The organism is Thermosediminibacter litoriperuensis, from assembly GCF_008124715.1.
In the GTDB taxonomy this organism is placed as follows: Bacteria; Bacillota; Thermosediminibacteria; order Thermosediminibacterales; family Thermosediminibacteraceae; genus Thermosediminibacter; species Thermosediminibacter litoriperuensis.
Window position 1 is genome coordinate 57,672 of the sequence record NZ_VNHO01000008.1, and the last position, 41,586, is coordinate 99,257.

The following is a 41,586-nucleotide window of genomic DNA, read 5'->3' on the forward strand; positions in this document are numbered from 1 at the left end:
TTGTAGGAGCTTTAACATCCGGCAGGAAATATGAGCGAATATGCAGAAATAAATAAGCATCTGGCAGAAAGGAAAGATAGTATGGACATATTGTCTTTTTACAAAGATATGTGCAAGATAATACCTCCAAATAGAGTGAGAATAAACGAGTCCATGAAGTACCATACGTCCTTCCGCATAGGCGGGCCGGCGGATATTATGGTATTGCCCCAGAGCGCTGAAGAAATCAAAAAAATCTTGAGGCTGTGCAAACAAAATGATATCCCTGTTTTTATAATGGGAAACGGTACCAACCTGCTGGTCAGGGATAAAGGCATACGGGGCGTCGTGATTAAAGTCGCCCAGAACTTCAACGATGTCGAAGTAAAGGGGAATACCATAAGATCCAAGGCTGGTGTATTTCTGTCGGCGGTCGCCCGAACAGCTCTGGAGAACCATCTCAGCGGCCTGGAATTTGCCGCCGGTATTCCCGGAACGGTAGGCGGTGCAATAATCATGAACGCAGGGGCCTACGGCGGAGAAATGGCCGATGTGATAAAAGAGGTAGTGGTGATGGACTTTAACGGAGAGATTTTTTCGATGAAAAAAGAGGAGCTGGGGTTCGGATATCGCTGGTGCAATCTGCAGAAAGGAGGCAAAGTCGTTCTGGAGGCCGAACTCGAGCTGAAGCCCGGGGATTACGAGGATATAAGGAGGAAAATGGAGGAACTTTCTGCGAAGCGCAGGATGAAACAGCCTCTCAATATGCCCAGCGCCGGCAGCGCTTTTAAGCGTCCCACCGGAAATTACGCCGGTTCTTTGATAGAAAAGGCAGGGCTAAAAGGATTCAGGGTGGGCGGCGCAATGGTTTCCGAGCTCCACGCCGGGTTTATAGTGAATACCGGAAATGCCACTGCCGAAGACGTGCTCCAGCTTATCGGGATTATCCAGCAAAGGGTAAAGGAAGAATTCGGAATTGTACTTGAGCCCGAAATAAAGGTGGTTGGCGAGGAGTAGGAGGGTCAAGGAATGATAATTGGACTCGATGTCGGCGGTACTCATATAGATGCCGTTTTATTACGCGGGGGACATGTCCTTGAAGTCGTTAAGATCCCATATAATCCGTCGACTATCCTGGAGGGCATTTGCGAGGTAATCAATAAGTTGACCCAAAAAAGGGATCTTTCCCGGATTGAAAGGGTTAATTTGAGCACCACCATCTCCACGAACGCCGTACTGGAAGGCAGGACATCACCGGTAGGGATGATCCTTGAGAGCGGGCCGGGCGTTGATCCTTCTTTTGTAGCGTGCGGTAAAGAAAACTTTTTTCTGGACGGTTATATAGATCACCGGGGGCACGAAGTAGCCCCGTTCAGGGAAGCTCTGGTTCACGAAGCTTCCAGGCGATTCAAAGAAAAGGGGATTTCGGCCGTCGGCGTTGTAACCAAGTTTTCCGTCAGAAATCCTTCCCATGAGATAAGGGTTAAGGAACTACTGGACGGCGATTTTTATCCGGTAACAATGGGACATGCTCTTTCCGGGAAGCTCAATTTTCCTAGGAGGGTTTTTACTGCTTATCTGAATTCGGCCGTTTACGAACGCTTTACTTCATTTGCTTCGGCCATCAGGCGGGCTTTTGAGGACATGGGCATAAAAGCCCCTATTAATGTACTGAAGGCCGACGGGGGGACGATGAGCCTTAAACAGGCGATTTCTCTTCCGGTACATACCATTCTTTCCGGCCCCGCCGCCAGCGTGATGGGGTGCTGTATCCTTTCACCCGCTTCCGAAGATGCCGTGATCATGGACGTAGGAGGTACTACCACCGACATCTCTTTCCTCGCCGGGGGCGTACCGCTCCTGGAAAAGCAGGGGATAAGGATTGGGGCGTACCCCACGCTGGTGAGGGCCATTTTTTCTTTTTCCATAGCTCTGGGCGGTGACAGCGCCGTAAAGGTCGCAGACGGCCGGGTCGTTATAGGCCCCCGCCGGGAAGGACCCCCCGCAGCTCTGGGCGGTCCCGAGCCCACCCCCAGCGATGCCATGATAGTAAAAGGGTTGCTTGATTTCGGCAGCAGGGAAAGGGCTTACCTTGCTATGAAAGAACTGGGCTTTGTTCTGAAAATGGAACCGGAGGTCGTTGCTGAAATAATACTGGAGAAAATGGGGGATATGATCAAGAATGCCGTGGACGGGCTTCTGATGGAGCTGAACAGCAGGCCGGTATATACCGTCCGGGAACTCCTTTACGGTAAGAGAATAGAACCTAGGGAAGTCAGGATTATAGGAGGCCCTGCCAAGGCCCTGGCTCCCGTAATCGAGCGAAAGCTCAAAATTCCATGTGTGGTCCCCGATAATTACCAGGCGGCCAATGCCATCGGGGCGGCCCTCAGCAGGACTACGGCGGAGATAACCCTCATCGCCGATACGGCACGAGGGTATATTACGGTTCCGGAGCTGGGAATCCGCCAAAAAATAGACGGCAGTTTTACGCTAAAACGGGCAAGGTCAATGGCCCTGAAGCTTGTAGAGGAAAGGGCGGCGATTCTGGGAGCATCGCCGGAGGATATAGAGGCCGAAATAATAGAAGAAAGCTGTTTTAACATGGTCAGAGGTTTTTACACCGTCGGAAAAAATATACGGGTAAAAGCCCAGGTAAAACCCGGCCTAACCGGTTATGGCGGGGAAGGGAGGGAGATAGATGCTGAAGGCCGTAAATAAATTGGGGCTCGTATTCTTTCCGGCCTTCGACTGGGCCATAAGCCCTACACACCCCGAAAGAGAGGAAAGGCTGCTTTATACTCTGGACCAGGTACAGGAGGAAGGTGTAGCCGATATTGAGGGGGTCAGATTTTACAACCCGTCCGTAGCTGAAAAAAAGGATATAGAAAGGGTACATTTTTGCGTTCCGGACATATCGTCCCTTGTTACCGAATCCCATATGGTGTCAGCGGGCGGAGCGATTACGGCAGCCCGCGCTGTAATGGAGGGTGAGGTGCGCAAAGCCTTTGCTGTGGTCAGACCCCCCGGGCATCACGCCCACAGGGTGATTTACGGCGACAGGGGGTTCTGCATAATAAATGTCGAGGCGGTCATGCTCGAATACGTAAGGCGGACGTACGGCCCCAGGAGGGTAGTCATCGTTGATACCGACTGCCACCACGGCGACGGCACCCAGGATATCTATTGGAACGACAGGGATACTCTTTTTATCTCAATACACCAGGATGGCCGGACTCTGTACCCGGGCACGGGGTTTCCGGAAGAGTTCGGGGGTCCCGGTGCTTTCGGCTATACAATCAACATACCTCTTCCTCCCCAGACCGGAGAGGAAGGTTTCCTCTACGTGATTGAAAACCTGGTACTCCCGATAATAAAGGATTACAGCCCGGATCTCATCGTAAACTCGGCCGGGCAGGACAACCATTATACAGATCCGATAACCAACATGAACTTTACCGCGCAGGGTTACGCCAAGATGACCCAGCGGTTAAATCCCGATATTGCGGTGCTTGAAGGCGGCTATTCCATCGAAGGTGCTCTCCCCTATGTGAATCTAGGCATAATCCTGGCCCTGGCTGGTCTCGATTACTCCCATGTAAAAGAGCCCGACTATGATCCGGAAAAAATCAGACAGCCAGACTGGATTGCTGAATACTTAAAGAGGCTCTGTGAAGAGATCTACCGGCGATGGGTGTCAAAAGAGGACGCTGCAAAAAAGATGTTTGAGGGAAAGGACCGCGTGGTGCGCAAAAAGCGGATATATTACGATACAATAGCGGTTATGGAAGAACAAGAAGAGACTATAAAAGTATGTCCGGCGTGTTCGGGGCTCATTACTATAAAATCCGAGTGCGATCTGGGTTATTCGATCCTGGCGGTTACCATACCCCGGGATGCCTGCGCCAGGTGCATCGATGAAGGCCACAGGGCTTATAGAACCGCCGACCCCGGGGATTATTCCGGGATATACCTGCAGGATAAAGTGAACGACGAATATTGCGCAAAAATATGAAATGGGTCGAGCTGGCCGATGTGGCTGAGAAAGCTATAAACCAGGTCATGGATCACGTTTTATAAAAATTTAAGGCAAAATATGGATGAAGAAAAGGTGCTAGAGCTGGCAAGAATATTACTACGGGAGATGCTGCGCCGGTTCATTACATCCCAATGCCGTATAAATAGAACCGGATGATAAGCCGTAGGAGGTGAATTTTTTGGACGGCATCCAGGGAATACCTGAGGCGTTTTCGGAGAACAACAGAAAGCTCGAAAACTTTGTTAAACAAATACAGGAAAATTTTACAAATTCAACCAACATATTAAAGGATATCCAGGATAATCTGCGGCAGATAAAAATCGATGTGGAAAACAGTTTAAAAGAGTTGGAGCTGGAACTATCCCAGAACCAAAGCCTGCTCTCCAAATGGCTGGCCGGCTCAAACACCAAATTACAGCAGAAGCAAGTATCCCAGCGAAGGATGGTAATATTGGAGGAATTAAATAATCTTGAAAACGCCATCGAACAGCTTATCAACACCCTCACAAGCGAAACGGAAACTTTTACATCTTCTTCCCAGCAGCTGACGCTCGTTTTCAGAGACTTAGAAAACCGGTTGAAAAACGGCATGAATAACCAGTATACAGTAGTATCCCAGTTAGATCTGAATCCAGTACTGTCAGTTCAGCAGACCATCCAACAGGCCATTGATACCCTTAATTCGGCCCAGGCAAATATTGCTCAGAACAGAATATTTAGCCAGATTAGCAGCTCCCTCGATAACGTGCTGCAATAACCATTTTTTTTTTGTTTAAAACAAATTCCCCCGGGAATATTAAAAAAGAAAATAAATTCAAAGGGGGATAGTTATGACTCATAAAAAGGATTTGAATGAGTATCTCCAGGAGAAGAAAATAGAGGAGGAAGTCTCCGAAGAAGTATCGCATAGGTTAGACAGGCCCCAGGCGCAAAACCAGCCCCATGGTCAGCAGCAACAGCAGCAGTTGAGCGGGCAGCAGGCAGCCCAGCAGTTCCAGCAGCTCCTTAACCAGTTGAAGAATCAGGCTCAAAGCCAGCAGCTGCTGACCGACAACCAGGCAAGTCAGGCTATCCAGCAGGCTATTAATGCTCTTACCCAGGCTCAACAGAGCATTCAGGCGAACCAGGTTTTCTACCAGATGAACCAGCTGCTCGACCAGTTCAACAGACAGCTCCAGCAGTTGAACCAGCAATTCGTGGCAGCTATGGGTCACCAGGTCCAGTCCATGCAGACTTTGGCGCAGCAGCCCGGTCAACAGCAGGTGGGACAGATTCAGCAGCAAATCCAGCAGCTGCAGCAACAGCAGCAACAGCTTCAGCAGCTCCAGCAGCGGCTACAGTGATGATTACGAGAGAGGTTGTGCCGCAACCTCTCTTTTGTATTTGCTCTTGACATATATTTTCAGTAAAATATAATTGAAATGCAAGAGTAAATACGACTAAAGCGTGCGAATGATCCTTTTTATTATACCCTTTCGCATTAGGAAGGGATTTTTTTTTGAAAGGGGGCGGTAAGATGGACGCCGATCCTAGTAATAAGTGTTCTGGTTTAAAACTTAAAATTTGCCGGGTGGACCATCTTACCGTTTCCGGCGGTAGGATATAACCCCCGGCCTCTTAAGGAGGGAAGGGGATGAAAAATGAAAAGGAAATTGTGCTGTTAAAGCAGTTGATTCTCGCCAGGAAGACCGACGAAATAAAGGATATACTTTCAAGATTGCATCCCGCCGATATAGCGGAAATTCTTGAAGAGATAAAGGATGAGAATAAAAAGGTCTTTTTCAAGCTGCTCGATTCGGAAAAAGCCACGGAAGTTTTGGAAGAGCTGGAGCCGGAAGACAGGATACCGTATATCGAAGCCGTACCCGAAGCCCAGGTTGTAAAAATCCTGGAAAACATGTCCGTAGACGAAATCATCGACCTCCTCCAGGAAATGCCGGACGAAAAGGTCGAGAAAGTGATCGCCAAACTACCGGAGGAATACTACCAAGAGCTGAAATCTCTGATAAAATTAGCCGAAGATTCTGCCGGCGGTATCATGACCACCGATTATGTCTACCTCTTTCACGACATAACGGTGGCCGAAGCTATAGAAGTGGTAAGGAAATTCGGCCGCGAAGCTGAAACCATATATTACCTGTATGTCGTCGACCAGGAGAAACACCTCACCGGCGTACTCTCCCTGCGGGAGCTCATAGCAGCTCCAAGGCATAAAAAAATCGGCGAGATAATGCACAAGAAGGTAGTTTCCGTACAGGTGGATGAAGACCAGGAAGAAGTAGCCAAACTCATATCCAAATACTCGCTGCTGGCACTGCCGGTAGTGGACAGGGAAAACCACCTCCTGGGTATCGTTACAGTAGACGACGCGCTGGACATTCTCGAAGAGGAAACTACCGAGGATATTCACAAGCTGGCCGGTATATCGCCCGAAGAAGATATACTCCTCACCACAACCATATGGGGAGCTGTGAAAAAGCGGCTTCCATGGTTGGTAGTTTGCCTTTTGGGAGATCTACTCTCCGGTGCAGTGATAGACGGTTACTCCAGGGTGCTGGAAAGTGTGGTGGCGGTGGCCTTCTTCATACCCGTGCTCATGGCTACCGGCGGAAACGCGGGCACCCAGTCTCTTGCTCTGTCCGTAAGAGGTCTCGCCACGGGTGAAATAAACAGGAAGAACGTCATAAAATTTCTGAGCGGAGAAACCATGGCCGGAATGCTGGTGGGGCTTTCCTGCGGCGTGATTCTTGCCTTGATCGCAGCCGTTTGGCAGAAGGATTTTTACCTGAGTTTTGTGGTGGGGTCTTCCATGGGTATAGCTCTGATGATATCGGCCTTTGTAGGGGTCTTAATCCCGATGGTGTTCAATTGGATGAACGTTGATCCAGCCGTAGCTTCTGGGCCATTTATAACCACAATAATAGATGTTACGGCACTCTTGATTTACTTTGCCCTTACCATGAAGTTCCTGGGTCTGAGAACAGCGGTATAGGAGGTGGCGCGCCAATGGCAATGGGCTTTCATGCGGACGAAATCAGGCAATTAATAAAAAAGGGCAATTTTGTCGAACTGACCGAACTGCTGAAAGACAGCCACCCCGTCGACATTGCCGAGCTGTTTAACGAACTGGATCCCCAGGAATACCTTTGCGTATTCAAACGCCTTGAATTCAGCACTGCCAGGGATGTGCTGGAAGAACTGGACCCGGAAAAAATAACCTTTATACTGACTAACATTAAACTCCAGTACGCAGCCCTACTAATCCGGGAAATGTCCTCCGACGATGTGGCCGACTACCTGGGCATGCTGCCCGAAAACATCCGCCAGAATTTCCTGTACCTCTTGAAAAATCAGGACCAGAAAGATATTAGGACATTGCTTTCGTACCCAGAAACCAGCGCCGGCGGCAGGATGACCACCGACTTCATAGCCTTTCCAAAGGACATGAAGGCCGAGGAGGCTCTGAACAAACTGGCGGAACTGGCTCCCGATGCAGAGATGATATATTACGTCTATGTGGTAGACCATAAGGGTAAACTGTTGGGAGTTGTCTCCCTCAGGGACCTGGTGCTTTCCGCCCCGCATACGCCTCTAGGTGGGATAATGAACACCGATGTAAAGAAGGTACTGGCTAGCCAGGACCAGGAGGAAGTAACGAGACTCATGGAGAAATACGGATTTCTCGCTCTGCCGGTGGTGGATGAGGAGGGTGTCCTTTTAGGTATAGTAACTGTGGACGATGTCATGGATGTGGTGGAGGAAGAAGCTACAGAGGATATCCTTAAGATGGTGGGTACCGAAGAAGAAATAGATCCCGAGCGAAGTTCACCCTGGTACCGCGCCCGCAGGAGGCTGCCCTGGATACTGGTGGCCCTTTTCGGTGAAATAATATCGGGAAATGTTATAAAAAATTTCTCCGAAGCCCTTCAGGCTTTGGTTGCCCTGTCTTTTTTTATCCCGCTGCTGATGGATATGGGAGGCAACGTCGGCACCCAGTCGGCGGCGATAGTCGTCAGGGGTCTTGCTACAGGTGAAGTCAATCCGGAGGCCCTGTGGAAAAACCTACTTCGGGAAACCGGGGTAGGGGTGGTGCTGGGCTTAATAAACGGTGCGATGGTGGCGGTTATAGCGTATATATGGCAGGGCATGCCGGCCCTGGGACTGGTCGTTGGCATATCCATGGTATTGAACCTGACTATCGCCGCTCTTCTGGGCACATTCATACCGCTGATGTGGAATAAACTGGGGCGCGACCCTGCTGTAACTTCGGGTCCTTTCGTGACGACCCTCCTCGACATAATCGGGCTGTTCGTATATTTCAGCACCGCCCTGTGGATATTGAAGCTATGAGTAAATAACCCCCCTCGCCTCGAAAAGAGGAAGGGGGTTTATTTACATCACCTGGAGCATTAGGAATTTCAGGTAACGGGTTTCCTCCGACGCCGCTAAAATCGGGTGATCTTTCGCTTGGGTGCGGCTTTCTATGATCCTCAGGTTAACCCGGGCATCCCAGGCTGCAGATTCTATTATTTTCCAGAATAAGGCTTCATCCACATGATGGGAACAGGACGATGTTATCAGGAACCCACCGGGCTTCAGGAGTTTTAGACTTCTCAGGTTTATCTCCTTGTAGCCCCTGATGGCGCTTTCCAGTGCCTGCTTATTTTTAGCGAAGGCAGGTGGATCCAGTATAACTACGTCAAATTTTTTCCCGTTGTTATAAAACTGCCTCAGGACGTCGAAGGCGTTTCCCTCCTGAAACTCACAAATATCGTCGAGACCGTTTAAGACAGCGTTTTCTCTGGCAAGCTCTACGGCGTCTCTTGACGAGTCGAAGGCCAGTACTTTTTTAGCCCCGTAGCGGGCGGCCGAAAGAGCGAAGGAGCCGGTGTAACAAAAGCATTCCAGCACCTCGGCTCCCTTCACCAGAGGTTCGATGGCCCGCCGGTTTTCCTTTTGATCGAAAAAGTATCCGGTTTTCTGGCCGTTAATGACGTCGACGTACAGTTTAAGGCCGTTTTCTTCTATGATTATTCTTTCGGGCACCTCTCCGTAAAGGCAACCCTTAACCTGGGGAAGGCCTTCCAGTTCTCGTACCGGGGCGTCGTTTCTCTCGTAGATGCCGCGTGGTTCAAAAATTTCCTTGAGAATATCCACTATAACGCCTTTAAACCTTTCCATGCCAAGGGCCAGAGTTTGAATTACAAATACGTCCTCAAATTTGTCTACGATAAGTGCCGGCAGCAAATCGGCTTCGCCGTAAACCAGCCTGAAGCTCCCGGTAAAACCCAGTTTTTCCCGGTGCGACAGGGCATCGAGTATCCTCTTCTTAAAAAAATCCCTGTCGATTGCCTCGTCCTTATTCCTTGTTAAAAACCTTACGGTGATCTGGGACCTCGGGTTTATATAGCCTTTACCCAGGAATTTCCCCCTGTGATCGTATACTTCGACAATGTCTCCGGGGCTGAAATTACCCTGAATTTTTTCGATTTCGGTTCTGAAAACCCACGGATGCCCTTTTTCTATTCGCTTGCTGCGGTTAGCGGTCAAAATAACTTTAGTCAATTCGTTATTACCTCCAGTTAAGTTTATTTTTCCAGATCCAGGTCCACGGCTCTGGCGATGATCTTCTGTATATCGGCCATGAGGACCAGGAAGCGGTTTTCCGCTTCAAGGTACTTCCTTATACCCGAGTGGCAGGAAACGATATTATAAAGGTTTTCAAGCTCTTTTTCTGCTTCTTCGGAGGGTTTACCCGAAAGCCTCAGGGCTTCCACTTCCAGCTGTTTTGTCCTTAAATCCTTCAGCATCCCCTCCGCTTGGGGATCTTTTTTTAGCTCTTCTCTAGCCTTTTTGAATTCCAGGTATTCCGGAGAGCCGGACAGCGCCCGGGCCAGCTCATGAGCGGCGTCGTATACGTTCACCGTGATTCACCTCCAGGGATTTTATGAAATAGAATAAATCCTCGAGAGTGCCCGAATAATCGGGGTTTGGTTTCCGGTTATTCCTGTTTATCATGTGGTCGGTAACCAGGAACGTCTTTATGCCCAGCTCTGCCGCTATCAGGTCCTCATCTACATCGTTGCCTACCATTACGCATTCCCGAGGGTCTGCACCGATAATGTTCAGGATTTCTCCATAGTATTCCACATGGGGTTTGGCGAAATGCATGTTCTCGTACGTCGTGATAAGCCTGTAGGGGATATTGTCGGCATTTATCCAGCGAAGCCTTTCGCGTATTGCTATTTCGGGAAAGATTGGGTTGGTGGCTATGACCAGTTCGTAACCCAGCCTTTCGGCCTCTTTTAAAATACGGTAGGGTAAGGGGTTTTTCTTAACAACTCTACAGAGGTCCGGGAATTTTCGTATATAAAATTCATCCACCCTGGACAGTACCGCAGTTTTGTCGCAATCGAGGCTTTTAAAAAAATGTTCCCAGAAGACTTCCTTGTTAGTTTTTGAAGGGTCCAGGTTGTGGATCATGGCGTAAGTGGAGTCTATGAGCTTTTTTACGAAAAGCTCGGGTGGTATCAAATCTTTAAGCTCATAGGAGAGCATTTTCATGTAGTTTCCGATGAATTCGTCGGTATCGAGCGGAAGCAGAGTGCCGTCCAGATCAAAGAGCAGGGTTCTCATCTAAATTCCTCCCCTGTTATGTAGCTTTAGATTTTAATAAATTAAAAATTACTTCACTGCAAAAACTTTATTTATGTAGTGAAAAAATAGATTTTGACACATTTACAAATTATATTATACTATTACAGAGGAGGCTAAGTCGATGAAATTATGGGCCGATTTTCACACCCATACCCGTTACAGCCACGGAAGGGGTACCATAAGGGACAATGTGGAAGCGGCGGTTAGAAAAGGATTAAAGGTGGTTGGCATATCGGAACACGGTCCGGCAAATATAGGAATGGGACCCGGGCTGGACGATTTTAAAAAAATGAAAGAGGAAATTGAGAGTTTAAGAGAGGAATATAATAATATTACCATATTGCTCGGGTGTGAAGCAAATGTAATAAGTCTTGACGGAAAGCTGGATATACCGGAAAGGGTGCTGGACGAGCTGGATTATGTAATGGTGGGGCTGCATCCGCTGGTATGGACCAAGACCTTTAAAGACGGCTACCATATATTTTTTGAAAATTTTATAGCTAGGTGCCTGCAGCAATTTAAACCTAAAATCATGGAACAAAATACCCGGGCGCTGATCAACGCCATAAAAAACTATAGGGTACACATAATAACCCACCCGGGACTTCACCTTCCCATAGACACCGCAGCATTAGCCGAGGCCGCGGCCGGCTGCCGTACGGCCATGGAAATAAACGCGGGCCACGGGTACATGACCGAAGAATACGTGAAAATAGCAAAAAGTTATGGCGTAAAATTCGCCATAGGAAGCGACGCCCACAGCCCCGAAGAGGTGGGAGAACTAAAGAGAGGCATTGAAATAGCCCTTAAAGCCGGACTCAGTGAGCTAGATGTTATAAACGCCGGCAGGAATCAGGAGGAGAGCTTATGGAGGAAGACATCAGGTTTATAATAATAACCGGTCTTTCGGGTGCAGGGAGGACCCTCGCGCTCAGAGTATTCGAAGACCACGGGTACTTCTGCGTCGACAATCTACCGCCGGCGCTCATACCGAAATTTGCGGAATTATGCAGCCAGAGCAGGAAGAGGATAAATAAGATCGCGCTAGTCATAGATATAAGAGGAGGAGACTTTTTCGACCACCTTTTTGAAAGCCTTAAAACCCTTAAGAGTATGGGATACCCTTATGAGATCCTGTTTCTCGACGCCTCCGACGAAGTTCTAATAAAACGCTATAAGGAGAGCCGGCGGCGCCATCCGCTGGCCCTGGACAAGAGGATAATAGAGGGGATAAACCTGGAGAGGAAGAAGCTCGACCCCCTCAAGGCTAATTCGGATGTCATAATAGATACCTCCCATAGAACCCCCGCCCAGCTGAAGGAAGAAATAGTCAGGAGATTCATAGAAACCGAAAAAGAAACGGGCTTATTAATTAACATCGTTTCCTTTGGGTTCAAACTGGGCATTCCCCTGGATGCAGACCTGGTTTTTGACGTGAGATTCCTGCCCAACCCGTTTTACGTGGATGAACTGCGGCCTCTGTCCGGAAACGACCCGCAGGTGAAAGATTTTGTCATGAAGTGGCCGGAGAGCCGGAAATTTCTGGATAAACTTTTCGACCTCATACAATTTCTTATACCCTGCTATATCCGCGAGGGCAAATCTCAACTGGTGATAGCCATAGGCTGTACCGGCGGAAGGCACAGGTCGGTGGCAATGGCCAATGAACTCACAGCACTCTTGAGGAATCAGGGGTATAAAGTAATAATAGATCACAGGGACGAAAACGATAGCCGGGGTGAGAAATGTGAACCCTAAAATTGTAGCCATTGGAGGTGGAACGGGGCTTCCGAATCTGCTACGGGGATTAAAGCACTACACCAGGGATATCACGGCCATAGTTACCGTAGCTGACGACGGCGGAAGTTCAGGTATTCTCAGAGACGAACTCAAAATTTTACCACCGGGTGATATAAGGAACTGCCTTCTGGCCCTGGCCAATACCGAACCTCTTATGGAAAAACTTTTTCAGTACAGGTTCAATGCGGGTTCGCTGAAAGGCCACAGCTTCGGCAACCTGTTTCTGGCCGCCATGACCGATATACTGGGGGATTTTGAACTGGCGATAAAAGAATCCAGTAAAGTGCTGGCAGTAAGCGGACAAGTCCTGCCCTCAACCCTCTGCGATGTAATCCTGGTGGCCGAATACGAGGACGGCACTATAGTAAAAGGTGAGTCACGGATTCCCGGAGCCGGGCGCAGGATAAAAAGGATCGGGATCATCCCCGAGGATGCCAGGCCGCTGCCGGAGGCTGTGGAAGCTATCGAAAAGGCTGACGCCATCATTCTTGGGCCGGGAAGCCTTTATACGAGCATACTACCCAACCTGCTTATAAAAAACCTGGCCGGTGCAGTAAAGGCCTCTAGGGCCAGGAAAATTTTTATTGTCAATGTGATGACGCAGCCGGGTGAAACCGATGGCTATACCGCTTACGATCATGTAAAGACAATCCTGGAGCATGCAGGGGACAATTTGATCGACTGCGTGGTTATCAATGTGGAAAAAATACCCGAACACCTGCTGTTAAAATATCTCTCCGATGGGGCGCACCCTGTGGTGTGCGATGGTGAAAAAATAAAAAAATTGGGATATAATGTGATACTGGGTGAGCTCTTGAGCCACACCGATGTGATACGGCACGATCCGATAAAGCTTGCCAAAGTAATAATGGATATAATAAAATAGAGAACAAAGATCATTAACCGAAAGCGGGTGGCCGGTTTGTCCTTTTCTTCGGAGGTAAAGGAGGAGCTCTCGCGAATATCAGCCGAAAGATATTGCGAACTGGCGGAGTTGGCCGCGCTTTTGAGGATGAGCGGCAGCATTCACATAGCCGGCGGTAGGAACCCGATCAACATCAAGGTTCACACCGAAAGCGCTTCTACCGCCAGGAGATTTATACAGCTTCTAAAAAAATTCATCGAAGCCGAAGTAGAGATAATTGTCACCAAGGAAAAACTGAAAAAGCACAATCTGTACGTAGTGACCGCCAGTTCCCCGGATATGGGCGAATTTCTCGAGAAAATTGGCGTCCTGCTTGTCAGCAGGGACAGATTTCACATAAAGGATACTATCAAGTCTGCGCTGATTAGAAAGCGTTGTTGCAGAAAGGCGTACCTGCGGGGTGCTTTTTTGGGCAGCGGGTCGATCAGCGACCCTAAGGGACCCTATCATATGGAATTCGTCGCCGCAGGTAAAGAACAAGCTGAGTCTTTGGCGAGGCTTATCAACAGTTTCGGCCTGAACGCTAAAGTGGCAGTAAGAAAGGGCACCTTTGTGGTATATCTGAAGAACGGCGACGATATCAGGGATCTCTTGGGCCTCATGGGCGCCAACGAGAGTCTTTTAAAGTTTGAAGATATCCGGGTCTTAAAAGAGATGAGAAACAGTGTAAACCGGCTGGTAAACTGCGAAACCGCGAACTTGAACAAAACGGTTAATACCGCCATCCGCCAGATTGAAATGATAAATTTGCTGAAGGAGAGCGGAGTTTTCGAACATTTGTCCCCGGGGTTGAGGCAGTTGGCCGAATTAAGGCTGAAACACCCGGACTTGAGCCTCAAAGAACTGGGCCAAATGATGACACCTCCTTTAGGAAAATCCGGTGTGAATCACCGGTTAAAAAAGCTAGAGGCAATTGCAGAAAAAGTCAAATATAAAAAGGAGGAAGATTTTAATGTATGAAAAAACAGTCCTTGTAAAAAACAAAACCGGGCTTCACGCAAGACCGGCGGCTATGTTTGTACAGACTGCCAACAAGTTTAAATCCGAGATCTTCCTTGAAAAAGAGGGGAAGAGAGTTAATGCGAAGAGCATCATGGGCGTAATGTCGCTTGCAGTAAGCCAGGGCACCACTGTAACTATTTCAGCTCAGGGAGACGATGAAAAAGAAGCGGTAGAGGCGCTGGTGGAGCTGATAGAGAGTAAATTCGGCGAGGAATAAAGTCCAGGGCTGCCGCGACTGGAGCTTTTCAGACTCCGGCGGGGGGTTGTCATGACTAAACATGAGAAAATATTGAAATACATTAAGGATTTAAAAGTAGGGTCCAGGATATCGGTAAGGCAGCTGGCTCAGGACCTGCAGGTCAGTGAGGGTACGGCCTACAGGGCCATAAAGGATGCTCAGTTGAAGGGTCTTGTCTCCACAATACCCAGGATAGGCACCATACGAATCGAGCAGGCCGATAGCGAAGACATAGAGAAACTGACGTATGCGGAAGTTGTCAATATAGTCGAAGGCAGCGTGCTGGGAGGTATCACAGGCCTTCACAGACCGCTTAAAAAATTTTTGATAGGAGCTATGGAAGTTCGGGACATGCAACAATACGTGGAGCAGGGGGACCTTCTAATTGTCGGAAATAGAAAGGAAGCCCAGATACTGGCGCTGAATATGGGTGCAGCCGTGCTGATTACCGGTGGATTCCAGGCCGACGACGATGTGGTGAGGTTGGCTGATGAAAAAGAAATGCCCCTCATCACATCGCCTTACGACACCTATACCGTGGCTACTATAATTAACAGGGCCATTTTTACCAGGTTACTCAGAAAAGATGTAATCCGAGTAAAAGATGTAATGGTTCAGAACCCTTACTATCTTGACGCAGAGTCAACGGTGGGCGACTGGAGAAAGCTCCTGAGGGCAACCCGGCACAGTAGGTTCCCGGTGGTGAACAGCGAACGAGAAGTAATCGGAATAGTTACCACCAAAGATGTCGCCGACCTGAGGGACGAGCTGCCGATAGTAGAGATCATGACAAAGGACCCTATTATGGTAGGCCCTGATACCCCAGTAGCCCACGCCGCTCACTTAATGGTGTGGGAAGGTATCGAGCTCATACCGGTCGTGGAGGACCGGAAGCTGGTAGGAGTTATAAGCCGTCAGGATGCAATCAGGGCATTCCGGAGCCTCATTTTCCAGCCTCAGATTGCTGAAACCGTCGATAACCTCATTATGGGTCATTTTTCCGTGTCAAAGACTGAAAGTGGTGTAAGGCTCCACGGAAAGACAGGGCCTATAATGCTGAACCCTTACGGAATAACCAGCTACGGCTCCCTCATAACCGCTATGGTTAATGCCGGTTTTGAAGCATTCAGAAGCAAAAAGCGCCCGGAAATCATTCCGGACAGCCTCACCGTATATTTTTCGAGGCCGGTGCAGTTGGAAGAAGAGATAGAAATCAACGTGGATATTATTGAGATAGGCAGGAAATCCGGCAAAGTGGAAATAAATCTTTTTCACGAGGACAACCTGGTGGCAAAGGCGATAATGTCTGTAAAAGTTTTGGGCAGGTAGGTGACCTCTATGGCCGATTTCGTCCACCTGCACGTTCACACAAATTACAGTCTGCTGGACGGAGCCTGCGATATTGCAAAACTCGCAAAAAAGGCAAGAGAACTCGGTATGAATGCCATGGCCATGACAGACCATGGCGTTATGTACGGAATAATAGATTTTTATAAAGCCATGAAGGCTGAAGGCGTAAAACCTGTAATAGGGTGCGAAGTCTACATGGCAAAAAGGTCCATGGCGGACCGGGAATCCGGTATAGACGACGACCAGTATCACCTGGTGTTGCTGGCGGAAAATAAAACCGGATATAAAAACCTGGTAAAACTGGTATCTCTGGGGTTTCTGGAAGGCTTTTACTATAAACCTAGAATAGACAAAGAGGTGCTCAAAAAGCACAGCGAAGGCCTCATAGCTCTGAGCGCGTGCCTTGCCGGAGAGATACCCTACCTTCTCGAGAAGGGAGAATACGAAAAGGCCAAAGAGGCGGCCTGTGAACTCAACGATATATTCGGTAAAGGTAATTTCTTCCTGGAGCTTCAGGATCATGGGATTCCGGAGCAGAAAAGGGTAAACGCAGGGCTTGTTCGATTAAGCAAAGAAACCGGCATTCCCCTGGTGGCCACCAACGACGTCCACTATATATTGAAATCGGACGAGCCGGTCCATGATGCTATGCTCTGTATTCAGACCGGAAAGACTGTAAAAGATGAAGACCGTTTGAAGTTTCATTCCGCCGAACTTTACCTGAAGCCCAAGGAAGAAATGTGGGGGCTTTTCGCACCCCTGCCCGAGGCCCTTGAAAATACCGTAATGATAGCAGAAAGGTGTAACGTAGAACTCGATTTCGGTAGGATCCATCTGCCCCATTTTGAAGTGCCCCAGGGCTTTACTCAGGACTCGTACCTGGAAAAACTCTGCTATGAAGGGCTCGTAGAGCGGTACGGCCGGATAACCCCTGCAGTTAAAGCACGGCTCGACCACGAGCTGGATGTAATAAAGAGGATGGGCTACTCCAGCTATTTTCTGATCGTATGGGATTTCGTCAATTTCGCCAGGAAAAACGGCATAATGGTCGGTCCGGGCCGGGGTTCCGCCGCAGGAAGTCTGGTAGCTTACTGCCTTCATATAACAAATGTGGACCCGCTGAAATACAATCTCCTTTTTGAACGGTTCCTCAACCCGGAAAGGGTGACGATGCCGGATATAGATGTGGATTTTTGTTACGAGAGGCGGCAGGAGGTCATCGATTATGTCGTTAGAAAATACGGTGAGGACCGGGTCGCCCAGATAGGCACCTTTGGCACAATGGCAGCCCGGGCGGCTATAAGAGATGTGGGCAGGGTTCTGGGTTACCCTTACAGTGAAGTCGACGCCGTTGCCAAAATGGTTCCTATGGAACCGGGTATGACAATAGAAAAGGCCCTGGTGCTCAACCCGGAATTAAAAAAGCTGTATGACGAAAACGAGAGGATTAAGAAGTTAATAGATACGGCCAAAGCTCTGGAAGGATTTCCCAGGCATGCTTCTACCCATGCGGCCGGGGTGGTAATATCCCGCGAACCGCTGGTCGAACTGGTGCCTTTGCACAGGGTAGGCGATTCCAATGTTTCCACCCAGTTTACCATGACTGCTCTGGAAGAACTCGGCCTTTTGAAGATGGACTTTCTGGGCCTTAGAACCCTTACGGTAATAAGGGATGCGCTGCGGTTGATAGAGCAGACGCGGGGTATTTCCGTGGACCTGGACAAACTTCCCCTCGATGACGAGAAGGTATACGAAATGCTGAGCAGAGGGGAGACCACCGGCGTCTTCCAGCTTGAAAGCAGCGGTATGAGGAACCTCCTCAGAGAATTGAGGCCGGAGCGCTTTGAAGACATAATCGCGGTTATAGGTCTTTACAGACCTGGTCCCCTGGGAAGCGGCGCCGCAGACGAGTTTATAAAAAACAAGAACAACCAAGGAAGCATTAAATACCTGCATCCCCGGCTTGAGCCGATCTTGGGAGAAACTTACGGCATCATACTTTACCAGGAGCAGGTAATGAAGATAGCCCAGGACCTGGCCGGATTCAGTCTTGCCCAGGCCGACATCCTGAGAAAGGCTATGGGTAAAAAACAGCAAGGTGTGATGGAGGCTCAACGGACCGCCTTTATCCGTGGATGCGTAGAAAACGGCATCGACGGGGAAACCGCCGCAAAGATCTTCGAGGAAATATCTTATTTCGCCGGCTACGGGTTCAACAAGTCCCACGCTGCGGCATATGCTATGATAGCATACCAGACGGCTTACCTGAAAGCTCATTTTCCGGTAGAATTCATGGCGGCTCTTCTTACAAGCGTTAGGCACAACACCGACAAGGTAGCCCAGTATATCGCCGAATGCAGGCACATGGGCATTGAGGTGCTACCTCCGGATATCAACGAGAGTTATGAGGTCTTCACCGCTGTCAGCGGTAAAATCAGGTTCGGGCTGACGGCGGTAAAAAATGTAGGCGAAAGTATGGCTAAAGCTATAATAAGATGCAGGGAAGAAAAGGGTAGATTCGTCTCCTTCAGCGATTTTTGCGAAAAATTGGATCAGGCGGAAATCAACAAAAAAGCTGTCGAAAGCCTGATAAAAAGTGGTGCCTTTAATTCACTGGGCGCCAGGCGTTCCCAGCTCTTGAAGGTATATGAGGACGTGCTGAACCGGGTGCAGAAAAAGCAAAGACAGCAGGGCAAAAACCAGCTCTCTTTATTTGAGATAATCCAGGTGGATGATGTTGCTGAGGACGAACTGCCGGACATTCCCGAATACCCGGAAAACGAGCTGCTGGCTATGGAAAAGGAGGTTTTGGGGCTTTACCTTAGCGGTCATCCCTTGATGGAGTACAAAGACCTCCTGGAAAAAACGACAACTTTGAGCAGTAAGAATTTAACCGAGGAAGAAATTGAAATCGAAGACAACTCGGCCGTGGTAGTGGGAGGCGTCATATCAGAAGTCAAGCTGAAGTCCACAAAAGATAACAAACTTATGGCCTTCATAACGCTGGAGGACCTGACGGGTGTTCTGGAAGTTATCGTCTTTCCGAGCGTTTATGAGAAGTACTCCGGCAAGCTGCACCAGGATGAAAAGGTCCTAATTAAGGGAAGGATAAATTTAAAAGAAGAGGAAGCGCCGAAAATAATAGCAGATGAGATCAAGCCCCTTGAGAAGAGAAAGGAGGGCGTTCTCGTCATTATGGTGGATGGGTGGCAAGAGGACACCGGCAAGCTTCTGGAGCAGCTCAAAGAATTTTTCCTTTTGCATCCGGGGAGCATTCCTGTTACAATTTATATTGTAAAGAATCCAAAAGCCCTCCTGGTCGACAAAAACTATTATATAAACCTTTCGGAGCAAGTTTTGGAGAAAATATGCAGCATGGTTGGAGCTGAAAATTGCCTGTATTTGGAAACAGCAGTGGGGGCGTTTTCATAAAAAAAAATTAAATTACAAAACCTAAAAGGAGGCCCCGGAAGTGTGGACTGTAGTTTACATGGCTACTGATAGAGAAAATGCGGAGAAAGTGGTAAATGCCCTGCAGAGCGAAGGGGTTCTTGTTAAAATGAAGGAAGTCATGAAGAGCAAAAAGCGGGGATGCTATATAGAAATCCTCGTACCGGAATCCGAAGCGGAAGAAGCTCAAAAGATAATTCTGGAGAAGAATCTGTAAAAGGGGAGAAGGATGTGAAGAGGATTGGAATTCTCACCAGCGGTGGCGATGCGCCCGGAATGAATGCTGCAATAAGGGCGGTGGTCAGAAGTGCCATATACAACGGCATGGAGGTTTACGGTATCAAAAGAGGCTACGCCGGACTGATCAACGGCGATTTTGTGAAAATGGACCTGGGCTCGGTGGGCGATATAATCCACCGCGGGGGTACTATTTTGAGGACCGCCCGCTCTGAGGAATTTAAAACTCCCGAGGGCATGGAAAAGGCGTTAAAAAACATCGAGGCCCTCGGCCTGGAAGGACTTGTCGTTATAGGTGGAGACGGCTCCTTCAGGGGGGCTATCGAACTATCTAAGAGAGGCGTGGCCACAATAGGTATCCCGGGCACCATCGACAACGACATTCCTTTTACCGATTATTCGATAGGTTTTGACACCGCTGTCAATACCGTGGTAGAAGCAGTGAACAAGATAAGGGATACGGCTACTTCCCACGAAAGGACTTTCATAATCGAGGTAATGGGCAGGGAATCCGGCAATATTGCCCTGTACTCGGGTGTCGCTTGTGGTGCCGAAACCATTCTGGTTCCCGAAATACCATTTACGATAAACGATGTATGCAACAAAATAATGAGCGGCTACCGGAGGGGGAAGCTGCATAGCGTTATAATCCTGGCCGAAGGAGCAGGCCACGGGTTTGACGTGGGCCGGGAGATAAAGAATATAACCGGCTTCGAGACAAGGGTAATAGTTCTGGGACACCTCCAGAGGGGAGGTACGCCCACAGCCTTTGACCGCATACTGGCCAGCCAGATGGGCGGTAAAGCCGTGGAACTTCTGAAAAGCGGTATGAGCAACAAAATGGTGGGATGGGTTAAAGGAGAGCTGCTGGTGACGGATCTGGAACAAATCCTTACAGCTCATAAGGTCTTTAATATAGAACTCTTTGAACTGGCGAATATCCTCTCTATATGAAGATGGTAGGTGTTGAATATGCGAAAGACTAAGATAGTGTGCACCATTGGACCTGCCAGCGAAAAAAAAGAGATCGTGCGAGAATTGATTAAATCCGGAATGAATGTAGCGAGGCTTAACTTTTCTCACGGCAGTCATGAGGAACACAGGGCTAGAATTCTGACGATTCGTGAAGTTGAAAAGGAGCTGGGTGCCACCGTTGCGATTATGCTCGACACAAAGGGCCCTGAAATTAGAATGGGGACCTTTGCCGGAGGGAAGGCCCACCTTAAAAAAGGCCAGGAACTTACCCTTACTACATATCAGGTTGAAGGCGATGAAAACAGGGCTTTCGTGAATTTCGAAGACCTGCCCCGGGTGGTAGGTGAGGGTGACAGGATTTTGCTGGCCGACGGACTCATAGAACTTAAAGTAAAAGAGGTAAAAGCAAAGGAAATCCTGTGCACCGTTATGAACGACGGAGACCTGAGCGACAAAAAAGGGGTCAACATCCCCGGGAAATCGATTCCCCTTCCGGCGGTAACCCAGAAGGACGTGGAAGATATCCTGTTCGGCATCGAAATGGGAGTGGACCTCATAGCCGCTTCCTTTATAAGGAAGGCCTCCGACGTCATAGCGATAAGAAAAATCCTTGAAGATAACGGGGGGCAGGATATACATATTATAGCCAAGATCGAGAATCAAGAAGGAGTACAAAATCTGGATGAGATAATTAAAATCGCCGATGGAATAATGGTGGCCCGGGGAGACCTGGGAGTGGAGATACCCGTTGAAGAGGTCCCCATCGTCCAGAAGAGGATTATCGAAAAGTGCAACCGGGCCGGTAAGCCGGTGATTACAGCCACCCAGATGCTGGAGTCCATGATAAGAAACCCCAGGCCGACCCGGGCGGAGACCACCGACGTGGCCAACGCGATCCTGGACGGCACCGATGCCATAATGCTGTCCGGAGAAACCGCTTCGGGCGATTTTCCGGTGGAGGCCGTCAGGATGATGGCTAGAATTGCCGAGAAGGTCGAAGAAACCGTTTCCCTTGATATAACGGCAAGCAAAAGGCAGGCCAGTATAGGGACGGTCACCGATGCCATAAGCCATGCCACGTATACTATATCCAAGGATCTGGAAGCCAGCGCCATAATAACCTCTACCAAATCGGGATATACAGCCCGCATGGTGGCCAAATTTAGACCGTCTGCTCCTATAATAGCCGTTACGCCCCGGGAAAAGGTAACCAGGACCCTGCAGGTGGTTTGGGGCGTTTTTCCCATAAAAATTAATGAGACCGATTCCACCGACGAGATGTTCAAGGAAGCCGTTAACGGTGCGCTGAGTTCGGGAATAATAAAAAAGGGAGATCTGGTGGTCATCACCGCCGGAGTTCCCCTGTACGTCAGCGGCACGACCAACCTCATACGCGTCCAAGTGGTGGGTGACGTGGTCCTTAAGGGAACAGGAATCGGTACAAAATCGGTTCATGGAGTCGCATATGTAGCCAAAACCCTGAGGGAGGCAATGGCCATGCCCGCGGGTTATATACTGGTGGTGAACTCCACGGATAGGGATTACATGCCCGTGATCCAGAAAGCCTCAGCAATAATTGCCGAAGAAGCCGGACTCACATCCCATGCCGCCATCGTCGGCCTTGAACTGGGGATCCCGGTTATCGTAGGAGCAGAAGGGGCTACCGAAAGGCTGGTGACGAGCGAGGAAATCACGGTGGACTGTCAGAGGGGCTTGGTTTACAGGGGTATAGTTGACGTAAAGTAACAAAAAATTTATGTAAGCCCCCTTGACAACAGCAAAAAGTCGGTGTTAAAATACATATTAAACCTTAATAGTTTGCTGGTTTAGAGCACAATTAGGAAGTGTACCTCAGGGTTCCGGCCATAAGGCGTCAGCGACCGAGCGGTACAATCCGGGGGAACCCGGAACACCGTGAGCATAAAAGGCTCCAGCGGCAAGTTCCTAAGAGAACAAACCGCTGTTTTTTTTATAATTGAAAAGCGTGAAATGTGATGAAGGAGACGGGATTAATGACCGCGGTCAAAGAGAGCCGGGGAGGGTGAAAGCCGGTACCGGGTCATCGATTCCCCATCGCTCCGGAACAGCCCGGGCGAAATCTGATTAGTCCGGAGCCGCATTAAAGCGTTAAATGAACGAGACCCGCCTTTAATGGACGGTTCGGGTGAATCAGGGTGGTACCGCGTGGAAAACTCCCCTCGTCCCTGGGATACGGCAGTATCTCGGGGCTGAGGGGATTAATTTTTTATAAAAAAATCACAGGGGGTCTTAAAGATGAGCATCCAGGTTTACATCAATGGAAGTTATTTTCCGAAGGAGGAAGCAAAAATTTCGGTATTCGATCACGGCTTCCTCTATGGCGATGGTGTTTTTGAGGGCATACGGGCTTACGACGGTAGAGTATTTCGCTTAAGACAGCATATCGACAGACTTTACAGCGGAGCCAGAGCAATAATGCTTAATATACCGCTTTCCAAAGATGAAATGGTAGAGGTGGTGCTGGAGACTCTGAGGCGGAATGGTTTAAGGGACGCGTATATCAGGCTGGTTGTCTCAAGGGGGGAGGGGGATCTGGGGCTGGACCCTAGAAAATGCCATAAGCCCACTATCGTGTGCATAACGGATAAGATTGTGCTGTACCCCCAGAAAATGTACGAGGAAGGGCTTGAAATAATAACCGCGGCCACACGCAGAAATACGCCTGAAGGTGTTAATCCCCAGGTGAAGACCCTGAATTATTTAAATAATATAATGGCAAAGATCGAGGCGAATCTGGCGGGAGTTATGGAAGCCCTTATGCTTAACACCGATGACTACGTGGCCGAATGTACAGGAGACAATATCTTTATAGTAAAAGACGGTGTCCTGGTTACTCCGCCGACTTACTCCGGAATACTCATAGGTATTACAAGAAATGCTATAATCGAGCTGGCGCAAAAGCTCGGCATAAAGGTGGAGGAAAAGCTGTTCACCCGTTATGAAGTATATGCGGCTGACGAATGCTTTCTGACCGGTACGGCCGCCGAAGCGATCCCCGTAGTGAAGGTCGACGGCAGGGTTGTCGGCGACGGCAAGCCCGGACCGATAACACGGCGGCTCTTGGAAGCCTTTAAAGAATTGATAAAGACCGACGGCGAAAAAATATACCCTGAGGACTAATTGGTCGACCCGGCTTTGAAAAGCCGGGTTTTTTAATGTATGTTTAAAGAATTACCTTAAATTTTCATTGACGTATACCCTGTCGTAAAAGATAATAAGTACTGAGAAAAATAGTTACTTTTACATGTAAAAGGAGAAGCGCTGATGGAATTTATAATCAACGGGGATCCCCATAAATATACGAATTTTGTGAAAACCCATCCGAAAGGCCACGTGCTCCAGACTCTGGAATGGGCCGCGGTAAAAGAGGACAACTGGCGACCCATTTACGTTACGGTGGAGGATGGAGGGGCTGTAAAGGCTTCTATGCTTTTGCTTTTAAGACAACTTCCTTTTATCCGAAAAAATATGATCTATTCTCCCCGAGGTCCTGTCTGCGATATGCACGATTTTGACACCCTGAAATTTTTGATGGATAACGTCCGGAAACTGGCCCGCGAGCATGATGCCATAATGTTAAAAATAGATCCCGACATAAGTATAAATGACAAAATTTTGGCGGATAATTTAAAGAAGCTGGGATTTGTACAGAATATGGAAGCTCTGAATTTCGAAGGTATACAGCCGCGCTTCGTGTTCCGCCTGGATATTACGCCGTCTCTGGACGAGCTCCTGGCGAGTTTCCATCCGAAGACTAGGTACAATATACGGCTGGCCCAGAGAAAGGGCGTAAAAGTGAGAATGGGAAAGCGCGAAGACCTGCAGGAATTCCACAGGATCATGGAAATTACAGGGTTAAGGGACGGGTTTGTAGTAAGGAGCCTCGAGTATTTCCAAAAGATGTACGACAGCCTGCAACCCCAGGGATACCTGGAACTGGCCCTGGCCGAATACGAGGGTAAAACGATAGCTGGAATAATATGCCTTTTTTGCGGCAGCAAGTGCTGGTACCTCTACGGGGCCAGCAGCAACGAACACAGAAATGTTATGCCCAACTACCTGCTTCAGTGGGAGATGATCAAAAGGGCGAAGGATAGAGGCTGTACCCTGTACGACTTCCGGGGTGTGTCGGGGGATCTGAACCCCGACAACCCCCTGTACGGCCTGTACAGGTTTAAAAAGGGATTTAACGGAGAGTTAACAGAATTTATAGGAGAATTTGACATGGTCTTGAATCCTTTCTGGTACACCGTATGGCAGAAAGGCATGCCTGTTTTTAGAAATATTCGTCGTAAAATTACACTGAAGCTGAAAAAAACTAAATTCAATGATACGCGCGGTAACACGCAGAATTGAACTGGGGGCGCATTGATGGAATCATATAAAAAATACATGGAAGTGGATTTGCGCGCATTAAGACGAAATTATGAAACAATACGCCGGGAAGCCGGCGTTCCGGTTATGGCGGTTGTTAAGGGGGATGCCTACGGTCACGGCGCAAAGGAGGTGGCTCTGACTCTTCAGGAAGCCGGGGTGAAATGGTTCGGCGTTGAATTTCTGGAGGAGGCAGTGGAGCTGCGGGAAGCAGGTATTGAGGGCAGGGTGCTGTGCTTCACCGGCCCGGTAACGCGGGAAGATTGCGAAATCTTTATTGAAAAAGACGTAACTCCTACTATTTACAACCTGGACAGAGCTGACCTACTGAATAAAACGGCCGCGCGAAGGGGTGTTTCATGCAGGGTACACCTGAAGTTCGATACGGGCATGGGGCGATTCGGTTTCCTTTACGAAGACCTGGACCGCGTCATAGATGGGCTAAGGAGTTTTTCCCACCTCATTTACGAGGGAGCTTACACCCATTTCGCCGAAGCTTTTGCTAAAAGGCCTGACTATACCCTTTATCAGCTGTCGGTCTTTCAAAGGATACTGGGAAGGCTTGAGCAGTCCGGCATAAACGTGGCTATCAGGCATGCGGCCAATTCCGTCGCTGCCATGGATTTCCCCGAGGCCCGGCTGGATATGGTGAGGGTAGGCAGCGCCCTGTACGGGGCAACCATGTTTAAAAACCCGTCGGTCAGGCTTGAAAGGGTGGCCCGCCTCAAGGTCAGGATAATCGACGTGAAGAGTCTGCCCCGGGGTTCCTATATCGGCTACGGCCGCAGTTACAGGACAACCGGGGATATGGTAATAGGGATTCTCCCGGTGGGTTATTTTGAGGGCCTAAAAGTTCAGCGGCGCAATAACACGTTTACAGTAGTAGGACTTCTCAGGAATATCTATCACGAGATTAGAGACTTTTTAAATCCAGTACCGCTGGTGTTCATGGACGGTAGACCCCTCCGGATTCTGGGAAGGATAGGACTGCAGCTTACCGCCGTCGATCTCACAGGGACGGGAGCCGGTGTAGGGGATGAGGTTACAGTCGCCATTGATCCCGTTTACTTCAAATACGGGAACAGGCTGTACACGGAGAGCCGGGATGTACAGGAAGGGCTTCCGGCGGAGCTCGAAAAAGGGATAATAGAATCCGGCGGAGCAAAATAACGTGGGTAAACCACGTTTTTTTGTCATATTTTTTGCTTTTGCTGTGTCTATATATATGGAAGCCCGAGCTCGGGACGGGGGTGTTGTTTCTGGACTATGTAGAGGTATTTACCAATTATTACAGTAAGGTATATAAACAGCTGCTATACATCTTAAACGACCCTTTTCTTGCAGAAGATCTTGCGCAAGAGGTATTTTTGAAATTTTACCGGAATCCCCCCGAAAAAGAGGAATGTATAGGAGCGTGGCTTTTTCAGGTGGCAAAAAATGTAGCTTATAATCATATAAGAGATGAAAACAACCGGATACATAGGGAGATAAAAGCATATCTTTTGAGGGGAAAAGAAGTAATTTCTCCACCACAAGCGCAGGAAGAGCAGATCTACGTCCGGCAGGTGCTGAAGAGGATGGATGAAAGAGACAGGACCATATTGATCCTGAAACTTTCCGGTTACAGCTATGAGGAAATAGCAGGAGTTCTGGGAGTAAAAAAGACTTCGGTGGGTACCCTCATAGCTAGGGCTCAAAGGAGATTTAAAGAACTGTATGAAAAGGGGGTGTAACCTGTGTGTTATGATGAGGGAATATTGCAGGCATTTATAGACGGTGAATTAGGTCGGGAAAAAGAAAATGAGATAAGAGTCCACCTGGAAACCTGTACGACCTGTGCACAACTGGTGGGAGAATTGAAGGATCTAAACGATTTCGCCCGAAGTAAACTCGCCGTAGACTTTAACCCCGGCGAGGAACACATCAAAAAGCGCTTCGAATATGTAATGATGAGGAAGGGAGTGTCGGATTTGGTGAGAAAGTACGGCAAGGCCGTCGCCGGTTTTGCGGCGGCGTTGTTGGTTTCGTCGACGCTATGGTTTGCTCCCGTCAGGGATGCGGCGGCGGATTTTCTGAGCATATTCAGGGTATCGAAGATTCAAGCTGTTAAAATCACCTTGGAAGACCTGGAGCATATTAAGCAACAGTTAAATGGAAGAGGGATAAGAGATATAGATTTAAAACAGTACGGTAAAGTTAAAGCCACGGGTGGTGGATTCGAAAAAGTCAAACCTGAGGACATAGGTTTACTTCCTGAGAAAGTTGGCTTTAATTTCAGGCCGCTGAAGGCTCCCGGCGGCTTTGAATTAACCTTCGCCGGCCTGGAGAAACCCATGCGCATAGAAATTACTCCAAACGTGGTCAACATGAACAGGCTGATATCGGCGCTGGGAGGCACCAAACTGTTACCTGAGGAGCTGGATGGAAAAACCTTAGTCGTAAACACCAAAGGCGCTGTGCGGCAGAACTTTATCCAGAATAGTGATAAACGCGAGGATGCTAGATCCTTTTCATTAACCCAGATGGGAGCCCCCGATATACAGGTTCCGGAGGGTGTAGACCTGGAGGCCGTCAGGCAGGCGGTGCTGGCGCTTCCTTTCCTGCCTGATAACCTGAGGGAGCAGCTTTACGGTATCGAGGACTGGAAGACCACCGTGCCGCTGCCCATACCTACCGAAGAAGTAGACGCGGAAGAGATAACCATTAACGGCAAACCCGGTCTTTCGATGAAAAAATCGTGGGGGGACAACGCCATTATATGGATCGATGGTGAGACAATATTCAACATAGAGGGTAACCTGTCACCGCAGGAACTCCTTCAAATAGCAAATTTTCTGAGGTGAAGCCATGGCTATAGAAACCTTAGGGCTGACAAAACAGTACGGCGGAAAGGGCGGGTGCGTCAATATAAACCTCAAAGTCGAGCGAGGGGAAATCTTTGGATTCCTGGGGCCGAACGGTGCCGGTAAAAGTACACTGGTAAAAACTCTGGTGGGGCTTTTGCGCCCCACCTCCGGCACCGCCAGCATCCTCGGGAGACCCCTGGGGGATACAGAGGTGAAAGGTAGAATCGGCTACCTGCCCGAAAATTTCAGGTACCACGATTGGATGACGGGGCTTGAAGTTATGAGGTTTCACGCCGAACTTTATAAAATGTCAAGGCCAGAAAGGAGAATAACAGAGCTGCTGGAACTGGTTGGGCTCGCCGGACACGAGAAAAAAAGGGTGGCCGGTTACAGCAAGGGAATGCAGCAGAGGTTGGGACTTGCGGTAGCCCTTCTGCCGGACCCGGAACTCGTATTTCTCGACGAGCCCACTTCGGCCCTCGATCCTGTCGGGAGGATAGAGGTGCGCGAGATAATCAGGGAACTGAAGAACCGGGGTAAAACTGTTTTTTTGAACAGTCACCTCTTGAGCGAAGTGGAAATGGTGTGCGACAGAGTGGCAGTAATCAACAAGGGCAGGATAATTATCCAGGGAAGTCTCAAAGATATGCTCTACTCGGGTTCGCGGGTGCTGATAAGAACGGAAACTCCTGCAGCAGGACTCATTGAAGCTCTGTCGGCTGCTGCCGAAGAGATCGAACAGAAAGGTGAGTTTATATCGCTGAAGGTGAAGTACAGGGAGGATATACCGGCAATCGCCAGAATAATCGTAGAATCGGGGACACCCTTGTACGAACTGAAGGTTGTCGGGGGATCCCTGGAGGAACTCTTTGTGAATTTGCTGCGGGGAGGGAAGACCGGTGATAACGGTAATGAAGTATTCGTTTAAAGAGATGTTTAATAAAAAGGCGCTGCTGCTAGTAATAGTTCTTACCCTGGTCTTCCTGACCCTTTACGGGTACGGGCTTAAGGAGGCGTATAAAGATTTGCCCCGGTCTCCTGTTATTGCAGTATCGCTGTCTTCACAACTCATTTCCATAGGCCTCTACTTCGCCGGACTCATAATCGCTTTCCTGGTAGTTTTATCGTCGGTAGGGGCTCTTTCCGCCGATATCGAAAGCGGTGTAATGCAGGCGGTGCTGGTAAAACCGGTAAAGCGATGGGAAATAGTTGTGGGGAAATTCCTAGGGATAGGGGCTATGATCTCCCTATACGGTATTGTCCTTTTCTTCGCTATAATCTTTTTAAATAAATTCTATGGAGCCAGGATGATTTTTTCGCCTTCAAATCTTTTTTACAGCGCGCTTTTGTTCATTTTAAGTCCCATTATCCTGCTTTCGCTCTCTTTATGGGGAAGTTCCCGGATGTCGACACTCAATACGGGCATTATGGTGGTTATGCTTTACGGGTTTGCGCTAATCGGGGGTTGGATGGAGCAGATAGGGTATTTGCTCTCCCGCAACGGGGGGAGCGCCCAGGGGCTTATAAATGCGGGTATAATATCGAGCCTGATACTGCCCACCGATGTGCTGTACCGGAAGATGAACTCGCTCTTATTTACAACGGACGGGTTAAAATTCCTGTTCAATAATATTTTGAGTGGAGGGTATGAGCCCAGCATCGCAATGATGATCTACTCAGCGGCCTACCCGATTTTCATGCTCTGGATGGCAGTGAAGAGTTTTTCTTCCAGGGATATATAGAAAGCATAATAATATGAACCTTCAAAGGATGCCTTATCCGGGCATCCTTTTTTGCTTGTTCCGGTCAAAATTCATTTTTTACGTCATAAAAATAGTTTTAAGAAGGGGGTGTGGGTGGATGAAAAGGCGATATTACCTGCTGACAGCCCTGCTGGTGATCACCGCCTGGGTCATGATATCCCGGTTAAACGGCGTTGTAATAGAACAGCTCAACGACACCGGGTTGGTCAGGATAACCGTAAATTTCTACGTGCCCGTAATACAGAAGGATGTCGAAAACAAAATTCACCTTGAATCCGAAAGGCCGGGGATGAAGTTCTTAAAGACCGTCCGCTGGATAGACGATAAAACTCTGGAGATATATGCTCTGGAAAAGGGACTTCCCCGGGGGTTTAAGACAAGGCTTTATATCGAGCCGCTGAAGACCGCGATACCCGGCGTTTACAAGAGCGTGAAAGTTTATTACAGGGTAAATATACGCCCATTTTTAACAGAGATTTCTTCGCCGGTTCCCAGCAGAGGTCCCGTTGTTTTGAGCTTCAGCACCCCGGTCAGCGGCGAGGAACTTTCAAAATATCTCAAAGCCGATTTTGATTTTACTTTGAGACCCTATTACATACCGCTGGCAATAGGAAAGCTGTTCAGGGACACCAGCTGGTGGCAGGTTATCCCACGGGAGCCGCTGGAACCCGGCAGGAGGTACGGAATAAGATTTGAAGGGGGCGGGAGCGCAATGACCGGCTTTAACCGGTGGTTCGACGTAGCTGAAATTCCTAAAGTGGTATCCACCGCGCCCCGCGACGGCGAGAACAATGTGATGCCGTATACAGTTCTTACTGTGAACTTTGACCAGGAAATGCAGGAGGTTAGCATAAAAGTGAACCATATGACCGGTGATGTAAGGGTGAACGGCAAAACCGCCGAGTTTAAGCCCCATTCGGTTTTCCTGCCGGGAAAAAGTTACGAAGTCACGGTACAGGGCAGGTCGGTGTACGGTGAAAAGATGAAACCCTATAATTTCAAATTTGTCACAGCGGATATGGGAGATAGATTATGGGTTGAGGTGAACCTGAGGAGCCTTCAGAAGGTGGTGGTTTACAGGGGCGGCAAAATAGTAAAGACGATGCTGGCTTCGGGGGGCAGACCTGGACCCGAGACGGAGACACCGCTGGGGTACTTTACCATAAAGGACAGGGGAGCCCGGTTCTGGTCTGAGAGGTTCGGCCAGGGGGCATTTTACTGGGTCAGGATAAAAGACAATTATCTTTTTCATTCGATGCCCAGGGACAGGGACTGGAACATCATCGGGGAAGAATACGAAAAGCTGGGTATACCTGCCAGCCACGGTTGCATAAGGTTAAAGGACGAAGACGCCAAGTGGTTTTACGAAAACATCCCGGAAGGCACCCTTGTGATAATCCACGACTGATTTAAAAGGAGGTAGGCCGGTGAACTGGGTTTTTTCTTTTTTCATACTGGGAGGCATATTTGTGGGGGCTTTTAATGGAAAGCTGGATTCGATAACTCCCGCTGCAATGGATGCGGCAAACAGCGCCGTTCAAAGGGCAATAAGTCTCATGGGTATTATCAGCCTCTGGCTTGGGGTAGCCCGGGTTGCCGAGGCGTCCGGCCTGATAGACCGGATGAGCCGGGTTATAGCCCCACTTTTCGCCTGGCTGTTTCCATCAATACCCAAAGGGCATCCGGCTTTGGGCTGTATTTTGATGAATCTTAGCGCCAACATACTGGGATTCGGCAATGCGGCTACCCCTTTCGGTCTCAAAGCAATGAAAGAACTGCAAAAACTCAACCCCCGCCCCGACACCGCTACTGAAGCCATGTGCACCTTTCTTGCAATTAACACCTCCAGCGTAACCCTGGTACCCGCCACAATAGTTGCCCTGAGGGCTTCGGCAGGTTCCAGGAATCCGTCGGAAGTAGTAGGAGCGATCCTTTTCGCCACTATGTGTTCCACTCTTGCCGCAATTACCGGAGATTACGTCATGAGAATTATAAACCGGAAAAGAAGCTCTTGGAGGTGAAAGGCGTGACGGTTGAAATGCCGGGGTTTTCATGGATAATTCCCTTTATTATTTCTGCGGTTTTTCTTCACGGGCTCATCAAGAAGGTAAGGGTATTTGAAGTCTTTGTGGAAGGAGCCCGGGAAGGTTTTTTAATCGCCATTAAGCTCATTCCTTACCTGGTGGGCATATACGTAGCCGTCGGCATATTTCGGGAGTCAGGAGCCGTAGATCTGATGGTGAAAGTGCTTCACCCGATCGTCGATTTCTTCGAAGTTCCGGCTGACGCCCTTTTTCTGTCGATAGCGCGAAGCCTCTCGGGACCGGCGGCACTGGGAATGATGCTGGAGATCTTCGATGCCCATGGCCCGGATTCCTTTATGGGGAGGCTGGCATCGACGCTGGTCGGTTCCACCGACACCACCTTTTACATAATAGCCGTGTACTTCGGTTCCGTGGGGGTGCGAAAGACTAGATATGCGATTCCCGTGGGGCTGTTTGCCGATTTTACCAGCCTTGTGGCATCGGTGTACATAGTCAAAAAGATGTTCGGATGATATTCAATATGGAATACAGCTTTATGTATTATTAAGACATAAACCCCCAAACTCGGGAATAAATTTTAAAATGTATAAGTTACCTGGTGGAGGGTGAAAAATGCTGGATTCTTTGGGCACAGATCTTCGCAGAGGTTTATCCAGCCGGGAAATACCTCTAAAGAAAAAACTGTTCGGAGAAAATCAATTGGAAGAATTCAGGACAACGCCGCCACTTGCCATCTTCTTAAACCAGTTTAAGGACACCATCACCTTGGTGCTGCTAGGTGCCACTTTGATATCCGTTTATCTGGGGGAAATAGCCGATGCCGTCGCGATTACGGCGATAGTAATATTAAACGGCATAATGGGTTTCGTCCAGGAGTACAGGACCGAAAAATCCCTCAAGGCCCTCAGGGAAATGACGGCGCCTGCCGCCAGGGTTCTAAGGGATGGAGAAGTCAAGGTTATACCGGCCAGAGACGTGGTACCCGGAGACGTAGTGTTGCTGGAGAGCGGGGATGTAGTACCGGCCGACGGAGAACTTTTCGAAGCGGAAAATCTCAAAATAGACGAGTCGGTGCTGACCGGGGAATCGGTGCCGGTGGAGAAGTCAGCGGAAAGTCGGGATCAGGAAGGTCTGAAAATTCACAGGGCGAACCTGGCGTTTATGGGAACTATGGTAGTAAGCGGCCGGGGCAAAATGCTGGTGACTCAAATAGGTATGAGTACCGAAATGGGTAAAATCGCCGGAATGATAGGAGGGATAGAAGAGGAACAAACGCCCCTTCAAAAGCGCCTGGATCACCTGGGCAAACAGCTTGTAGTAATATGCCTTGCCATATGCGTTATAGTCGCCCTGCTCGGGGTTATAAGAGGGGAAAACCTGTACGACATGTTCCTGTTCGGAGTGAGTCTTGCCGTAGCCGCGATTCCCGAGGGGCTCCCGGCTGTGGTGACAATGGTTCTCACGCTGGGCGTGCAGAGAATGGTTAAAAAGAATGTTCTAATCAGGAAGCTTACGGCCGTAGAGACTCTCGGATGCGCTACGGTCATCTGTAGCGACAAAACGGGTACCCTTACCGAAAACAGGATGACCGTAAGAAAAATATACGTTGACGACGGGGTGCTGACGGTCACGGGGAGCGGCTACAGGCTCGAAGGTGATTTTGTGACACAGGAGGGCAGGTTGCTCCGGGACCTGCCGCCCGGACTAAAAAAACTGCTCGAAATATCGGTTTCATGCAACAACGCGGAACTGAACGAACCCAAAGCGGGTCTTTTAGGAAAGTTTTTAAAATCCAGGGAAGTAATCCCTTCCGGTGACCCCACGGAAGTCGCACTGTTGGTTGCCGCAGCCAAGGCAGATATACGCAAAAGCGACGTGGAGAGGTCCTATAAGAGGTTCAGAGAAATCCCCTTTGATTCCGAACGAAGGTGCATGTCGGTGCTCGTCAAATCAGGGAGGGGGGAATTGTTCCTTTTTACGAAAGGGGCCGTTGATGTGGTGCTCGGCCTATGCGATAGAATTGAGGTCAACGGAAAGCTCAGAGAGATTACCGATGCCGACAAAAAGAAAATCACGGAAATCAACGAGGATATGGGCAGGGAAGCCCTCAGGGTTCTCGCCGTAGCTTACAAAAAGGTGAATCTGTCGCAGGCTGCAGATGCCAACCTTGAGCGAGACCTGATATTTGTAGGTTTAACGGGAATGATCGACCCTCCAAGACCTGAAGTGGTGGGTGCTGTCGAAAAGTGTTTTGCGGCGGGTATCAGACCCGTAATGATCACCGGCGACCACCGGGCTACGGCCTGGGCGGTGGCGCGGGAGCTCAACATAATGGGCAAAGGGGGTAGAATCCTCACCGGGCAGGAGCTGGATGATATGTCCGAAACCGAGTTTTTAAACTGCGTTGACGACGTTTCCGTATACGCTCGGGTGACCCCGAGGCATAAGCTCAGGATAGTGCGCGCTCTTAAGAAAAAAGGCCACGTGGTGGCCATGACCGGCGATGGAGTAAACGATGCGCCCGCGGTGAAAGAAGCCGATATAGGCATATCGATGGGCAGGAGCGGTACCGATGTAACCAAGGAAGCCTCGGCCATGATACTGATGGACGACAATTTCGCCAGCATCGTCGCTGCTGTGGAAGAGGGCCGCATAATTTACGACAACATCCGTAAATTCATACGTTATCTGCTCTCGTGCAATACCGGAGAAGTTCTGACAATGGTTTGGGCGTCGCTTTTGAGACTTCCTCTACCCCTGCTGCCCATACAGGTTCTCTGGATGAACCTCATAACCGACGGCCTGCCGGCTATAGCCCTGGGAGCCGACCCCCCGGAAAGGGATGTCATGAGCCGCAGGCCACGGCAAAAAAACGAAAGCATTTTTTCAAGGGGTATGGGGCGCAGGATATTTTACAGGGGTTTTTTGATAAGCCTGGCTACAATAACCGCGTACTTGATATCCAGGTATTACGGGCGTGGAGATCTATCATTTTCCAGAACCGTTGCCTTCTGCACCCTGATAATGTCCCAGCTGATTTTTGCCTTCGAGTGCAGGTCGGAGAGTGCCGCTGTATGGGAACAGAACCCCTTTTCCAACCTGTACCTGACCCTGGCGGTAGTATGTTCGGCGGCGATGCTTTTCGGGGTTGTATACATACCGGGGCTGCAGGTTATATTCCACACCGTGCCCCTCACTAAGGAAGTGTGGCTTTTGATCCTGGCCTTATCTGGCTTAGGCGCAATCTTATAGCCGGCCAAAATACGTATTTTTTTAAAATGGGAAGGAATTTTGAAAGTTTTGTGGAAATTATATAGTAAAAGCGGCCGGGAGGTTGTTATAATGATTAAAGATCTGGAGTTCAGCATAAACCTCTACACCGAAGGGGAAAAGTTCTTCGATGTTCTGAAAGCCATTATAAGAGATTCGAAAAAATCCCAATGGCCTCACGAAAGGGAAAGAGCTGTGTATGCCGAAGAGTTGTTTAAAAGAGCTCTTGACACTTTTGAGGAGGCCATTCATATTGCCGAAACCAGGGTGGAAGAGGGCCTTCATATCGAACAGGATCTTAAAATAATCAAAGAACTGAAAGCCAAGCGCGACTACTGGAAGAAAAAATTAGAAGAGGTCGTCAGCGTTTCCCGCTGTTAATCCGATCGGAGGTGATAAGGTGAAGGTCGTTATAGGGGATATAACCAAAGCGGAGGCTGACGTTATCGTCAATGCTGCGAACGGGTTGGGTCCCATGGGTGGAGGGGTCGCCCTCGCTATTAAAAAGGCCGGCGGCAAGGTCATAGAAGACGAGGCTGTAAGAGTCTGCAGGGAGATGGACCCTCAGCCGGGCGACGTTTACGTCACCACTGCCGGCGGTCTAAAAGCTAAGTATGTTTTTCATGCAGTGACGATGAAAAAACCTGCAGAACCGTCCAGTGTAGAGATCGTTAGAAAATGCCTCCAATCGCTGCTTGAGAAGGCCAGGCAAATGGGGGTAAAATCCATGGTCTTGCCGGCCTTGGCCACCGGTGTTGGGGGTGTTCCCAAAAAAGATGTGGCCCGGGTTTACAGGGAGATCCTGGGAGGCGTAAAAGATATATACATAACGGTTATGGACATAAGCGGGGATTTCATTAAATATCTCGAAGGATAATTTTTAAGGAGGCTTTTATCTAAAAAAAGCCTCCTTTTTAATTGCTTACATTAATGGGGTATGTTTCCGAATGCTTGAGGGTTTCCTTGAAAATACTAAAATAAAAATGTGATCAAAGGAGGAAATGGGTATGGATGGAGCGAATAAAGATAAAGAAAAGGTCGGTGTAAAAAGACTTGTGCCCCATATGGATAGGCTGAGATTCAGGGGCGAGCTTGTCGACGACGAAAGGCCGGAAAAATACGAGTTGTCCGGGGAATTCGAGCTGAAGAATCCTATGAAGACGCCGCCCAATAATCTCACCGTGAAGAACCGAGAGAAAAAGGAAAAAGAATAAGGCGGGAGGTTGTTTGCACGTGTTGAATTCCATAAGGGAGACCAGGGCGGTAAAAGACGGTCTGCACAATATAATCCTGGAAATTCCCGAAAAGGTTTACCGGACCTTTTATGAAACCCTTAGCGAGGAAAACGCTTACGATATCCTGAAACAGTACCTCAATTACCACCAGGACGACGCGGTTCCGAGCGACGTAAAAATCCAGCACAATAGAAACGCCCATACGGTAAACATTTACGCCAATCTCCACTATTTAGGCAACGAAAAGACAAGGCCCAAGTATTATGCGGACGATGCAATGGGGGAGCAATAGTATGTAAAATACCGGATACTGACCATAACATTGCACCAGTAATTTGCTCGGTGCAATTAAATAAACTTAGAATAGGGGGTATCATTATGGCAAAAGTGACCTTCAACGCCAAAGTGGACTGGAAGGGCGGAATGGTAGCCGAAGGAACCGCCAGGGGATTTAAGGTTACCGTCGACGAACCCAAAAATCTCGGCGGAACCGATACCGCCATGAACCCCGTTGAGATGCTCCTGTGTTCTCTGGGGGGATGCATGGCCATTGTAGCCAGCGCATTCGCTCCGATGTGCGGCGTAGAATTGAAGGGGTTTTCCGTGGACCTTCAGGGAGACCTCGATCCCGACGGCTTCCTTGGGAAAAACCCGAATGTGAGAAAGGGCTTTTCCGAGATACGCTATAAAATGCACATAGTTTCCGATTCCCCGGAAGAAAACGTGAAGAAACTGTACAACCTGATACAGGAAAGGTGTCCTGTCAAAGATACCCTTCAGGGCGTACCCGTAACCGGTGAGATGGTTATTGAAAAATAATGTGGTGTAAAACTGCCGGAGTACTGTTCCGGCAGTTTATGTTTTCGCCGTTGACACCGATAAGCTGGTAAATTAAACTATATATAGCTCCAATACCGGTTTCGTGAAAAGGTGGATTTTCGCTATGATATCGAAGGATGGTTCACCAAACGAGCTTTTATTACTGCTCCTTTCGAAAAAAGGCCAGTACGTATCCGGCGAGGAAATCAGCGCGAGATTCGGCGTTAGCCGTACTGCGATATGGAAGCAGGTAAACCATTTGAGACAGGTTGGGTACGAAATAGATTCTTTGCCGAGGGTTGGTTATTGTTTGAAAAAATCGCCGGACCTTCTTTTGCCGGAAGAGATCATGGCCCAAATCAATCTTACGTTTCTCGGCCGCAGAATATATTATTACCCGACGACGGGTTCTACCAACGAAGAAGCGAAAAAAATCGCGGGAGAGGGTGCCCTCCATGGCTCGCTGGTGATAGCGGAAGAGCAGACCGGTGGAAAGGGAAGAATGGGAAGGGTGTGGATTTCTCCTCCGCGGGTGGGAATATGGATGTCGATCATCCTGAGGCCCGGTATACAGCCCTATGAAGCCCCCAGAATCACCATGACCGGCGCTGTAGCTGCGGCAAAAGCCATAAGAGAAAGAACGGGAGTCACCTGCCATATAAAATGGCCTAACGACATTCTGGTGGAAGGCAGAAAGGTGGCCGGCATTTTGACAGAAATGAGCGCCGATATGGACGGCATTAATTACGTTGTAATGGGCATAGGCATCAATGTAAACAATGAGGACTTTCCCGGCGAGCTGAAAGAAATCGCCACTTCGCTGAAGCTTGCCCGGGGCGAGGCCGTAGACCGGCTGGATATTTTAACGGGATTCCTCTCCCGTTTTGAGGACTGCTATAACTACCTCGAGGCAGGGGAGTTCAAAAAGATTCTTGAAGAGTGGAGGCTGTTGAGCTGCAACCTGGGCAGGCGAGTCAGGGTTGTAGGCAAGAATTTTGCCGTGGAAGGGATCGCCCTGGACGTGGACGACGACGGCGCTCTGCTCGTCAAAAGCGAAAGCGGCCAAGTGGAGAGAATCCTGAGCGGGGACGTTTCGCTGAAGGCATAAATCACCTCCCGGGTGTTAAAAATAATAGTGGAGGTGTGTCAGTAGTGGATGACAGGCAGAAGCAGATAGAAGAAATAGTGGATTTCGTAAGCCACCACAAGAATTCCCTTGCGAGTATCAACATCTGTTCCCGCATACTGGGAGATAAATTTGTGCGGGTCGACGACGAGGTTATACGAGAATTAAAGGTAAAACTGCCGAGGGCGGATAGCGAAGAACTCGAAGCTTTTTACTACATGATAAAATAAAAGGATAGAAAAGCTTTCCTTAATCGAGGAAGGCTTTTATTTTTTGCAGGAACTTTTTGAACAACTATAGAATATACTAAAATGATGTATATTTTTCCGTGAGGAGGATTTCTATGATAAAAATAATCCTGAACGGTGCTAGAGGGAAGATGGGAAAGACCATAGCGGAACTGGTTGAAAGAGAAGAGGACATGCGGATAGTGGCGGGAGTTGACATTGTGGCGGAAGCAGGGAAGTTTCCCGTATACGACAGCATTTTCAAAATAGAGGAAAAAGCCGATGTGATCGTGGATTTTTCTAACCCTAGAGCACTGGAAAATTTGTGCAGTTACGCCTCTTCCCGCAAAATTCCGATGGTGGTCGGGACTACCGGCTTTGAAGAATCACATAAGAAAATGTTAGTTGAGGTTTCGAAGGATGTACCGGTGTTTGTGTCCCACAACATGTCTTTAGGTGTGTTTCTTACCGTGATGCTGGCTCAGCAGGCCGCCCGGATCCTGGGCGATTTCGACGTAGAGATAGTCGAGAGGCACCACAACCAGAAAATCGACGCTCCCAGCGGCACGGCCCTTATGATAGCCGACGCCATAAAAGAAGTGAGAAGCGACGCCCATTACGTTTACTGCAGGGCTGACAAAAGGCAAAAGAGGGTTAGAAACGAAATAGGCATTCATTCCATCCGGGCCGGCAATCTTGTAGGTGAGCACAGAGTGATTTTCGGAGGAGAAGATGAAACGATTGAAATAAGCCATCTGGTAACTTCCAGAAGGGTGCTGGCGGCAGGTGCCCTGAAAGCCGCCAGGTTCATAATAACCCAGGCTCCCGGGTATTATACGATGGCCGATCTGGTAAAAATCCTGGAAAGCTAATTCAGTTTTCTTCCACAGTAAGGGCAGAAATTAAAGGCGGGATCGGCGTAACTTCCGCAATCCGGGCAGTAATTACCGTGGCCGAATACTTTATGCAGCCGGCTTGCATCTAATCTTGCGCCGGTTTTCAGTTCCTCGGCATAGTCCTTTTCTACCGCGTAAACAGCGGGACAGCACCTGTACTTTACAAAGTACCTCCTATTCCACTGAAAAATGGGGATAAAAAAGAAATGAAAGTAGGTAAAAACCTCTACTAATTCCGCCCTGGACAGCCTGCCGCACGATGGACATATTACCGCGTCGAATTCTTTGATAATCTTTTCCCTGTTTTGGATTCCGAAGATACCAAAAAAGAACATAGTCTTCCTCCCCGCACCTTAATGGTCACAGATTTAATTATAATACACCGGAACTCCTTCCGCCAGACAATTTTAATATCGGATATTTAAAGCGCCTCCAGAGTTACCAGGCTCTGAGCCTCTTGCCGGCGCTGTAAGCGTACCTTCCTCCTATATAAACTTCCCAGCTCGACACGGCTATAAATACCCCGGTTTCCCGGTTTCCCCGGATCTCGGGGTAACTGTCGCCCCTGGGCGCTATTACGGTGCCGGAAACCGCGAATGAAAGTTTTTCGGCAAAATTGCCGGCCAGGTTACAGCCAAACAGCATTATTTGAGGATTTGGAGAGAACAAGATCTCCCGTTTATTAATGAGCTCGGCCAGGTCGCTTATGTATGCGGCCTTAGCGGTGTCGTTCGGGCCGGGCTCGTCGTAAAAACCGCTCCAGTTGGTCATGATAATTCCCCTCGGGTAAGAATGGCTGAAAACTTTCATGAGGTGTATGGGACCGGAGGTTTTGGAAATATCGGATAGCATTCTTAAAAATTCCTTACCGTTACGTGGTTTTATCACCAGATGACCGGTTTTAAGCGCCCTGTAATCGAAAGCGCCTTCGTGGCCGTACCCGTGGGCAGAGACGGCGACAGCAACATTGGCCATTTTGTCTACCTCCCTAATTGAAAAGAAGCTTTCTATATATTATTCGTCGGTTAAGATTTTGGGCCCGCCTTTCGCACTTTTACCGCAACTTATATTTACCCCCGACCAAAAAGGGTGGTGCAGAATATTAGGATTGATAATATAATATTAAATTATGTGTATTATTTAACGTAAAGGCCGAGAGGAGAGGATATTAATTATGGAAATAGCGCCCGAAACAAATATAGGAAAAAGGGCTCTATTGCTGGCTATCACTTCAACTAGTGAAGAGGAAGAGGCGTTAAAAAAAGAGTTTACCGATAACGATTATATTTGTGCTGTTACAGGTATTGGTGGTGATTGCGATGAACTTAAAAAGCGGATTAATGTGGCCGTTATTGGAGCTTGCCTCAATAACAATATTATAAGTAAGACCCCGAGGGAAATACACGCCGTAATCCATGCCACGCTTGAAGCAAAAGAAGGGCTTTTACTAGGTGCTCCTAGCGGTGGTCATTTTGCCGGTAAGATTGCGGTGGTAAGACATAAAGACTGGCTGGCTGTAGCAATATATGGTCATTCTGCAATGCATATGATGACAAATCACGAAAGAGTAGGACTGGGTATTATGCATTTATAAAATATACATGGGTCTTACCTGCTTTTCAAAACGTAGCTTAAAAAAGATGCTTGCAATATAACCGGTAATATGTTATATTGAAAATAGTGAAATAGTAATTGCCATTTAGGTATAGTAAAAATTTTCGATACGTGAGAACATTTGATTGTGCAATTTTTCAAAAAATTATAGTTTATTTGAAAAGGCTTTAGTGAGAGAGTGTATGTGTGAGGGCCTAGATAGATTATTAGGAATCTATTTGGGCCCTCATTGTTTTCATCTATCCAAAGAAAAACGGCGTTTTAAGGTAGAAGGAGTGGAAAGATATGGACACGATGGAACAAAAGCTTGAAATTCTAAGACAAAAGAGGGAAGAAATAAGGCAAGGGGGAGGGGAAAAGAGGATCAAAAAACAGCACGAGAGCGGCAAACTCACCGCCCGGGAGAGGATCGAAAAACTCCTGGATGAAGGGAGCTTCGTGGAAATCGACGCCTTCGTGGAACACCGCTGCATAGACTTCGACATGGCGGAGACGAAAGCGCCGGGAGAGGGCGTCGTCACCGGCTACGGCACCATAAACGGAAGGCTCGTGTTCGTCTTCGCCCAGGACTTCACCGTAATAGGCGGATCCCTGGGTGAAATGCACGCCGCCAAGATTTGCAAAATAATGGACATGGCCTTGAAAATGGGTGCGCCCGTCATAGGCCTCAACGACTCCGG

General features: G+C 48.7%; 43 protein-coding genes. 37 read left to right on the forward strand and 6 right to left on the reverse strand.

What is annotated here, in order from left to right; genetic code table 11:
* Positions 1 to 81: 81 nt before the first annotated feature.
* From murB to LZ11_RS04780, 4 genes are all read left to right on the forward strand, one after another.
* Positions 82 to 996, forward strand: coding sequence for a UDP-N-acetylmuramate dehydrogenase (gene murB, locus LZ11_RS04765; protein WP_148866804.1), 915 nt, complete (start codon positions 82 to 84; stop codon positions 994 to 996).
* Between the two features lie 12 nt (positions 997 to 1,008).
* Complete coding sequence (locus LZ11_RS04770; protein WP_148866762.1) at positions 1,009 to 2,700, forward strand: hydantoinase/oxoprolinase family protein; 1,692 nt, start codon at positions 1,009 to 1,011, stop codon at positions 2,698 to 2,700.
* Entirely contained in the window at positions 2,681 to 3,994 is a 1,314-nt protein-coding gene (locus LZ11_RS04775) for a histone deacetylase family protein (RefSeq protein WP_148866763.1), read from the forward strand. The genes LZ11_RS04770 and LZ11_RS04775 overlap by 20 nt, the downstream gene beginning before the upstream one ends.
* A 202-nt stretch (positions 3,995 to 4,196) precedes the next feature.
* Positions 4,197 to 4,775 (forward strand): hypothetical protein, encoded by a 579-nt coding sequence (locus LZ11_RS04780; RefSeq protein WP_148866764.1) that lies wholly within the window; start codon positions 4,197 to 4,199, stop codon positions 4,773 to 4,775.
* A 154-nt stretch (positions 4,776 to 4,929) separates the two neighbouring features.
* Here LZ11_RS04780 and LZ11_RS12355 read toward each other — a convergent pair whose 3' ends face one another.
* The gene (locus LZ11_RS12355) at positions 4,930 to 5,328 is read right to left on the reverse strand and encodes a hypothetical protein (protein WP_170240292.1); all 399 of its coding nucleotides are present in this window, start codon (positions 5,326 to 5,328) and stop codon (positions 4,930 to 4,932) included.
* 323 nt (positions 5,329 to 5,651) lie between these two features.
* Here LZ11_RS12355 and mgtE (LZ11_RS04790) point away from each other — a divergent pair, with 323 nt between their 5' ends.
* Complete coding sequence (gene mgtE, locus LZ11_RS04790) at positions 5,652 to 7,010, forward strand: magnesium transporter (RefSeq protein ID WP_148866766.1); 1,359 nt, start codon at positions 5,652 to 5,654, stop codon at positions 7,008 to 7,010.
* Between the two features lie 14 nt (positions 7,011 to 7,024).
* Complete coding sequence (gene mgtE / locus LZ11_RS04795; RefSeq protein ID WP_148866767.1) at positions 7,025 to 8,368, forward strand: magnesium transporter; 1,344 nt, start codon at positions 7,025 to 7,027, stop codon at positions 8,366 to 8,368.
* Between the two features lie 42 nt (positions 8,369 to 8,410).
* On the opposite strand, the gene LZ11_RS04800 is transcribed toward mgtE (LZ11_RS04795), so the two are convergent.
* From LZ11_RS04800 to LZ11_RS04810, 3 genes are read right to left on the reverse strand one after another with little or no spacing between them, the layout of a single operon-like run.
* Positions 8,411 to 9,583 carry a class I SAM-dependent rRNA methyltransferase gene (locus LZ11_RS04800; protein WP_148866768.1) on the reverse strand — a complete coding sequence of 391 codons (1,173 nt, stop codon included), beginning with the start codon at positions 9,581 to 9,583 and terminating at the stop codon, positions 8,411 to 8,413.
* Between the two features lie 23 nt (positions 9,584 to 9,606).
* Positions 9,607 to 9,942, reverse strand: a complete 336-nt coding sequence (locus LZ11_RS04805) for a YlbF/YmcA family competence regulator (RefSeq protein ID WP_148866769.1) — start codon at positions 9,940 to 9,942, stop codon at positions 9,607 to 9,609.
* Positions 9,917 to 10,654, reverse strand: coding sequence for an HAD family hydrolase (locus LZ11_RS04810; RefSeq protein ID WP_148866770.1), 738 nt, complete (start codon positions 10,652 to 10,654; stop codon positions 9,917 to 9,919). Before LZ11_RS04810 ends, LZ11_RS04805 begins: the two co-directional genes overlap by 26 nt.
* 142 nt (positions 10,655 to 10,796) lie before the next feature.
* On the opposite strand from LZ11_RS04810, the gene LZ11_RS04815 reads away from it, so the two are divergent.
* From LZ11_RS04815 to dapB, 29 genes are all read left to right on the forward strand, one after another.
* Positions 10,797 to 11,567, forward strand: coding sequence for a PHP domain-containing protein (locus tag LZ11_RS04815; RefSeq protein ID WP_148866771.1), 771 nt, complete (start codon positions 10,797 to 10,799; stop codon positions 11,565 to 11,567).
* Positions 11,555 to 12,433, forward strand: a complete 879-nt coding sequence (gene rapZ, locus LZ11_RS04820; RefSeq protein ID WP_148866805.1) for an RNase adapter RapZ — start codon at positions 11,555 to 11,557, stop codon at positions 12,431 to 12,433. Before LZ11_RS04815 ends, rapZ begins: the two co-directional genes overlap by 13 nt.
* Positions 12,423 to 13,361 (forward strand): gluconeogenesis factor YvcK family protein, encoded by a 939-nt coding sequence (locus tag LZ11_RS04825; protein WP_148866772.1) that lies wholly within the window; start codon positions 12,423 to 12,425, stop codon positions 13,359 to 13,361. Before rapZ ends, LZ11_RS04825 begins: the two co-directional genes overlap by 11 nt.
* A 27-nt stretch (positions 13,362 to 13,388) precedes the next feature.
* On the forward strand, positions 13,389 to 14,360 hold the full coding sequence (whiA, locus tag LZ11_RS04830) for a DNA-binding protein WhiA (protein ID WP_246110712.1): 972 nt from the start codon (positions 13,389 to 13,391) through the stop codon (positions 14,358 to 14,360).
* Positions 14,353 to 14,619 carry an HPr family phosphocarrier protein gene (locus LZ11_RS04835; protein WP_148866774.1) on the forward strand — a complete coding sequence of 89 codons (267 nt, stop codon included), beginning with the start codon at positions 14,353 to 14,355 and terminating at the stop codon, positions 14,617 to 14,619. Before whiA ends, LZ11_RS04835 begins: the two co-directional genes overlap by 8 nt.
* Before the next feature lie 51 nt (positions 14,620 to 14,670).
* The gene (locus tag LZ11_RS04840; RefSeq protein ID WP_148866775.1) at positions 14,671 to 15,969 is read left to right on the forward strand and encodes a DRTGG domain-containing protein; all 1,299 of its coding nucleotides are present in this window, start codon (positions 14,671 to 14,673) and stop codon (positions 15,967 to 15,969) included.
* A 9-nt stretch (positions 15,970 to 15,978) separates the two neighbouring features.
* Entirely contained in the window at positions 15,979 to 19,422 is a 3,444-nt protein-coding gene (locus tag LZ11_RS04845; RefSeq protein WP_148866776.1) for a DNA polymerase III subunit alpha, read from the forward strand.
* 40 nt (positions 19,423 to 19,462) lie between these two features.
* Positions 19,463 to 19,657, forward strand: a complete 195-nt coding sequence (locus LZ11_RS04850; protein WP_148866777.1) for a putative signal transducing protein — start codon at positions 19,463 to 19,465, stop codon at positions 19,655 to 19,657.
* A 14-nt stretch (positions 19,658 to 19,671) separates the two neighbouring features.
* Positions 19,672 to 20,631 (forward strand): 6-phosphofructokinase, encoded by a 960-nt coding sequence (gene pfkA, locus LZ11_RS04855; RefSeq protein WP_148866778.1) that lies wholly within the window; start codon positions 19,672 to 19,674, stop codon positions 20,629 to 20,631.
* 18 nt (positions 20,632 to 20,649) lie between these two features.
* Positions 20,650 to 22,398, forward strand: coding sequence for a pyruvate kinase (gene pyk / locus LZ11_RS04860; protein ID WP_148866779.1), 1,749 nt, complete (start codon positions 20,650 to 20,652; stop codon positions 22,396 to 22,398).
* Positions 22,399 to 22,926: 528 nt separating this feature from the next.
* A complete protein-coding gene (gene ilvE, locus LZ11_RS04865) occupies positions 22,927 to 23,811 on the forward strand; it encodes a branched-chain-amino-acid transaminase (RefSeq protein ID WP_148866780.1) in 885 nt (294 codons plus the stop codon).
* A gap of 144 nt (positions 23,812 to 23,955) precedes the next feature.
* Positions 23,956 to 25,047 (forward strand): lipid II:glycine glycyltransferase FemX, encoded by a 1,092-nt coding sequence (locus tag LZ11_RS04870; protein WP_148866781.1) that lies wholly within the window; start codon positions 23,956 to 23,958, stop codon positions 25,045 to 25,047.
* Positions 25,048 to 25,062: 15 nt separating this feature from the next.
* Entirely contained in the window at positions 25,063 to 26,235 is a 1,173-nt protein-coding gene (alr, locus tag LZ11_RS04875; RefSeq protein ID WP_148866782.1) for an alanine racemase, read from the forward strand.
* An 83-nt stretch (positions 26,236 to 26,318) separates the two neighbouring features.
* Positions 26,319 to 26,798: an RNA polymerase sigma factor SigX gene (locus LZ11_RS04880; RefSeq protein WP_222927189.1), complete on the forward strand. Its 480-nt coding sequence runs from the start codon at positions 26,319 to 26,321 to the stop codon at positions 26,796 to 26,798.
* A 3-nt stretch (positions 26,799 to 26,801) separates the two neighbouring features.
* The gene (locus LZ11_RS04885; RefSeq protein ID WP_148866784.1) at positions 26,802 to 27,908 is read left to right on the forward strand and encodes a DUF4367 domain-containing protein; all 1,107 of its coding nucleotides are present in this window, start codon (positions 26,802 to 26,804) and stop codon (positions 27,906 to 27,908) included.
* 4 nt (positions 27,909 to 27,912) lie between these two features.
* A complete protein-coding gene (locus tag LZ11_RS04890; RefSeq protein ID WP_148866785.1) occupies positions 27,913 to 28,839 on the forward strand; it encodes an ABC transporter ATP-binding protein in 927 nt (308 codons plus the stop codon).
* A complete protein-coding gene (locus tag LZ11_RS04895; protein ID WP_148866786.1) occupies positions 28,811 to 29,653 on the forward strand; it encodes an ABC transporter permease subunit in 843 nt (280 codons plus the stop codon). The genes LZ11_RS04890 and LZ11_RS04895 overlap by 29 nt, the downstream gene beginning before the upstream one ends.
* A 118-nt stretch (positions 29,654 to 29,771) precedes the next feature.
* Complete coding sequence (locus LZ11_RS04900) at positions 29,772 to 31,082, forward strand: L,D-transpeptidase family protein (protein WP_170240293.1); 1,311 nt, start codon at positions 29,772 to 29,774, stop codon at positions 31,080 to 31,082.
* A gap of 19 nt (positions 31,083 to 31,101) precedes the next feature.
* Positions 31,102 to 31,695 (forward strand): nucleoside recognition domain-containing protein, encoded by a 594-nt coding sequence (locus tag LZ11_RS04905; RefSeq protein WP_148866788.1) that lies wholly within the window; start codon positions 31,102 to 31,104, stop codon positions 31,693 to 31,695.
* A gap of 5 nt (positions 31,696 to 31,700) precedes the next feature.
* Positions 31,701 to 32,231 carry a spore maturation protein gene (locus LZ11_RS04910; protein WP_148866789.1) on the forward strand — a complete coding sequence of 177 codons (531 nt, stop codon included), beginning with the start codon at positions 31,701 to 31,703 and terminating at the stop codon, positions 32,229 to 32,231.
* Between the two features lie 100 nt (positions 32,232 to 32,331).
* Complete coding sequence (locus LZ11_RS04915; RefSeq protein WP_148866790.1) at positions 32,332 to 34,971, forward strand: cation-translocating P-type ATPase; 2,640 nt, start codon at positions 32,332 to 32,334, stop codon at positions 34,969 to 34,971.
* A gap of 90 nt (positions 34,972 to 35,061) precedes the next feature.
* Positions 35,062 to 35,370, forward strand: coding sequence for a hypothetical protein (locus tag LZ11_RS04920; RefSeq protein WP_148866791.1), 309 nt, complete (start codon positions 35,062 to 35,064; stop codon positions 35,368 to 35,370).
* Positions 35,371 to 35,389: 19 nt separating this feature from the next.
* A complete protein-coding gene (locus LZ11_RS04925; protein WP_148866792.1) occupies positions 35,390 to 35,866 on the forward strand; it encodes a macro domain-containing protein in 477 nt (158 codons plus the stop codon).
* A gap of 130 nt (positions 35,867 to 35,996) precedes the next feature.
* Complete coding sequence (locus tag LZ11_RS04930; RefSeq protein ID WP_148866793.1) at positions 35,997 to 36,203, forward strand: hypothetical protein; 207 nt, start codon at positions 35,997 to 35,999, stop codon at positions 36,201 to 36,203.
* A 19-nt stretch (positions 36,204 to 36,222) separates the two neighbouring features.
* Positions 36,223 to 36,516, forward strand: a complete 294-nt coding sequence (locus LZ11_RS04935; protein ID WP_148866794.1) for a hypothetical protein — start codon at positions 36,223 to 36,225, stop codon at positions 36,514 to 36,516.
* A gap of 86 nt (positions 36,517 to 36,602) precedes the next feature.
* The gene (locus LZ11_RS04940; protein ID WP_148866795.1) at positions 36,603 to 37,043 is read left to right on the forward strand and encodes an OsmC family protein; all 441 of its coding nucleotides are present in this window, start codon (positions 36,603 to 36,605) and stop codon (positions 37,041 to 37,043) included.
* A gap of 124 nt (positions 37,044 to 37,167) precedes the next feature.
* Positions 37,168 to 38,151, forward strand: a complete 984-nt coding sequence (locus LZ11_RS04945; protein WP_148866796.1) for a biotin--[acetyl-CoA-carboxylase] ligase — start codon at positions 37,168 to 37,170, stop codon at positions 38,149 to 38,151.
* 44 nt (positions 38,152 to 38,195) lie between these two features.
* Positions 38,196 to 38,399 (forward strand): hypothetical protein, encoded by a 204-nt coding sequence (locus tag LZ11_RS04950; protein ID WP_148866797.1) that lies wholly within the window; start codon positions 38,196 to 38,198, stop codon positions 38,397 to 38,399.
* 113 nt (positions 38,400 to 38,512) lie between these two features.
* On the forward strand, positions 38,513 to 39,268 hold the full coding sequence (gene dapB, locus LZ11_RS04955; protein ID WP_148866798.1) for a 4-hydroxy-tetrahydrodipicolinate reductase: 756 nt from the start codon (positions 38,513 to 38,515) through the stop codon (positions 39,266 to 39,268).
* Here the strand turns inward: dapB and LZ11_RS04960 are convergent.
* A complete protein-coding gene (locus tag LZ11_RS04960; protein WP_148866799.1) occupies positions 39,265 to 39,627 on the reverse strand; it encodes a zinc ribbon domain-containing protein in 363 nt (120 codons plus the stop codon). The two genes, dapB and LZ11_RS04960, sit on opposite strands and share 4 nt — an antisense overlap.
* Before the next feature lie 103 nt (positions 39,628 to 39,730).
* Positions 39,731 to 40,267 carry a hypothetical protein gene (locus LZ11_RS04965; RefSeq protein WP_148866800.1) on the reverse strand — a complete coding sequence of 179 codons (537 nt, stop codon included), beginning with the start codon at positions 40,265 to 40,267 and terminating at the stop codon, positions 39,731 to 39,733.
* A 199-nt stretch (positions 40,268 to 40,466) separates the two neighbouring features.
* Between LZ11_RS04965 and LZ11_RS04970 the strand changes: the two genes are divergently transcribed.
* A complete protein-coding gene (locus tag LZ11_RS04970; protein WP_148866801.1) occupies positions 40,467 to 40,886 on the forward strand; it encodes a HutP family protein in 420 nt (139 codons plus the stop codon).
* A 305-nt stretch (positions 40,887 to 41,191) separates the two neighbouring features.
* On the forward strand, positions 41,192 to 41,586 hold a 395-nt coding region (locus tag LZ11_RS04975), incomplete at its 3' end, for a carboxyl transferase domain-containing protein (protein WP_281282708.1).

Bases quoted from the DNA above. Each gene is read 5' to 3' on its own strand.
- mgtE (WP_148866766.1), top strand. From the start codon at position 5,652: ATGAAAAATGAAAAGGAAATTGTGCTGTTAAAGCAGTTGATTCTCGCC.
- LZ11_RS04770 (WP_148866762.1), top strand. From the start codon at position 1,009: ATGATAATTGGACTCGATGTCGGCGGTACTCATATAGATGCCGTTTTA.
- LZ11_RS04940 (WP_148866795.1), top strand. From the start codon at position 36,603: ATGGCAAAAGTGACCTTCAACGCCAAAGTGGACTGGAAGGGCGGAATG.
- pyk (WP_148866779.1), top strand. From the start codon at position 20,650: ATGCGAAAGACTAAGATAGTGTGCACCATTGGACCTGCCAGCGAAAAA.
- LZ11_RS04945 (WP_148866796.1), top strand. From the start codon at position 37,168: ATGATATCGAAGGATGGTTCACCAAACGAGCTTTTATTACTGCTCCTT.
- ilvE (WP_148866780.1), top strand. From the start codon at position 22,927: ATGAGCATCCAGGTTTACATCAATGGAAGTTATTTTCCGAAGGAGGAA.
- LZ11_RS04810 (WP_148866770.1), bottom strand. From the start codon at position 10,654: ATGAGAACCCTGCTCTTTGATCTGGACGGCACTCTGCTTCCGCTCGAT.
- LZ11_RS04920 (WP_148866791.1), top strand. From the start codon at position 35,062: ATGATTAAAGATCTGGAGTTCAGCATAAACCTCTACACCGAAGGGGAA.
- murB (WP_148866804.1), top strand. From the start codon at position 82: ATGGACATATTGTCTTTTTACAAAGATATGTGCAAGATAATACCTCCA.
- dapB (WP_148866798.1), top strand. From the start codon at position 38,513: ATGATAAAAATAATCCTGAACGGTGCTAGAGGGAAGATGGGAAAGACC.
- LZ11_RS04845 (WP_148866776.1), top strand. From the start codon at position 15,979: ATGGCCGATTTCGTCCACCTGCACGTTCACACAAATTACAGTCTGCTG.
- LZ11_RS04900 (WP_170240293.1), top strand. From the start codon at position 29,772: ATGAAAAGGCGATATTACCTGCTGACAGCCCTGCTGGTGATCACCGCC.
- LZ11_RS04775 (WP_148866763.1), top strand. From the start codon at position 2,681: ATGCTGAAGGCCGTAAATAAATTGGGGCTCGTATTCTTTCCGGCCTTC.
- LZ11_RS04815 (WP_148866771.1), top strand. From the start codon at position 10,797: ATGAAATTATGGGCCGATTTTCACACCCATACCCGTTACAGCCACGGA.
- LZ11_RS04890 (WP_148866785.1), top strand. From the start codon at position 27,913: ATGGCTATAGAAACCTTAGGGCTGACAAAACAGTACGGCGGAAAGGGC.
- alr (WP_148866782.1), top strand. From the start codon at position 25,063: ATGGAATCATATAAAAAATACATGGAAGTGGATTTGCGCGCATTAAGA.
- LZ11_RS04960 (WP_148866799.1), bottom strand. From the start codon at position 39,627: ATGTTCTTTTTTGGTATCTTCGGAATCCAAAACAGGGAAAAGATTATC.
- LZ11_RS04930 (WP_148866793.1), top strand. From the start codon at position 35,997: ATGGATGGAGCGAATAAAGATAAAGAAAAGGTCGGTGTAAAAAGACTT.
- LZ11_RS04840 (WP_148866775.1), top strand. From the start codon at position 14,671: ATGACTAAACATGAGAAAATATTGAAATACATTAAGGATTTAAAAGTA.
- LZ11_RS04970 (WP_148866801.1), top strand. From the start codon at position 40,467: ATGGAAATAGCGCCCGAAACAAATATAGGAAAAAGGGCTCTATTGCTG.
- LZ11_RS04870 (WP_148866781.1), top strand. From the start codon at position 23,956: ATGGAATTTATAATCAACGGGGATCCCCATAAATATACGAATTTTGTG.
- LZ11_RS04915 (WP_148866790.1), top strand. From the start codon at position 32,332: ATGCTGGATTCTTTGGGCACAGATCTTCGCAGAGGTTTATCCAGCCGG.
- mgtE (WP_148866767.1), top strand. From the start codon at position 7,025: ATGGCAATGGGCTTTCATGCGGACGAAATCAGGCAATTAATAAAAAAG.
- LZ11_RS04835 (WP_148866774.1), top strand. From the start codon at position 14,353: ATGTATGAAAAAACAGTCCTTGTAAAAAACAAAACCGGGCTTCACGCA.
- LZ11_RS04965 (WP_148866800.1), bottom strand. From the start codon at position 40,267: ATGGCCAATGTTGCTGTCGCCGTCTCTGCCCACGGGTACGGCCACGAA.